Origin of the sequence: Sphingomonas paeninsulae (assembly GCF_003660165.1) — a bacterium.
In the GTDB taxonomy this organism is placed as follows: domain Bacteria; phylum Pseudomonadota; class Alphaproteobacteria; order Sphingomonadales; family Sphingomonadaceae; genus Sphingomonas_O; species Sphingomonas_O paeninsulae.
In genome coordinates, this window is sequence record NZ_CP032829.1 from 1,854,020 (window position 1) to 1,910,572 (window position 56,553).

At 58.2% G+C, this 56,553-nt stretch carries 59 protein-coding genes and 1 other RNA gene (2 of these 60 only partly in view); 26 read left to right on the forward strand and 34 right to left on the reverse strand.

Annotated elements, in window-relative coordinates; translation table 11 throughout:
- The 4 genes from D3Y57_RS14525 to D3Y57_RS14540 form a co-directional block, all read right to left on the reverse strand.
- Positions 1–494, reverse strand: the 5' portion of a protein-coding gene (locus tag D3Y57_RS14525) for an NUDIX hydrolase (protein WP_239025864.1). It extends 22 nt beyond the left edge of the window; the window shows 494 of its 516 coding nt (coding positions 1–494); the start codon lies at positions 492–494; the stop codon falls past the left edge of the window.
- Positions 495–504: 10 nt separating this feature from the next.
- Positions 505–1,179 (reverse strand): TPM domain-containing protein, encoded by a 675-nt coding sequence (locus D3Y57_RS14530; protein WP_121155995.1) that lies wholly within the window; start codon positions 1,177–1,179, stop codon positions 505–507.
- Positions 1,179–1,961: a TPM domain-containing protein gene (locus D3Y57_RS14535; RefSeq protein WP_121155997.1), complete on the reverse strand. Its 783-nt coding sequence runs from the start codon at positions 1,959–1,961 to the stop codon at positions 1,179–1,181. Before D3Y57_RS14535 ends, D3Y57_RS14530 begins: the two co-directional genes overlap by 1 nt.
- 71 nt (positions 1,962–2,032) lie before the next feature.
- The gene (locus D3Y57_RS14540) at positions 2,033–2,626 is read right to left on the reverse strand and encodes a LemA family protein (protein WP_121153715.1); all 594 of its coding nucleotides are present in this window, start codon (positions 2,624–2,626) and stop codon (positions 2,033–2,035) included.
- A gap of 138 nt (positions 2,627–2,764) precedes the next feature.
- On the opposite strand from D3Y57_RS14540, the gene mscL reads away from it, so the two are divergent.
- Positions 2,765–3,196, forward strand: coding sequence for a large conductance mechanosensitive channel protein MscL (gene mscL / locus D3Y57_RS14545; protein ID WP_121155999.1), 432 nt, complete (start codon positions 2,765–2,767; stop codon positions 3,194–3,196).
- A 12-nt stretch (positions 3,197–3,208) separates the two neighbouring features.
- On the opposite strand, the gene D3Y57_RS14550 is transcribed toward mscL, so the two are convergent.
- Positions 3,209–3,640 carry an RrF2 family transcriptional regulator gene (locus tag D3Y57_RS14550; RefSeq protein WP_121153717.1) on the reverse strand — a complete coding sequence of 144 codons (432 nt, stop codon included), beginning with the start codon at positions 3,638–3,640 and terminating at the stop codon, positions 3,209–3,211.
- A gap of 78 nt (positions 3,641–3,718) precedes the next feature.
- On the opposite strand from D3Y57_RS14550, the gene ssrA reads away from it, so the two are divergent.
- Positions 3,719–4,063: a transfer-messenger RNA gene (ssrA, locus tag D3Y57_RS14555) on the forward strand.
- A gap of 143 nt (positions 4,064–4,206) precedes the next feature.
- Positions 4,207–4,497 (forward strand): hypothetical protein, encoded by a 291-nt coding sequence (locus D3Y57_RS14560; RefSeq protein ID WP_121156001.1) that lies wholly within the window; start codon positions 4,207–4,209, stop codon positions 4,495–4,497.
- A 66-nt stretch (positions 4,498–4,563) separates the two neighbouring features.
- On the opposite strand, the gene D3Y57_RS14565 is transcribed toward D3Y57_RS14560, so the two are convergent.
- The 12 genes from D3Y57_RS14565 to D3Y57_RS14620 form a co-directional block, all read right to left on the reverse strand.
- Positions 4,564–5,616 carry a histidine kinase dimerization/phosphoacceptor domain -containing protein gene (locus D3Y57_RS14565; RefSeq protein WP_121153719.1) on the reverse strand — a complete coding sequence of 351 codons (1,053 nt, stop codon included), beginning with the start codon at positions 5,614–5,616 and terminating at the stop codon, positions 4,564–4,566.
- A 163-nt stretch (positions 5,617–5,779) separates the two neighbouring features.
- Positions 5,780–8,203, reverse strand: coding sequence for a polyribonucleotide nucleotidyltransferase (pnp, locus tag D3Y57_RS14570; protein ID WP_121153721.1), 2,424 nt, complete (start codon positions 8,201–8,203; stop codon positions 5,780–5,782).
- A 136-nt stretch (positions 8,204–8,339) separates the two neighbouring features.
- Positions 8,340–8,609 (reverse strand): 30S ribosomal protein S15, encoded by a 270-nt coding sequence (gene rpsO / locus D3Y57_RS14575; RefSeq protein WP_121153723.1) that lies wholly within the window; start codon positions 8,607–8,609, stop codon positions 8,340–8,342.
- A complete protein-coding gene (gene truB, locus D3Y57_RS14580) occupies positions 8,606–9,526 on the reverse strand; it encodes a tRNA pseudouridine(55) synthase TruB (protein WP_121153725.1) in 921 nt (306 codons plus the stop codon). The genes rpsO and truB overlap by 4 nt, the downstream gene beginning before the upstream one ends.
- Positions 9,499–10,050, reverse strand: a complete 552-nt coding sequence (locus D3Y57_RS14585; protein WP_239025865.1) for a GNAT family N-acetyltransferase — start codon at positions 10,048–10,050, stop codon at positions 9,499–9,501. The genes truB and D3Y57_RS14585 overlap by 28 nt, the downstream gene beginning before the upstream one ends.
- Entirely contained in the window at positions 10,047–10,622 is a 576-nt protein-coding gene (locus D3Y57_RS14590) for a thymidine kinase (protein ID WP_121153729.1), read from the reverse strand. Before D3Y57_RS14590 ends, D3Y57_RS14585 begins: the two co-directional genes overlap by 4 nt.
- A 9-nt stretch (positions 10,623–10,631) precedes the next feature.
- Entirely contained in the window at positions 10,632–11,039 is a 408-nt protein-coding gene (gene rbfA, locus D3Y57_RS14595) for a 30S ribosome-binding factor RbfA (RefSeq protein ID WP_121153731.1), read from the reverse strand.
- Positions 11,040–11,098: 59 nt separating this feature from the next.
- A complete protein-coding gene (gene infB / locus D3Y57_RS14600; protein WP_121153733.1) occupies positions 11,099–13,903 on the reverse strand; it encodes a translation initiation factor IF-2 in 2,805 nt (934 codons plus the stop codon).
- Positions 13,903–14,577 (reverse strand): DUF448 domain-containing protein, encoded by a 675-nt coding sequence (locus D3Y57_RS14605; RefSeq protein ID WP_239026080.1) that lies wholly within the window; start codon positions 14,575–14,577, stop codon positions 13,903–13,905. Before D3Y57_RS14605 ends, infB begins: the two co-directional genes overlap by 1 nt.
- A 153-nt stretch (positions 14,578–14,730) precedes the next feature.
- Complete coding sequence (gene nusA / locus D3Y57_RS14610; protein WP_121153737.1) at positions 14,731–16,338, reverse strand: transcription termination factor NusA; 1,608 nt, start codon at positions 16,336–16,338, stop codon at positions 14,731–14,733.
- A gap of 6 nt (positions 16,339–16,344) precedes the next feature.
- On the reverse strand, positions 16,345–16,866 hold the full coding sequence (gene rimP / locus D3Y57_RS14615; protein ID WP_121153739.1) for a ribosome maturation protein RimP: 522 nt from the start codon (positions 16,864–16,866) through the stop codon (positions 16,345–16,347).
- A gap of 12 nt (positions 16,867–16,878) precedes the next feature.
- Entirely contained in the window at positions 16,879–17,403 is a 525-nt protein-coding gene (locus D3Y57_RS14620; RefSeq protein WP_162987141.1) for a hypothetical protein, read from the reverse strand.
- A gap of 334 nt (positions 17,404–17,737) precedes the next feature.
- Here D3Y57_RS14620 and D3Y57_RS14625 point away from each other — a divergent pair, with 334 nt between their 5' ends.
- Positions 17,738–19,108 (forward strand): glycosyltransferase family 39 protein, encoded by a 1,371-nt coding sequence (locus tag D3Y57_RS14625; protein ID WP_162987142.1) that lies wholly within the window; start codon positions 17,738–17,740, stop codon positions 19,106–19,108.
- Positions 19,109–19,146: 38 nt separating this feature from the next.
- On the opposite strand, the gene trmB is transcribed toward D3Y57_RS14625, so the two are convergent.
- Complete coding sequence (trmB, locus tag D3Y57_RS14630; protein ID WP_121153745.1) at positions 19,147–19,824, reverse strand: tRNA (guanine(46)-N(7))-methyltransferase TrmB; 678 nt, start codon at positions 19,822–19,824, stop codon at positions 19,147–19,149.
- A gap of 99 nt (positions 19,825–19,923) precedes the next feature.
- On the opposite strand from trmB, the gene D3Y57_RS14635 reads away from it, so the two are divergent.
- Complete coding sequence (locus tag D3Y57_RS14635) at positions 19,924–22,011, forward strand: catalase (RefSeq protein WP_121153747.1); 2,088 nt, start codon at positions 19,924–19,926, stop codon at positions 22,009–22,011.
- A 59-nt stretch (positions 22,012–22,070) separates the two neighbouring features.
- On the opposite strand, the gene metK is transcribed toward D3Y57_RS14635, so the two are convergent.
- Entirely contained in the window at positions 22,071–23,291 is a 1,221-nt protein-coding gene (gene metK, locus D3Y57_RS14640) for a methionine adenosyltransferase (RefSeq protein ID WP_121153749.1), read from the reverse strand.
- 43 nt (positions 23,292–23,334) lie between these two features.
- The gene (gene lnt, locus D3Y57_RS14645) at positions 23,335–24,819 is read right to left on the reverse strand and encodes an apolipoprotein N-acyltransferase (RefSeq protein WP_277873312.1); all 1,485 of its coding nucleotides are present in this window, start codon (positions 24,817–24,819) and stop codon (positions 23,335–23,337) included.
- A 66-nt stretch (positions 24,820–24,885) separates the two neighbouring features.
- Between lnt and D3Y57_RS14650 the strand changes: the two genes are divergently transcribed.
- Positions 24,886–25,485 (forward strand): hypothetical protein, encoded by a 600-nt coding sequence (locus D3Y57_RS14650; protein WP_121153751.1) that lies wholly within the window; start codon positions 24,886–24,888, stop codon positions 25,483–25,485.
- Between the two features lie 13 nt (positions 25,486–25,498).
- On the opposite strand, the gene D3Y57_RS14655 is transcribed toward D3Y57_RS14650, so the two are convergent.
- The 4 genes from D3Y57_RS14655 to D3Y57_RS14670 all read right to left on the reverse strand — a co-directional run bounded on the left by D3Y57_RS14655 (position 25,499) and on the right by D3Y57_RS14670 (position 28,419).
- A complete protein-coding gene (locus D3Y57_RS14655; protein ID WP_121153753.1) occupies positions 25,499–26,542 on the reverse strand; it encodes a glycosyltransferase family 1 protein in 1,044 nt (347 codons plus the stop codon).
- A gap of 73 nt (positions 26,543–26,615) precedes the next feature.
- Positions 26,616–26,933: a hypothetical protein gene (locus D3Y57_RS14660; RefSeq protein WP_121153755.1), complete on the reverse strand. Its 318-nt coding sequence runs from the start codon at positions 26,931–26,933 to the stop codon at positions 26,616–26,618.
- A complete protein-coding gene (locus tag D3Y57_RS14665; RefSeq protein WP_121153757.1) occupies positions 26,930–27,553 on the reverse strand; it encodes a rhamnan synthesis F family protein in 624 nt (207 codons plus the stop codon). The genes D3Y57_RS14660 and D3Y57_RS14665 overlap by 4 nt, the downstream gene beginning before the upstream one ends.
- A gap of 17 nt (positions 27,554–27,570) precedes the next feature.
- Positions 27,571–28,419 carry a hypothetical protein gene (locus D3Y57_RS14670; RefSeq protein ID WP_121153759.1) on the reverse strand — a complete coding sequence of 283 codons (849 nt, stop codon included), beginning with the start codon at positions 28,417–28,419 and terminating at the stop codon, positions 27,571–27,573.
- 66 nt (positions 28,420–28,485) lie between these two features.
- Between D3Y57_RS14670 and D3Y57_RS14675 the strand changes: the two genes are divergently transcribed.
- Positions 28,486–29,583: a glycosyltransferase family 2 protein gene (locus D3Y57_RS14675; protein ID WP_205590067.1), complete on the forward strand. Its 1,098-nt coding sequence runs from the start codon at positions 28,486–28,488 to the stop codon at positions 29,581–29,583.
- Between the two features lie 381 nt (positions 29,584–29,964).
- Complete coding sequence (locus D3Y57_RS14685) at positions 29,965–31,017, forward strand: glycosyltransferase family 2 protein (RefSeq protein WP_121153763.1); 1,053 nt, start codon at positions 29,965–29,967, stop codon at positions 31,015–31,017.
- Here D3Y57_RS14685 and D3Y57_RS14690 read toward each other — a convergent pair.
- Complete coding sequence (locus D3Y57_RS14690) at positions 31,014–32,033, reverse strand: glycosyltransferase family 2 protein (RefSeq protein ID WP_121153765.1); 1,020 nt, start codon at positions 32,031–32,033, stop codon at positions 31,014–31,016. The two genes, D3Y57_RS14685 and D3Y57_RS14690, sit on opposite strands and share 4 nt — an antisense overlap.
- A gap of 151 nt (positions 32,034–32,184) precedes the next feature.
- Between D3Y57_RS14690 and D3Y57_RS14695 the strand changes: the two genes are divergently transcribed.
- From D3Y57_RS14695 to D3Y57_RS14720, 6 genes are all read left to right on the forward strand, one after another.
- A complete protein-coding gene (locus D3Y57_RS14695; protein WP_162987143.1) occupies positions 32,185–33,354 on the forward strand; it encodes a glycosyltransferase family 4 protein in 1,170 nt (389 codons plus the stop codon).
- Positions 33,351–34,310, forward strand: coding sequence for a glycosyltransferase family 2 protein (locus D3Y57_RS14700; protein ID WP_121153769.1), 960 nt, complete (start codon positions 33,351–33,353; stop codon positions 34,308–34,310). The genes D3Y57_RS14695 and D3Y57_RS14700 overlap by 4 nt, the downstream gene beginning before the upstream one ends.
- A gap of 103 nt (positions 34,311–34,413) precedes the next feature.
- Complete coding sequence (locus D3Y57_RS14705) at positions 34,414–34,683, forward strand: spike base protein, RCAP_Rcc01079 family (RefSeq protein ID WP_121153772.1); 270 nt, start codon at positions 34,414–34,416, stop codon at positions 34,681–34,683.
- Between the two features lie 59 nt (positions 34,684–34,742).
- Positions 34,743–35,885, forward strand: a complete 1,143-nt coding sequence (locus D3Y57_RS14710) for an SGNH/GDSL hydrolase family protein (RefSeq protein WP_162987144.1) — start codon at positions 34,743–34,745, stop codon at positions 35,883–35,885.
- Positions 35,886–35,963: 78 nt separating this feature from the next.
- On the forward strand, positions 35,964–37,232 hold the full coding sequence (locus D3Y57_RS14715) for a cell wall hydrolase (RefSeq protein WP_239025866.1): 1,269 nt from the start codon (positions 35,964–35,966) through the stop codon (positions 37,230–37,232).
- 276 nt (positions 37,233–37,508) lie between these two features.
- A complete protein-coding gene (locus tag D3Y57_RS14720) occupies positions 37,509–38,168 on the forward strand; it encodes a sugar transferase (RefSeq protein ID WP_162987145.1) in 660 nt (219 codons plus the stop codon).
- Here the strand turns inward: D3Y57_RS14720 and D3Y57_RS14725 are convergent.
- Genes D3Y57_RS14725 through D3Y57_RS14735 form a run of 3 tightly spaced genes read right to left on the reverse strand, consistent with a single transcriptional unit; the run spans position 38,165 to position 40,542 of the window.
- Positions 38,165–38,929 carry a metallophosphoesterase family protein gene (locus D3Y57_RS14725; RefSeq protein WP_121153780.1) on the reverse strand — a complete coding sequence of 255 codons (765 nt, stop codon included), beginning with the start codon at positions 38,927–38,929 and terminating at the stop codon, positions 38,165–38,167. The two genes, D3Y57_RS14720 and D3Y57_RS14725, sit on opposite strands and share 4 nt — an antisense overlap.
- Positions 38,930–38,988: 59 nt before the next feature.
- On the reverse strand, positions 38,989–39,237 hold the full coding sequence (locus D3Y57_RS14730) for a hypothetical protein (RefSeq protein ID WP_121153782.1): 249 nt from the start codon (positions 39,235–39,237) through the stop codon (positions 38,989–38,991).
- 54 nt (positions 39,238–39,291) lie between these two features.
- Positions 39,292–40,542, reverse strand: a complete 1,251-nt coding sequence (locus tag D3Y57_RS14735) for an acyltransferase family protein (protein ID WP_121153784.1) — start codon at positions 40,540–40,542, stop codon at positions 39,292–39,294.
- 195 nt (positions 40,543–40,737) lie between these two features.
- Between D3Y57_RS14735 and D3Y57_RS14740 the strand changes: the two genes are divergently transcribed.
- Genes D3Y57_RS14740 through D3Y57_RS21185 form a run of 3 tightly spaced genes read left to right on the forward strand, consistent with a single transcriptional unit; the run spans position 40,738 to position 43,784 of the window.
- On the forward strand, positions 40,738–42,942 hold the full coding sequence (locus D3Y57_RS14740) for a GumC family protein (protein ID WP_121153786.1): 2,205 nt from the start codon (positions 40,738–40,740) through the stop codon (positions 42,940–42,942).
- Between the two features lie 36 nt (positions 42,943–42,978).
- The gene (locus D3Y57_RS21180) at positions 42,979–43,380 is read left to right on the forward strand and encodes a LamG domain-containing protein (RefSeq protein WP_121153788.1); all 402 of its coding nucleotides are present in this window, start codon (positions 42,979–42,981) and stop codon (positions 43,378–43,380) included.
- Complete coding sequence (locus D3Y57_RS21185) at positions 43,353–43,784, forward strand: family 16 glycosylhydrolase (RefSeq protein ID WP_121153790.1); 432 nt, start codon at positions 43,353–43,355, stop codon at positions 43,782–43,784. Before D3Y57_RS21180 ends, D3Y57_RS21185 begins: the two co-directional genes overlap by 28 nt.
- A 9-nt stretch (positions 43,785–43,793) precedes the next feature.
- On the opposite strand, the gene D3Y57_RS14755 is transcribed toward D3Y57_RS21185, so the two are convergent.
- On the reverse strand, positions 43,794–45,059 hold the full coding sequence (locus D3Y57_RS14755) for an outer membrane beta-barrel protein (protein ID WP_121153792.1): 1,266 nt from the start codon (positions 45,057–45,059) through the stop codon (positions 43,794–43,796).
- Positions 45,060–45,191: 132 nt separating this feature from the next.
- Positions 45,192–46,139 (reverse strand): glycosyltransferase family 2 protein, encoded by a 948-nt coding sequence (locus D3Y57_RS14760; RefSeq protein ID WP_162987147.1) that lies wholly within the window; start codon positions 46,137–46,139, stop codon positions 45,192–45,194.
- Between the two features lie 187 nt (positions 46,140–46,326).
- Between D3Y57_RS14760 and D3Y57_RS14765 the strand changes: the two genes are divergently transcribed.
- The 3 genes from D3Y57_RS14765 (at position 46,327) to D3Y57_RS14775 (ending at position 48,900) form a co-directional block, all read left to right on the forward strand.
- The gene (locus D3Y57_RS14765) at positions 46,327–47,388 is read left to right on the forward strand and encodes a nucleotide-diphospho-sugar transferase (protein ID WP_121153796.1); all 1,062 of its coding nucleotides are present in this window, start codon (positions 46,327–46,329) and stop codon (positions 47,386–47,388) included.
- Positions 47,389–47,498: 110 nt separating this feature from the next.
- Complete coding sequence (locus D3Y57_RS14770) at positions 47,499–48,200, forward strand: class I SAM-dependent methyltransferase (protein ID WP_162987148.1); 702 nt, start codon at positions 47,499–47,501, stop codon at positions 48,198–48,200.
- Between the two features lie 109 nt (positions 48,201–48,309).
- Positions 48,310–48,900, forward strand: a complete 591-nt coding sequence (locus tag D3Y57_RS14775) for a polysaccharide biosynthesis/export family protein (protein ID WP_121153800.1) — start codon at positions 48,310–48,312, stop codon at positions 48,898–48,900.
- A 109-nt stretch (positions 48,901–49,009) separates the two neighbouring features.
- Here the strand turns inward: D3Y57_RS14775 and D3Y57_RS14780 are convergent, their stop codons facing one another.
- Entirely contained in the window at positions 49,010–49,876 is an 867-nt protein-coding gene (locus tag D3Y57_RS14780; protein WP_121153802.1) for a SurA N-terminal domain-containing protein, read from the reverse strand.
- Positions 49,877–50,107: 231 nt separating this feature from the next.
- On the opposite strand from D3Y57_RS14780, the gene D3Y57_RS14785 reads away from it, so the two are divergent.
- Positions 50,108–50,977 carry a hypothetical protein gene (locus D3Y57_RS14785; RefSeq protein ID WP_121153804.1) on the forward strand — a complete coding sequence of 290 codons (870 nt, stop codon included), beginning with the start codon at positions 50,108–50,110 and terminating at the stop codon, positions 50,975–50,977.
- Between the two features lie 54 nt (positions 50,978–51,031).
- Positions 51,032–51,583: a retropepsin-like aspartic protease family protein gene (locus tag D3Y57_RS14790; protein WP_121153806.1), complete on the forward strand. Its 552-nt coding sequence runs from the start codon at positions 51,032–51,034 to the stop codon at positions 51,581–51,583.
- On the opposite strand, the gene D3Y57_RS14795 is transcribed toward D3Y57_RS14790, so the two are convergent.
- Positions 51,535–52,188 (reverse strand): PEPxxWA-CTERM sorting domain-containing protein, encoded by a 654-nt coding sequence (locus D3Y57_RS14795; RefSeq protein ID WP_162987149.1) that lies wholly within the window; start codon positions 52,186–52,188, stop codon positions 51,535–51,537. The genes D3Y57_RS14790 and D3Y57_RS14795 overlap by 49 nt on opposite strands.
- Before the next feature lie 272 nt (positions 52,189–52,460).
- On the opposite strand from D3Y57_RS14795, the gene D3Y57_RS14800 reads away from it, so the two are divergent.
- The 3 genes from D3Y57_RS14800 (at position 52,461) to D3Y57_RS14810 (ending at position 54,401) form a co-directional block, all read left to right on the forward strand.
- The gene (locus D3Y57_RS14800; RefSeq protein ID WP_162987150.1) at positions 52,461–53,012 is read left to right on the forward strand and encodes a hypothetical protein; all 552 of its coding nucleotides are present in this window, start codon (positions 52,461–52,463) and stop codon (positions 53,010–53,012) included.
- A gap of 338 nt (positions 53,013–53,350) precedes the next feature.
- Positions 53,351–54,025 carry a PEPxxWA-CTERM sorting domain-containing protein gene (locus D3Y57_RS20955; protein WP_239025867.1) on the forward strand — a complete coding sequence of 225 codons (675 nt, stop codon included), beginning with the start codon at positions 53,351–53,353 and terminating at the stop codon, positions 54,023–54,025.
- Positions 54,026–54,149: 124 nt separating this feature from the next.
- On the forward strand, positions 54,150–54,401 hold the full coding sequence (locus tag D3Y57_RS14810) for an XrtV sorting system accessory protein (RefSeq protein ID WP_121156007.1): 252 nt from the start codon (positions 54,150–54,152) through the stop codon (positions 54,399–54,401).
- A gap of 1 nt (position 54,402) precedes the next feature.
- Here the strand turns inward: D3Y57_RS14810 and D3Y57_RS14815 are convergent, their stop codons facing one another.
- Positions 54,403–55,101 carry an exosortase C-terminal domain/associated protein EpsI gene (locus D3Y57_RS14815; RefSeq protein WP_121153812.1) on the reverse strand — a complete coding sequence of 233 codons (699 nt, stop codon included), beginning with the start codon at positions 55,099–55,101 and terminating at the stop codon, positions 54,403–54,405.
- Positions 55,098–56,039 carry an exosortase V gene (xrtV, locus tag D3Y57_RS14820; protein WP_121153814.1) on the reverse strand — a complete coding sequence of 314 codons (942 nt, stop codon included), beginning with the start codon at positions 56,037–56,039 and terminating at the stop codon, positions 55,098–55,100. The genes D3Y57_RS14815 and xrtV overlap by 4 nt, the downstream gene beginning before the upstream one ends.
- 280 nt (positions 56,040–56,319) lie before the next feature.
- Here xrtV and D3Y57_RS14825 point away from each other — a divergent pair, with 280 nt between their 5' ends.
- On the forward strand, positions 56,320–56,553 hold the 5' end (the start) of the coding sequence (locus D3Y57_RS14825) for an S-(hydroxymethyl)glutathione dehydrogenase/class III alcohol dehydrogenase (RefSeq protein WP_121153816.1). Its footprint extends 873 nt past the window's final position; only the first 234 of its 1,107 coding nucleotides appear in the window; the start codon lies at positions 56,320–56,322; its stop codon lies off the right edge, out of view.

The following is a 56,553-nucleotide window of genomic DNA, read 5'->3' on the forward strand; positions in this document are numbered from 1 at the left end:
AACAATAACAGCTTCACGTCGATCACGATGCCATCACGGCGCTTGCGCTCGATGAACGCGGGCACGTCGGCCAGCGCGATCCGATGAACGGTGATGTCCTCACCCTCGACCCCGCCGCCTTCACCGACTTTCGTCAGACCATGCGCCTTCACAAGAGTGAATGTTTCCGACACCATTCCTGGCGACGAGGCGTATGTGCCGAGAAGTTCGATATGGTCGGGCCGCCAGCCGGTTTCCTCCTCCAGTTCGCGTGCCGCAGAGGTGGCGATGTCTTCGCCCTCGGTTTCGTCACCGACCAGACCGGCTGGAAGTTCGAGGCACTGCGCCTGTAGCGGCACCCGGTATTGCTCGACGAGCAGCACATGATCGTCAGCTATGGCAACAATCACCGCCGCGCCGATGTTGCGCGCCCGACCGACATATTCCCATTTTCCGCGCCGTTTTGCCGTTATGTAACGGCCAGCCCACATGGTTTCTTCGGGTTCGTCAGTCACAGTTGAACCGTCACAGTTCGATCAGGCGATCGGGTAGTTCGTCCACGTCATCATCCGCGCGCGGCAGGTGGCTGGAAAGAATGGTTCCGACCTGCCCAATGGCGGCGATCATGCCGTCTGCAATTCGTCCTTCCCGGACTTCCCGGATCAACGCGGCCATTGCGTCGCCCCATTCTGTGTCAGGCACGACGCTGTGAACAGCCTGATCCGCAACGATCTCCGCCATATGTTCGCCCAGTGACAGGTAGATCAATATGCCGGTGTGTCCCGCGGTTCGCGCCTCGGTGCCGACCTTGAATAGTTCAAGCGCGCGCCGCCGCACCCGTCGCCGACGGGTTGCTTTCGGTGTTAGCCACAGCCGCAATGGCATATAGGTCAGCCCGTAACGGACGATCAGGAACAGTACGGCCAGCACGGTCCACAGCACCGTCAGAACACGCATTAGCGAAGGTTCATGCACCCATCCGCCACTGAACACGCCGAGCAGGTGCAGATAGGCGTCGGGCCAGATCGCAAAGGCCGCCAGTGCCAGGAACATCGCCAGCACAGCGTAATGCAGCCCGGCATCGTGATAGCTGTCCGACCGGTCGGCAACGATCGTAACGATCTCCCCCGACGTTCCGGATTCTGCGGTTTGCACTGCATCGCTGATCGCTTGCCGTTCGGCATCCGTGGGGCGACGCATCACCATCCCCCGGATGCTCCGCCGCCACCGAACGAACCGCCGCCCCCGGAAAAGCCTCCGCCTCCGCCGTCTCCGCCGCCGCCGCCCCAGTCAGACCCGCCGCCACCACGTCCGCGCATTGCCGCATCGAGTGCGCTCCACAAGATGATCGAACCGAGGCCGCTGCCGCCGTGGCTGCGCCCGCTTGCTCCCCGCCGCAACAGAGGCAAAACGAAAAAGATGAAGAGAAAGATGAAGGGCAGGATGGCACCAATCGGAATTCCCGCACCGCTTTTGCGCGTCTCAGTCGCTGCTGCTGCCATCTGCGCCTGTGCCTGTTCGGGTGGCAGCTTGATCTGTTCGGCAATCGCATCCACGCCCGCGCTGATTCCGCCTGGGTAATCATTGGCTTTGAAATGAGGCAGTATCTGCGTGTTGATGATGATGCCGGAGTAAGCATCCGTCAGTACCGGTTCGAGCCCGTATCCGACCTCGATCCGCACCTTTCGGTCGTTCGGCGCGACGAGCAGGATTGCACCGTCGTTGACGTCTTTCTTTCCCAAAGCCCATGCGCGGCCCAGCTTGTAGCCATAGTCCTCGATCGGATAGCCCTGAAGATCAGGGATGGTCGCGACGACGAGTTGATGCCCCGACGCGGTTTCCTGCGCCTGTAGTTTGGCATCGAGCGCGGCCACCTGGTCGGGCGACAATATCTTCGCCGCATCGACGACCCGCCCCGTCAGGGGAGGGAACGTCTGCGCAAAGGCTGGCATCGCGAACAATGCGATGAGCAGCGCGATCATGCTTTTCAGGCCGATAATCCTGAGCGACTGCACTGTCTTGTTACCTTGGATAAAAGGGCAGGGGTTCCGACTTAGTTGAAATCAACCTTAGGCGCGTTCTGTGCCCCGGCAGATGTTGCGGTGTATGTCGCCATCGGTTTCGCGCCATAGAAAATCTTGGCACCGATCGCCGCCGGGAACGTGCGGATTTGGGTGTTATACGACTGCACCGCGACATTATAATCGCGGATCGCAATGTTGATGCGGTTCTCGGTACCCTCGATCTGCTGCATGAACGTCGAGAAGTTCGCCTGGCTCTTCAACTCGGGATAGGCCTCGACATTGGCCATTAACCGGCTGAGCGATCCGCTCAACTGGCCCTGCGCGGCCTGAAACTGAGCGACCTTGGCAGGATCGGTCAGATCGTTCGCGCTGACCTGAATCGAGGTCGCCTTTGCGCGCGCTTCGATCACATCGGTCAGAATTTTGCCTTCGGACGCTGCCGAACCCTTTACCGTCGCCTGCAAATTGGGGATCAGGTCGGCGCGGCGCTGATACGACGCCTGAACGTCCGCCCATTTGGCTTTTGCATTTTCTTCGGCGGTTGGGATTGAATTGATGCCGCAACCGGCCAGTGCAACCGCTGCGACGGGTGCGATCAGGGCAAAGCGTGATGGGAAACGCATGGTCGTGGCTCTCCGGTCTGTGTGTAGTGCGCGATTAATACACCAGCGGTGTAGGGCAGCGCAATCGGCCACGCAATCGGGGTTGCAATCGATCACGTTTCGTAGGCTATTTCGTAAACAGCAGAAAAGGAGGAAATGATGTTTCAGGAATTCAAGGCATTCGTCAGTCGGGGCAATGTGCTCGACCTCGCCGTCGCGGTCATAATTGGCGCGGCGTTCGGCAAGATCGTCACTTCGCTTACCGATGATATCATCATGCCGATTATCGGTAAGGTGTTCGGTGGCCTGGATTTTTCCAGTTATTTCCTGGTGCTGGGTAAGATCCCCGCCCACTATGCTGGCTCACCCACTGACTATGCAGCGTTGAAGAAAGCGGGCGTCGCCTTGCTCGGCTATGGCGAATTCGTCACTCAAGCGGTGAATTTCCTCATCGTCGCCTTCATCATCTTCATGCTTGTCCGCGCGGCAAACAAAGTAATGAAGGTCGAAGCGGTCGCGGCCGCTGACCCTGCCGATGTAGCGTTGCTGAAAGAGATTCGTGACGAGCTTCGTGCCCGTCCCAAGCTTTAAGCGGCCAAAGCTTTAAGCAGCCGCAAGGTCCTGAGCGGTGGCACCGGCAAGGCTGGTGCCATCCAGGATCCGCGCTGTATCGTCGCGAACGATCATCATCGCGCGGCGAATGGCGCAGTTCGCTTCGCTGCGGCAATCCTTGCAGCGTTTGTAAGCTGTTCGACTGACGCAGGGAACAAGTGCCAGCGGCCCCTCGATCGTTCGGATGATATCGCCGAACGAAATCAGGTGGGCGGGACGGGCGAGATGAAATCCCCCGGCCTTGCCCCGCGTCGACAGGACAAACCCCGCGTTGCGCAACTCGCCAAGAATTATCTCGAGGAATTTACGTGGGATCTCTGCCTCAGTGGCAATCCTGCTCATCGGTACAGGTGGGCCACCAGCCTTCTCACTCGCCAGAACGAGCATTGCGCGAAGCGCATAACGGGACCGTTGCGTCAACATATACTGGCTTCATAGCGGTTTAGCCATGAACGGCAAGTTGTGACCTGTTTGTCCGCAATTCATCGCACAGCGCGATCAGCACTTTTCATTCGGAAAAGCGGGGCTATATTGGAAGGGCCTAGGCTTCGGCCTCGGCTATGGTGATAAATGATGCCGTAAAATAGATGCAGCGGACCCGGGGGCGGTACCCGGCGGCTCCACCAAAATCAGCTTTTCGGCTGATCCTGATGGGGCCGAACTAGGATCGACGTGTATTGAAAGACGGTATTTTTGCCGGGCCTGAATGCGCCCTAAAACCGTTCAAAACGATAAGTGCCAACGATAACGAGGTACTCGCAATCGCTGCATAACAGAGTCCTTCTGGGATAATGTTATAAGGTGTTAGCGCGGTTCGGACCGCACCGGGCAACAGAAGCGGAAACCGGCGGTACGGGGAGCACCGAGCAACAGAAGCTCCCCACTTAATGCTGAAAATGTTCGGGGTTACGGAACCACGGGCAGGTTCGGGGATTGTTGCGTTCTGGAAGCTTGCGCGGGACGTGGGCCTAAACAGGAGGATTTTTTTGATGAAGAACCGTATTTTGACGAGCGTTGCTATTGCCGGTCTGATTGCTCTGGGTGCCTGCAACAAGCAGACTCCAGCTGCTGAAAATGTTGCTGACAACTATGAGAATGTTGCCGACAACATTGAAGATGTTGCGGACAATGCAGCGACCGACAATGCGCAGGATGCTCTTGAGAACAAGGCTGATGCCGTTCGCGCCGTTGGCGAGAACAAGGCTGATGCTATCGACGCAACCGCCGCTCAGGGTGGAACCATTGCCGAACAGAATGCTGCTGCTGCCAAGGCCAAGTAAGGTCTGAAAGCTCGGTAAGAGTTAGAGGGCTGCGGGGTCGCTTCAATAGCGATCCTGCGGCCTTTTCTATGTTGCCGGGTTCTGGGTCGATAGCGCCAGCACGGCGCATGTTTCAGCGCCGCTGCTGAGCGAGAATTGCCCGTTCATCTGACGCGCAAGTGTCGTCGCGATCCGCAAACCAAGACTGTCGGTTTTGCTGAGATCGAATCCCGCGGGCAATCCACGTCCGTTGTCCGTTACACTGACTTTCAGATTTGCTTTGGTCTGTGTAATTCGCACATCGATACGCCCACCGCGACCTTCGGCAAACCCATGTTCGATTGCGTTTGCAACAGCTTCTGCAACGATCAATGCCGCCGGAATAGCGGAATCGGGTTCGATTGTCGGCACGCCCTCCGTGGTCACGGCGATGGTCACATTCTCGCGTCCGCTGGCATCGAGCACATCGTTGCATAGCTGCGACAAAAGCCGATCCAGCCCCAGCGCCGCGCCATTGGGGTCATAAAGCGAGCGGCTGATCCGTCCGATCGTACCAAGCCTGCGCGTTGCCTGATCGAGAGCGGCTGCGGCTTCCGGGTCGCCAATCCGGCGTCGCTGAAGCGACAATAGTCCGGCCGCGACCTGGAGGTTGTTCGATACGCGGTGTTGCAGTTCATTGAACATGACCCCGCGACTGGCCGCAAGCGCTTCGCAGCGCGCCCGTTCGCGTACCAACGCACCATGAGCCCTTTGCATCAGGTAAATGACGCAGAGTTCGGTTACCACGACGAACGCATAAAGCATCATCGCCGCGACTCCGCCCGTTGTCAGATCATACTGGCTCGTGGGCGCGATGAAGAACCACCACGCAGCAATTCCGCAAAGGACACCGGCAACGGCTCCATTCCGCACGCCGAACAGAAAGCCGGAAAGGATCACCGCAGGGAAAAAGGTCACGAATGGAAAGCCAGGGGGGATGACTCCACCGACGATAAACCGCACGCCCAGACTTATTGCGAAGAGCACCAAAGTGCCTGTCGTTTGAGCAATTGGCGATTTGCGCCAAAGCGGAAGACCCGCGATCAGTTTTTCACCCTTGCCCATTACTTTGCCCAGCCGTTGCGCACTGGGAATGTCCATTCGCGCTGCGCCAGACCGTTATAATGTCGCGACGAAGCGTTGCCGAATTGGATAATTTTTAACAGGATGCTGGGCGCAAACTATTGTTTTTACAAAAAGAAAGGGGCCGCATTGCTGCGACCCCTCTCAATTTCGACAAACCGGATAAACGGTAGATCGACGATTAATCCTCGCGGGTCAGAAACGCAGGAGCGAACTCTGGTGCGGGACCGTTATCATCGTCCTGCTTGGCACGACCGCCACCGTAACCGCCTTCGCCACGGGGAGCGCGATCGCCACCCTCGGCGCGGGGAGCGCGGTCGCCCTCTGCACGGGGAGCACGATCGCCGCCATCCGAACGGGGGCCGCCTTCGCGACGTGGACCACGATCACCGCCACCGCCATCACGACGGGGGCCACGGCCACCATCGCCATCGCGACGTGGGCCACGATCCGAACGCTCTGGACGATCGCCGCGTGGACGCTCCTCGCGGGGCGGACGGGTATCTTCCAATTCGGCGCCGGTTTCCTGATCGACAACCCGCATCGACAGGCGAACCTTGCCGCGTGGATCGATTTCGAGAACCTTGACCTTTACGGCCTGACCTTCGCTCAGAACGTCTGTGACCTTCTCGGTGCGTTCGTTACGGATTTCCGAAACGTGGACGAGGCCGTCCTTGCCACCCATGAAGTTCACGAACGCGCCGAAATCGACCATGTTTACGACCTTACCGTCATAAACCTTGCCGACTTCCGCTTCCTGCGTGATGCCCAGAATCCACTGACGAGCAGCTTCGATCTGCGCCACGTCGGACGAGCTGATCTTGATCAAACCCTCGTCGTCGATGTCGACCTTGGCACCGGTCGTTGCGACGATTTCGCGAATGACCTTGCCGCCCGTGCCGATGACTTCGCGGATTTTCGCCTTGTCGATCTGCAACGTTTCGATGCGTGGCGCATGAGCCGAAAGCTCGGTGCGCGTGCTGTCGAGTGCCTTAGCCATTTCACCAAGGATGTGCGTGCGACCTTCGGCCGCCTGCTTCAGTGCCTGACGCATGATCTCTTCGGTGATGCCGGCGATCTTGATGTCCATCTGCATCGTGGTGATGCCCTCGGACGTGCCTGCAACCTTGAAATCCATGTCGCCGAGATGATCTTCGTCGCCGAGGATATCGCTGATGACAGCAAAGTCCTTGCCTTCGAGGATCAGGCCCATTGCGATGCCCGAAACCGGGCGCTTCAATGGCACACCGGCATCCATCATCGACAGCGAACCGCCGCAGACTGTTGCCATCGACGACGAACCGTTGCTCTCCGTGATGTCGGACAGAACGCGGATCGTGTACGGAAACTCGTCCTTCGACGGCAGCACTGGGTGCAGCGCGCGCCATGCGAGCTTACCGTGGCCGATTTCGCGACGACCGGGGGCGCCGAAACGACCGACTTCACCAACCGAATAGGGAGGGAAGTTATAGTGCAGCATGAAGTTCGAATAGCTCAGGCCACCCAGACCGTCGATCATCTGCTCGGCGTCCTTGGTGCCGAGAGTGGTCGTGCAGATCGACTGGGTTTCGCCACGCGTGAACAGTGCCGAACCGTGCGTGCGGGGCAGGAAGCCCACGATCGCTTCGATCGGACGAATCTGCGTGGTCGTGCGACCGTCAATGCGCTGACCATCCTTCAGGATGGCGGTGCGGACGATTTCGGCTTCCAGCTTTTTGACGAGCTTGTTTGCGGCCATCTGATCCTGCGGCGTGGCATCGGAGAACGCTGCCTTCGCCTTGGCGCGGGCTTCGTTCAGCGCCGACGAACGTGCCGACTTGTCGGTCAGCTTGTAAGCGGCCGTGATGTCCTTGCCGATCAACTTCTTCAGCTTGGTCTTCGCAGCCGAAAGATCGGCCTGCGGTGCCATTGCCCAAGGCTCCTTGGCGGCTTGTTCAGCCAGATCGACGATTGCGCCGATGACCTTCTGGATGCCGCGATGCGCAAACATCACAGCTTCGAGCATGACTTCTTCCGAAAGCTCCTTGGCTTCCGACTCAACCATCATGACCGCATCGTGCGTACCGGCAACTACCAGATCCAGATCGCCAGCGGCAACCTGCTCGTCGGTTGGGTTCAGGATGTACTCACCCTCGACATAGCCGACGCGCGCAGCGGCGATCGGACCCATGAATGGCACACCCGACAGCGTCAGTGCAGCAGAAGCCGCAACCATCGCCAATACGTCCGGCTCGTTGACGCCGTCATAAGACATGACCTGACAGATCACGTTGATTTCGTTGTAGAAACCTTCTGGAAACAACGGGCGGATCGGACGGTCGATGAGGCGGGAAACAAGCGTTTCCTTCTCGGTCGCGCCGCGCTCACGCTTGAAGAAGCCGCCGGGAATACGACCCGCCGACGAGAATTTTTCCTGATAGTGAACGGTCAGCGGAAAGAAGTCCTGGCCTTCTTTCACCGAACGCGCAGCCGTAACCGCACAAAGCACAACCGTTTCACCGAGCGTCGCCATCACGGCGCCATCGGCCTGCCGCGCAACGCGACCGGTCTCGAGCTTGAGGGTCTGTCCGCCCCACTCGATTTCTACTGTTTTCATGTTGAACATTTATATTCCTTCTGACCCGACAGCCCAATGCTGCGGGGGCCTGTAATGGGGTCCATATCGACCCCCTTGTGTTCCGCCCGTGCCGAATGCGTCGGGCCGGAATAGCAGAACGGCCCCACGCGGGGGCCGTCCGTTGTTACTTGCGAAGACCAAGCTTCGTAATGAGTGCGGTATAGCGCCCGTTGTCGATCCGTTTCAGATAATCGAGCAGCGAACGGCGCTTGTTGACGAGCATGAGAAGACCGCGACGCGAATGGTTGTCCTTCTTGTGCGTCTTGAAATGCTCGGTCAGGTTGATGATGCGCGTCGTGATGATCGCAACCTGGACTTCGGGCGAACCCGTGTCACCTTCGTGCTGAGCATATTCTGCAATGACTTCGGTTTTGCGTTCGGCAGTGATCGTCAAATTTCTTCCTTCGCGACATCGGGTTGAATGTTGAAGCCACGCACGACCCGGATTTCCCCGGAAATGGCCTCGACCAGCGCGACCGGCGTAGTGCCGTCGTTCGCCAGGTAAGGACCGTCGATTGAGGGGATCCCGGTCAACACGCGCCCCTGTCGGAGTGCGGCCGCCTGAGCCGGTGTGACGGGTAGAGCCGGGATGTCGTCCAGCCCCGCCGTCAGTGGCAGGATCACGTCTTCAAGCATGCGGGCCGTAGCGATTTCGTCCAGATTGTCCAGCAAAATCGCGTTTTCGAGGGCGAATGGCCCAGCTTTCGTGCGACGGAGCATGGTGACATGGCCCACACTGTCCAATGCCAGCGCAATATCGCGGGCAAGGGAGCGGATATAGGTGCCTTTGGAGACATGGGCGGAGAGGGTGATTTCGGAGTCGCCGGAACCCAGAACGTCGAGCGAATAGATCGTAACCGCCCGCGTTTTCAGCACGACCTCTTCACCAGCCCGCGCCAGATCATAGGCCCGCTTCCCGTCGACTTTCAGCGCCGAATAGGCCGGCGGCATCTGTTCGATGGGCCCGGTAAACTGCCCCAACACAGCCTCGACCGCTGCCAAAGTCGGCCGCACGTCGCTGGTGGCGATCACCACACCCTCACCATCGAGCGTATCGGTTTGCGTCCCGAACCCGATCGTAAAATCGTAAACCTTGCTCGCGTCCAGCATCCGGCCTGCCAGCTTGGTCGCCTCTCCCAAAGCAATCGGCAGCACGCCGGTCGCCAGTGGATCCAGCGTTCCGCCATGCCCGACCTTCACCTTGCCATGGCCACCCTGCCGCAGCGCGCGCTTAACCCAGCTAACCGCGGTGGTGGACCCCAGCCCGAGCGGTTTATCGATAATCAGCCAGCCGTTGATGATGCCGTCCATTCATGTGCAAGCAGGCTGTAAATCGCGGTGTCGCGGACATAGCCAGTCCAGGTTTTTCGGTTCTGACGCAATGTACCCTCGTGCCTCGCACCCAGTTTCATCACCGCCGCCATCGACCGTTCGTTCCTCGTGTCGACCCGAAACTCGATCCGTTTAAAACCAACTTCGATGGCATGGTCGATCATCAGCGTTTTCATCCGCCGGTTGAACCCCGATCCCCGCACGCGCGGCGCGATATAGGTCGCGCCGATCTCAAGCGCGTGGGATGGCTCGTCAATATAGATATAGCCGGTCATGCCGGCGACCCTGCCGCCGTCGAGTACGGCGAATAGCTGCCAGTTTGGGAAGCTACGCAATCGCGCGAGGCTTGGGTCGAAATGCTCACCGATCATCGAAAATGGATAGATGGGCCAGATATCCTGATCTTCGGCACAGGCCGCGCGTAATCCCTCGACATGGGCGTCGGCAAATTGTTCGAGCCGTAGATCGCCGTCGATTAGCGTCGTCGCTAAACCCGTCGTCACGCCATTGCTTCCATAAAATGCCGCCGACATAGCGCGACATAGCGGTCGTTGCCGCCGATCTCGGTCTGATTGCCCTGGGCAACCGCAAACCCGGCGTTATCGATCCGCAGGTTCATCGTCGCCTTGCGCCCGCAATGACAGATCGCTTTCAACTCGACGAGATTGTCGGCGAGGCCGAGCAACGCCGCCGATCCCTCGAATAATTCCCCGCGGAAATCAGTCCGTAAGCCATAGGCCAGCACCGGAATCTTCGACACGTCACAGATGCTCGCCAATTGCAGAACTTGCGTCCGCGTCAAAAACTGGGCTTCATCGACCAGCACGCAAGACAGCGGACGTTTATGCGCTTCGGCTTCAACCAAGGCCTTCAAATCGCTGGCCGCATCGAACGGTGTTGCTTCGGCCTCAAGCCCAATCCGTGAAGTAATCCGCCCCGGTTGCGCCCGGTCGTCGATCGCGGCTGTAAACAGCATCGTCGCCATGCCACGCTCGGCATAATTGAACGCCGCCTGCAACAAATTGGTCGATTTACCCGCATTCATCGCGGCGTAGTAGAAATACAGCTTGGCCATCGGATGCCCTTACGTAGTGCTAGGCTCATCATCCCTGCCCAGATCCTGCGCAACTTTCGGCGCACGAAGCAGCGTGTCGATGTGGCTGCCCTCATCGAAACTCTCATCTGCCAGGAACTTCAGCTTGGCTGCGTATTTGCTGTTTACAGCCTGAGCCACCGCCTTTTGCAGATAGGCAGTATTGGTCCGCAGCGCCTTGATGACGGCCTCTTCCTCACGGCCGAGCAACGGTTTTACGAACACCGTCGCATGACGCAGATCGGGTGACATCCGCACTTCGGTAACGCTGACCATATGCTTGTCGAGCGTCGCGTCATGCACATCCCCGCGCGCGAGAATCGCCGACAGCGCATGACGCACGGCTTCACCAACGCGGAGCAGGCGGACCAATTTATTTTCGGGAGTTGTGTTCTTCATAATTCTTCCTCCCTAACCCCCTCCGCCCCAATTTTCAGGGGAAACGGAGGGGAGATAGGTCAAAGCGTGCGAACGCGCTCTTCGACTTCGTAGGTTTCGAGGAAGTCGCCAGCCTTGATGTCGTTGGTCGCATCGAAGGTGACGCCGCATTCGAGACCCGCACGAACCTCTGCGACATCGTCCTTGAAGCGGCGCAGCGACGTGACGAAACCATTGTAGATGATGACGTCGGCACGCGTGATACGCGCCTTGAGCAGCTTGCGGATGACGCCTTCGGTGACGAGCAGACCCGCCGCCTTGCCATGCTTGCCCGCCGAGAAGACCTCGCGGATTTCGGCACGACCGACGACATGCTCGATCATTTCTGGTCCCAGCTCGCCGGCCATCGCACCACGAACCGCATCGGTCAGGTGATAGATGACATCGAAATACTGGAATTCGACACGGTCGCGCTTGGCCAAAGCCTGAGCCTTGGCGTTCGGACGGACGTTGAAGCCGATGACAGGCGCGCCAGAGGCCGCAGCCAACAACACGTCGCTCTCGGTGATCCCGCCAACGCCCGCGCTCAACACGCGAACCTTGATGAGGTCGGTCGAAATCCTGTTGACCGCATTGACGATCGCCTCGACCGAACCCTGCACATCGCCCTTGATGACGATCGGATATTCCATCGCCTTCACTGCACTCAGATCGGCAAACAGATTTTCCATGTCGACCGGCGCGGAAACCGTGCGCTTCTCGGTCGCGGTCTTGGTACGATACAGTGCGACTTCACGTGCACGCGCTTCGTTCTCGACCACCGACATCGGATCGCCAGCAGACGGCACACCCGACAGACCAAGGATTTCGACCGGCATCGAAGGCCCTGCAACCTTGATCTGCTGACCCTTGTCATTAATCATCGCACGAATCTTGCCGCTCTGGCTGCCGACGACGACGATGTCGCCGACCTTCATCGTGCCGCGACGGACGAGGATGGTGGCAAGTGGACCACGACCCTTGTCGAGCTTGGCTTCGATAACCGTACCTTCGGCGGCACGATCCGGGTTGGCGCGCAGTTCGAGTAATTCGGCCTGAAGCTGAATTTTCTCGATCAGTTCGTCCAGACCGGTCTTTGCCGTTGCCGAAACTTCGACATCCTGCACGTCACCCGATAATTCTTCGACGATGACTTCATACTGAAGCAACGCCTGACGAACCTTGTCCGGATTGGCCTCTGGTTTATCGACCTTCGTGATTGCAACGATCATCGGCACGCCAGCGGCGCGCGTATGGTTGATCGCCTCAATCGTCTGCGGCTTGATGCTGTCATCCGCAGCCACGACCAGCACCACAATATCGGTGACGTTCGCGCCGCGCTTACGCATTTCGGTGAAGGCTTCGTGACCCGGCGTGTCGAGGAAGGTGATGATATCGCCAGCCTTTGTCGCCACCTGATAGGCGCCGATGTGCTGGGTGATCCCACCCGCTTCGCCGCGCACGACATTTGTCCCACGCAGGGCATCGAGCAGCGAGGTCTTGCCGTGATCGACATGGCCCATGATCGTGACGACCGGCGCACGCGTAACCAGCGTGTCATCGGCATCGACGTCTGCTGACTGATCGATTTCGACATCGCTGTCCGAAACGCGTGTTACGTTGTGGCCGAAATCCGTGACCAGCAATTCGGCGGTGTCCTGATCGATGCTGTCGCCCATCGCGGACGGCACACCCATGTTGAACAGGGCTTTGATCAGGTCGCTGCCACGTTCGGCCATACGGTTGGCGAGTTCACCGACCGTGATCTTTTCAGGAACGACGACGTCGCGGATCTGCTTGATCTGCGGCTGACCGCTGCCATGCGCACGGCGTTCCTTTTCACGGGCACGCTTCAGCGCTGCCAGCGAACGGGCACGAGCACCTTCGCCATCCGAATCAAGAGCGCGCGTGACGGTCAACTTGCCCGACTGGCGACGATCGTCACCCTGACGCGGACGCGTTGCAGGCCGTGCAGGTTCGGGACGACGAATGCCACCGGGAGCCGCTGCGGGCTTGGTGAAACGCTTTTCTTCGTCACGGTCCTGTGCGCGCTGAACTTCGGGTTCGGCAACGGGGGCGGGCGGAGCGTTAGCGGCTTCCCGAGCGGCGAGTTCAGCGGCAAGGCGCGCAGCTTCTTCGGCCTTGCGATTTTCTTCGGCGCGACGCTTCTGATCTTCGGCCGATTCGACCTTGAGGCGATCTTCACGACGGCGAGCGTCTTCAAGCGCCGTCATGCGCGCTTCTTCGGCTTCACGCAGTAGCTTGGTTTGCAATTCCTGCCGCGTCATCAGACTGGCCTGTGGAATTGTTCGGCCCGTAGCAGGGGCTGCGCGGCTCGGGGCAGCAGCGCGAGCTGCTGGCGCGGGGACGGGTGCAGGTGCTGGCGGAGCTACTGGAGCAGCCACCGCAACAGGTGCGGGAACCGGAGCAGCAACAGGCGCAGGCGCAGGCGCAGCGGGCGCAGCAACGGGTGCTTCGGCTACCGGAGCTGGAACTACAACAGGTGCCTCAACAACGGGTGCCTCAACAATCGGGGCAACCGCAACTGGTTCGACCACCGGAGGCGGAACAACCGGGGCGGGAACCGCAACCGGGGCCGGTACGGGCGCAGGCACAGGCGCGGGAGCCGCAACCACCACAGGTGCAACAATGACCTCGGGCTCGGGAGCCACCTCGACCACAGGCGCAGGATCGCCCGGACGCGAAAGGATGCGCTTCTTCTTGATCTCGACGACCACGGTGTTCTGGCGACCGTGGCTGAAGCTCTGTTTGACCTGGCCGGTTTCGGTGCGCTTGATGCCCAGGGGCGGACGCGTTCCCAGCTTCGGTTTCTCGCTATCGCTCATTAAACTGACCCGAACCCTTCGTTTGAACTGCTAAAAGCGCCGCGCGGCCCTGAACCCTGCGAAGGTGTTTCGCAAGGCCAGCCCGTGGGCGCAAATCCTATAAAACCGTGCCACCGGTCGATCGCCGCTGCCACGCGCGTTGCGGCGCGCGCGTCGATCACACCGATATGTACCACATTTTCGCGGCCCAGTGCTACCGACAAGATAGGGCGGGGGACGCTCAAAACCAAGCCTTGTCGCCCGGAACCTTCTTCTTCGAGGCCGACTCGCCACGCTTGGTCAAGTTTGCGGTTGCCGTCGGTCGCCGCATCGGCGGCATGGAACAGCAAATGAAGCTGCCCCTTGCGCCCTGCTTCGTCGATTCGCTCCGAACCCGTCGTGATCGTCGATGCTCGTGCCTCCAGCCCCAGCCGGTCGAGTGCATTACGTTGCAATGCGTCCTCGATCATCTGTGGCAGGTCGTCGGGAATCTTTGCCTCACCCGTCTTGAATGCCCTCGCGAGTGCGCCTTTCAGCTTACCCTTGGCCATCGCGGCCTCAAGTGTCGGTCGGTCGACACCGATCCAAGCACCACGACCGGGAGCTTTTGCGCGTATATCCGGCAAAATCTGACCGTCCGGCCCAAGCGCCAGCCGAATGAGCGCGGTCCGTGGCGCATGTTCACCCGACAGGATGCACCGACGCTCCGGCTCGCTTTTGCTCTGTGCTTTGCGGGACGTGTCGGGGCGGGACGTGTCCGGACCACGATCAGCCCCGGACACAGTTTCGCCGCCCCCTCCACCGCGTCGGGGAGGGGATGAGCGATTTCAGCGTTGAGTTCTACCGTGTCATTGGGAAGGGACCGCATCAGCGTCTCCCTCACTAACAACTTCATCCTCGAACCAATGGGCGCGGGCCGCCATGATGATTTCGTTGCCCTGTTCTTCGGTCAGCGAATATTCGGCAAGGATGCCACCCTTCGGCTCGTCGGATTGCACGGCCTTGCGGCGTGGTTCGACACGACGCTTCTGGATCAGTTCGTCGGTCGCCAGATCGGCGAGATCGTCGAGCGTCTTGATTCCAGCTTTGCCGAGCGTGACCAGCATCGCTTCGGTCATGTGCGGCATTTCGGCCAGATCGTCCTCGACGCCCAGACCGCGACGTTCCTCGCGGCTGGCTTCTTCACGCCGCTCCAGAGCTTCGGTCGCGCGATTCTGCAACTCGCCGGCGAGTTCGGGGTCGAACCCTTCGATGTCGCTGATTTCGCTGACCTCGACGTAGGCAACTTCCTCAAGGCTGGTGAACCCTTCGGCAACCAGCAACTGAGCCAGCGTCTCGTCCACATCCAGCTCGTTCTGGAATAGTTCCGAACGCTCCAGAAATTCGCGCTGACGCTTTTCGCTGGCGTCAGCTTCGGTCAGAATATCGATCTGCGAACCGGTTAACTGGCTCGCAAGTCGCACATTCTGCCCCCGACGACCGATGGCGAGGCTCAACTGATCGTCAGGAACGACGACTTCGATGCGGCCCTCTTCTTCATCGATGATCACGCGGCTGACCGTGGCGGGCTGTAACGCATTGACAACAAAGGTCGCGGTGTCGGTCGACCACGGAATGATGTCGATCTTCTCGCCTTGCATTTCCTGCACAACCGCCTGCACTCGACTACCCTTCATGCCGACGCACGCGCCAACCGGGTCGATGCTGCTGTCACGGCTGATCACGCCGATCTTGGCACGGCTGCCGGGGTCGCGTGCCGCTGCCATGATGGTAATGATGCCATCATAGATTTCGGGGACTTCCTGTGCGAACAGCTTTTTCATGAAGTCGGGATGCGCGCGGCTCAGGAAAATCTGGGGGCCACGGGCTTCGCGAACGACCTTCAGGATCAGCGAACGGATGCGGTCACCGACACGAACAACTTCGCGGGGGATCTGCGCATCGCGGCGGATAACACCTTCGGCACGGCCAAGGTCGACAACGACGTGACCGAACTCGACCCGCTTGACGACGCCGGTGATGATCTCTCCGGCACGGTCTTTGAACTCTTCAAACTGACGCTCGCGCTCGGCATCGCGGACCTTTTGAAAGATCACCTGCTTCGATGCCTGTGCAGCAATGCGTCCGAATTCGATATTGGGCAGCGGATCGACGATGAAATCGCCCAGCGCCGAACCGGGCTGTAATTTCTGGCCTTCGGTCAGCGAAACCTGCTTGAAATAATCTTCGACCTGCTCGACCACTTCGACAACGCGCCACAAACGCAAATCGCCGCTGGTCGTGTCGATCTTTGCGCGGATGTCGTTCTCGGCACCGTAACGCGAGCGCGCCGCACGCTGGATAGCATCTTCCATCGCCTCGATCACGATTTCGCGATCGATCAGCTTTTCCTTGGCGACTGCATCGGCAATCGCGAGCAGTTCAGCCTTGTTGGCAGAAACGGCGGAACTAGCCATCAGTTCTTATCCTTCTTGTATGATCTTGTCGGCGCCGTCCGCGATCAGCGGAGCGGTTGCCTTGATGAGTTTGTCGGTCAGAACCAACTTAGCGGAAACGATCGCATCGAACGGGATCGTCATCGCACCATGTTTGGCTGTCACCAGTACGTTGTTGTCTGCAGCACCTTCGAGTCGCGCATCGAACATCTTGCGACCTTCGATCGGCTCGATCAGCCGAATCCGCGCCTCATGCCCATTCCAGTCATCGTAATCGGCCAGCCGCGTTAGCGGACGGTCGATGCCGGGCGATGAAACCTCCAGCCGATAAGCCTCTTCAATCGGGTCGACTTCATCGAACAAATCCGAAATCCGCCGCGACAGTTCTGCGCAATCCTCTAGCGTTAGCTGCCGTGTTTCGGGCCGCTCCGCCATAATCTGCAATGTAGGATCCGACTTGCCGCCGTTCATCTGCACGCGCACCAACCGCAACCCAAGCGTCGTTGCTTCGGGTTCGATCAATGCAGTCAGTGCAGCGATATCGGCCAAGTAATTCTCCGGTTAAACCATGCGTCTAGACCGTCCGGAGCCAGCAGCTTCGAACCCGAACAGCGTTACCGATGTAAGGAAGACGTGTTCCATATATGCGAAAGGGGCGAAGCGGGCAAGAGCGGTTTCGAAAACGATCGCAATCAGGTGCCCGAAGGTCAGGTTAGTGACGACAGGTATGATCCATAGTTGCCCGTCCGCGCGTTCTGGCGCACAATTTATTATCGAACACTGGAGGTTGCGGCAGATCATGCATAGTAACGCAGCGGTTAAAGCCATCATTATTTGGAGCTTTCTCGCCACCGCTCCGCTGAGTGCGGAGCTTGTGGTTAGCCCGCCGCCGACACCGCCGCCCGCGCGGAATATTGCGCCGGTTAATCCATATGCTCCCTTTTTACCGCTGCGATCAAAAGTTAGGGTGAGGTGCGAACAGGACAGGCTGCTCACCGACACCAGCCCTTGTGGCAAGGAAACCGAAGAGCCTGTGTTGCTTACGCCGAAGAAAAAGATCCGATGCGAACAGGATCGATTGCTCACCGATACGACGCCTTGCGATAGATAAATAAGCGAGGTCAAATAATTTTCGAGCTATCGCGGCGACCATCCCGAGCTGTGCTAGAGCCTCCGACGTGCAGGCGGCGCACGGGGAATTAGCATGAACGCACTGACGACGCATGTTGGCCGGATATCTCCGATACAAACAACTGACGCTGCCAAATCGAGATGGGCAAGCTTGCCGTTCGGATTACTTGCAGTTTTAATTTTTGCGGCCATCGTCAGAATATCATCTGCGCGTTACTCGCTATGGTCCGACGAACTGGCCTCTGTTTTTTTCGCAGGACAGCCGCTTAGCAATTTGTGGAGCGGATGGATGATCCGCGAAACCAACCCGCCGCTTTATTATTCCATGTTGCAGGGCTGGATCGGGATCGTTGGCCTCGGTGCTTTCAAACTTCGCCTGTTTTCGGTTGTCGCAGGCTTGCTGGCGATCGCTGTGACTTACGTCGGTATCGGGCAAAACTATAGTCGGCGGGCGGGACTGATCGCCGCACTAATGTTAGCGCTGTCGGCGCAGCAGCTGAACTTTTCGCTGATGGTCCGGGGCTACACCTTTCTCTACTTGGCGATCTCGATATCGTTTTTCGGTCTGCTCAATATCGCACGGTCGCAGGACGACCCCGACCGTAAGCTGTGGCTGTCATGGGCTGCCTATGTCGGTGGCGCGATTGCCGGTGTTTATCTGCATACGACGGCGTGTATCTGGCCGATTGCCGCGACTGCGTCGCTGATGCTGGTGGATCGCCGTTTTCGACCTGTTGTGGGTAGCCGCTGGTTCCATTTGATCTTAGCCGATATGCTGATCGTCACGGGGGCTTCGTGGTGGCTTTACATCACCTATCTTCAGTTGCGATCGCCCAACGGCAATATCAGCTGGATCGAGCCGACGGGCTTGCGTCAGATAGCCTCCTCGTTTTTCTCAACCGTTCTTTTGTCCCGAAGCACAACGGGCTGGGCCAAGATTATTCCGCTCACGGTTGCTGGCTTTGCTTTACTTTGCGTCATTCGAACCTCGAACCAAGTGACGACACGATTAACGCTGATGTGTCCGATTATCGCGGTTCTGCTGTTCACACTATCGAGCCTCAAGCAGCCGGTGATTATGGACAGAACCATCTTATGGGTTTCGATCTTCCCGCTCACGCTCGCGGCCGCGGGTCTCGACACCATTCGGAACACGCGAGTTTTTGTGATTGCCGCAGTAGCAGTAATGCTGCTTTTGGGACTGAACCTTGTCAAAAATACTCATAATCTTCAAATAGAGGATTGGGCGAATGTCGTGCGCACAGTGTCCCGGGATCCGCGCGCGGTTCTGGTGCTGGACGGTGAAAGCATGAGTGTCAGCGCGCATATGGCGTGCGCCGTCGAGCTGGGCGTCAACCGCTGTCCGTTCTCCCTGATCACGATCCAGCGCGGCGACGATCCCTTCGATCCCTGGGCCTGGGGCTATGCCGCTAAGGCTGGTGTTTCGCGGGGCGGTCGCCTTGCTTTGCCCGCAAATGCCAACATCTATCTGTTCCGGCGAAAGTCGCATGATGTGTTGGCAACGCTGCACCGCATCGACCTGCTGAAATCGGTTGCGACAACGCGGCCAAGTTTCCTTGGCCCTTACCCGGCACCTTTAGTCGACAGTCTCATTGCACGCGCGTCTGTCGAGAATGGCTTGCTGCGTATCGAGCCGTGAGCCATTCTTCTGCCCCTGACGTCCATCTGCGATGAATGTCAGGTTCGCAGATACCGAAAATACCAGACCTCATGTCCGAGCCGACGGGCCTTGCGTTCATATCGCGTTTCGACCCAGTCGTCCGGGCGGGTCAGAAAGTCCTGGGCCGTCCTGACCTGCCACGCGAAATCGTTGCGGCCGCTCATGATCATCATAGCATGCGCCACATAGATGGGGTGGTCGGTCCCAAACCTGAACTCGCCGCCGGGCTTCAGCTTGGCGGCGATCATGTCCATCGGGCCGGTGTTCATGAACCGGCGCTTTGCGTGGCGGGCCTTTGGCCAAGGGTCGGGATGCAGCAGATAGACTCGTTCCAGCGACGCATCGGGCAGGCGGTTTAGCACGTCGAGCGCATCGCCCATGTGAAGCCGAACATTGGTAAGCTCGCGCTCCGCGATATGCTGCAACGCGCCGACCATTCCGTTCAGGAACGGTTCGCATCCGAGGAAGCCACGGTCTGGCCGCATCTCCGCTTGGCCCGCAAGATGTTCGCCCGCGCCGAAGCCAATCTCCAGTTCCATTGGCCGCTCGTCGCCGAACAAAACGGTTGAATTCAGCGGTCCGTCGGGCACCGACAGTTGCGGCAATAATTCTTCGACAAGCGCCGACTGCCCGCCACGAAGCTTATGCCCCATGCGTCGTCCGTAAAGCCTGCCTATGGTGAGTGGGTCTGACATCGCAGCGCCTGTAGCCGCTCGCCGAAAACAAATCGACCCACCATGGCAACCTTGCTCCCGCCGCCTCGTTCATCACGTAACGAGCAAGAGGATATTAGCATGGCGAGGAAGAACGACACCCCCACGGTTCAAGTCACGGCCAGCCCTGGCAGCGGTGGCGAAACGCACCAGCAGGCCGATGGGCGTCCCCATATAACCACCAACCACGGCGTCCGCATCTCCGATAACCAGAACTCGTTAAAGGCAGGCGATCGCGGCCCGACGCTGCTCGAAGATTTCGTCCTGCGCGAGAAAATCTTTCACTTCGACCATGAGCGCATCCCCGAACGGATTGTTCACGCGCGTGGATCCGGCGCGCACGGCTTCTTCGAATGTACGGTCGCCATTCCCGAACTGACCAAGGCCAGCCTGTTTCAGAAAAAAGGCGAGCGCGTTCCCTTGTTCACCCGCTTTTCTACCGTCGCTGGCGGTGCCGGTTCGGTTGATACCCCCCGCGACGTCCGCGGTTTCGCCGTCAAATTCTACACTCAAGAGGGCAATTGGGATCTCGTCGGTAATAACATTCCGGTGTTCTTCATTCAGGACGCGATCAAGTTTCCCGACCTTATCCATTCGGTCAAAATGGAGGCCGACAAGGGCTATCCGCAAGCGGGTTCCGCGCATGATACATTCTGGGATTTTGTGTCGTTGATGCCCGAATCCACCCATATGGTCATGTGGGCCATGTCGGACCGCGCCATTCCGCGTTCGCTCCGCATGATGGAGGGTTTCGGCGTCCACACCTTTCAAATGATCAACGCCAAGGGTGAAACTACCTTTGTGAAATTCCACTGGCGGCCCAAACTCGGGATGCAGTCGACCTGCTGGGATGAGGCCGTCAAGATCGCCGGTGCCGACCCCGACTTTCACCGTCGCGATCTATTCGAATCGATTGAAAGTGGCGATTTTCCCGAATGGGAACTGGGCCTGCAAGTTTTCGACGAGGAGTTCGCCGCCGCCCAGTCCTATGATGTGCTCGACGCGACTAAGCTCATTCCAGAGGAGGTTCTGCCGCTGCGCATCGTTGGTCGTATGGTCCTCGACCGCAATGTCGATAACTTCTTTGCTGAAACCGAACAGGTGGCTTTTCTGCCGACCAACGTGGTTCCCGGCATCGATTTCTCGAACGATCCGCTTCTTCAGGGGCGGTTGTTTTCGTACCTGGACACGCAAAAGTCGCGGCTGGGCACGACCAACTTTCATCAGATCCCCATCAACGCTCCCAAATGCCCGTTTGGCAATTTTCAGCGGGACGGCATGATGCAAATGATGGTGCCTAAAGGTCGTGCCAATTACGAACCGAACAGTCTTGGAGCGAACGGGGAAGATGGCGGTCCGCGTGAGTCTCCCAAGACGGGCTTCGCGACGATTACCACGAACGATGATCGCAATGACCCCACGCAGAAATTGCGTGTGCGGGGGGCCTTGTTTGCCGATCATTATAGTCAGGCGCGGCTGTTCTTTCGGTCGCAGGCTCCGATCGAACAGGCCCATCTGGCGTCGGCCATTGTGTTTGAACTATCCAAAGTCGCGCTGGAGCCCGTGCGGCTCAGGATGATCTCGAACCTCCGCAACGTGGACGAGGGTTTAGCGAAGCGCGTTGCCGATGGGTTGGCAATGGACCTCCCCGCAGCGTCTAAACCGGCAAAGGCTCCCATCGACATGGAAGTGTCGGACGCGCTGTCGATTGTGAAAAAGGGCGATCCAGCGATGCCGGGTCGCAAAGTCGCGATCCTGTTCGATGAGGGCTCTGACAAAGCTGAAATCGATGCCGTGGTGAAGTCAGTCGAAGCCGCAGGCGGCAGCGCGCTGCTCATCGCACCAAAGGTCGGCGGGATTTCGGTAAAGGGTGGAACATTGAAGGCTGACGGCCAACTCGCGGGGTCGCCTTCGGTATTGTTCGACGCGGTTGCGATCATCCTTACGAAAGCTGCTGCGGCAAAACTGTCGAAGGAAGGTGCCGCTGTTCAGTTTGTGATGGACGCTTATGGTCATGTTAAAACCATCGGCCATAATACGGGCGCACAGGCATTGATCGACAAGGCGGGTGTGGAACCCGACGAGGGCGTGGTGTCGCTCGCCGACTTCGCCAAGGTTGCGCCGAAGCGACATTGGGACCGGGAGTCGAAGGTTCGAACACTGGCTTAACGGACAACCGCTTCCCCGACAGGGTCGGGGAAGCGGAATTTCAAATCTCAATTGAACGCTTAAGCCAGAGCAGATTTCAGAGCATCGACCAGATCGGTCTTTTCCCAGCTGAAGAAATCGCCCTCAGCCTTACGCCCAAAATGGCCATAAGCCGCACTCGGCTGATAGATTGCCTTGTTCAGCCCCAGATGCGTGCGGATGCCCTTTGGCGTCAGGCGCACTAGATTTGGCAACGCGGCCTCCAGCTTCGCTTCATCGACCGTGCCGGTGCCGTGCAGGTCGACATAAACCGACAGCGGCTCAGCCACACCAATAGCATAGGACAACTGAATGGTGCAGCGCCGAGCCAACCCGGCAGCAACGATGTTCTTCGCCAGATAGCGCGTCACATAAGCGGCCGAACGATCGACCTTCGTCGGGTCCTTACCGCTGAATGCGCCGCCGCCATGTGGCGAAGCGCCGCCGTAAGTGTCCACGATGATCTTGCGCCCCGTCACGCCAGCATCGCCATCCGGCCCGCCGATCTCGAATCGCCCCGTCGGATTGACGTGGATCACCGTGTTGTCGGTGATGAAGCCCTTGGGCAGCACGTCATGGAAAACGCTGACGACATAGTCGCGCAGCTTGGCGTAGAGTGCGGGATCGCCCTCGTTATTGTGGAAATAATAGCCAGGCGCGTGCTGGGTGGAAACGACGAGTGCAGTCGCCTCGACCGGCACTTCGTTTTCATAGCGCAAAGTGACCTGACTCTTGGCATCAGGCTCCAGAAACGGAGCTGCGCCCGAGTGACGGTCGGCGGCCATTCGCTCCAGAATCTTGTGCGAATAATAGAGCGTCGCTGGCATCAGATCAGGCGTCTCGTCGGTCGCATAACCAAACATGATGCCCTGATCGCCAGCGCCTTCGTCCTTGTTGCCGCTTTCATCCACGCCCTGCGCGATGTGTGCGGACTGTGGGTGGAGGTGGTTGGCGAACTCCAGCGTGTCCCAGTGGAACCCGTCCTGTTCGTAACCGATTTTCTTCACCGTCGCGCGCACCGCAGCTTCGATTTCTGCCAACGCACCATCGGCCCATTTGCCTTCGGTATCGATCATGCCGTTACCGCGAACTTCACCTGCCAGAACAACGCGCTGCGTCGTCACCAGCGTTTCGCAGGCAACGCGCGCCTGTGGGTCTTTCGACAGGAACAGATCGACCACCGTGTCCGAAATCTGGTCGGCAACCTTGTCTGGATGACCTTCGGAAACGCTCTCGGACGTAAAGAGAAAACTGGAACGCATTGGGTGTCCTATGCAGATATAAAGGAAACTTTATGTCTGCTCTTTAGCGGCGTCGCCATCCAAGGGCAACGCCCGTCAGTCCCAAGAAAAATGCGAAGGCGATGGAGAGAATGTTTCCGTAACGCGCGAACGGTGTCGGGGAGATTACTGCCGGGATTGTTGTTTGGATAAAGCCAGCTTTGCCCTGCGGCAGAGCGGTCACGATCCGGCCCCTGGCATCAATGACGGCGGAAATCCCGGTAGGAGTCGCGCGAACGATCGGCATTCCCTCTTCGAGGGCGCGCAAGCGAGCCTGCGCCAAATGCTGTGGCGGACCCCATGCGCCGAACCATGCGTCGTTTGAGGGGTTGAACAGGAAGTCAGGTCGGTGCGCGCTGTCCACGACCTGACCTGAAAAAATGATCTCATAGCAAATCTGCACGCCGACATTGCCGAAAGCGGGCAGCGCATAAGTCAACGGACCGGGACCGGGCAGAAAGTCGAGATCGCCGGGAACGAGGCGCGAGAGGCCGATCGCAGACAATAACGGTCGCATTGGCAGGTATTCGCCGTAAGGAACGAGGTGCGATTTGTCGTAACGCGCGATCAGTTTAGCGTCGGGCGTCATCGCGAACAGTGAGTTACGTGCCGCCGACACATCGCCTTTGGCATCGTAAACCAGTGCATCGCCGCCGGTCATGATGACATCGTTTGGCCCCATCAGCTTGGCTATTCGTTCACGTGCCCAGCGTTCTTCTTCGAGAAAGTAAGGGACGGCAGCTTCAGGCCACAGGATCAGACGCGGGACAGGTCCGGGGGGACCGGTGAGTCGCGCAAGGGCGTCGAAATTGCGTTCGTCATAGGCGGGGTTTTGCTTGGTCGCTTGACCGATATTGGCCTGAACCACGCGGATTAAACGGGTGGTCGTCCCCGGATTGCCCATGGTGACGAGCCAGCCCAGCACGGGCAGGGCGATCACGACAGCGGCAGCCCAAGGCCGAACGCGGCGATCTTTAACCGCGACCATGACCAGTCCGGCTTCGAGCATCACCAGCCCGGAAAGCCCATAAGTTCCGATCCACCGCGCGAGTCCGGCCACTGGCGTCGTCACCCAGATCACCCCGATCGGGTTCCACGCAAAGCCGGTAAACATTGTTGCACGGAGATATTCGGTCAGAATCCACGCAAAGGCGAAAAATAATACGAACACGACCGGACGTTTTCTTCCGTGCCACGCAACCCCGGCCGCCATTGCCGGATAGATTGCGAGGTAGAAAGCCAGGGCTATTACCGCAAAATAACCGAGCCAGATCGGCATCGTTTCCTGAAACCGGAAAGCGCCCGCTATCCAGTTCAAACCAATGACGAAATTCCCGAAGCCGAACCAATAGCCACGCGCTATCGCGCCTTGCAAATTGGGTGCGTTACGGATCACTGCGATGATCACGCAGCAACCGATCAACGTCACCGGCCAGAGATTTAGTGGCGCGAATCCCATTGCCGTAATCAAACCGGCGGCGAGCGCGAGGAGCTTTGCATTGCGTATCACAGTATCAGCGCTATCGCCGCGAACTGTGACAGGTGCAACTCCCCGCGAGTTCGCTATCAGGCGGGAATGTTCATCCTGTTTGCTCTCAGCGTCGCAGCCATCACTCCTGCGCAGTCCACCGCCATTCGCTGCGTTGCGGGCCTCGCGATCGTTGCGAATCAACAGAAGCAGGGTGATGGGTGGACCGACTATCCCGACCTCAACGATGACGGTGCCGACTATGCCACTGTTGTGGGCGAGGATGTGGTGAAAACGACCGGAAGGACCAAGGAGCAGGTCCGTGATTTGATCCTTGCGGAAGTGGCGAATTTTCAGAAGCGGGCGAAGATCGACCGTGGAGAAATCGATAAATGTGCCGCCCTGATGCACGCCAGCGTTCCGTCGCTCCCACCGCCGACCATGCCGCGTTGCGCAGCGATCATGTTGCTTTCCTACGAGGCTGTGAAAACTCGCGATGGCATGACTAAGGATGCCAAGGATCTCGCGACCCTAGCCGCAGTATTGAGCTATCGCGCGAAAGAAGAAATGATTTCCGACGGAAAGAGCGAAGCCCAAGCCGATGCGGTAATCGGTGCGGAGCGTGCGAAGGCGGCCAAAACCGGCGGCGCTCCTGAAGCGGAATTACGCGTTTGTGCCGGGCTTGCTGCTCCTGCTGGTGCTCAATAGTCAGTGTCTGAAGTTACCCTTTGGCGATCGACGCATAGGCTTTCAGATAAACCAGCGCCGTAGATTCCGGGGAAAGGTTCGCCGTTACATAGGCTCGCGGTTTGTAGCTGGGTAGCTTTGACCAGAAGGCATCAAAAGCGTTCTCCAATTGATCGACCTTGAACGTCGCGCCGCAGGTTTCATCGAAATAGGGAACGCTGCTGACCTTCAGGTCGGGCGCCGCGAATGGTAATTGTCGCGGATCGACCAAGCGTTCCTCTTCCCACGCAAAAATTGGAATATTCATCGCCATTGCTTCTTCGCAGGCGAGACCCTGTGTTTCATGTTCGCACAGGAATGCCATCGACCGCGATCCTTCCAGCGCTGCGAAGAACATCTGCTGGGTATGTTTACCGTATTCCAGCACTCGATAGGTCTTGCCTTCGGCCTCGAGCTTTTCGATCAATCGCCCCCGAACGGCGGGCACCAGAACATCCTGATGCCAGCGAATTTTGTCGTAGATCAGGACATCGATCGATTTGGACGACCCGCTGGTATCGGCAAGTTGCGCAACATCGATGCCGACCGGGCAGCGAAGCATTTTGTCGCCACAAAAGGGCCGGTAATAGTCGACGAACCAGTCGGATGGCTGGATGACGAACTTAACCTTGTCCTGTGCGGCCCAGACTCCCGCAGTGTCGGGATAACCGGGGTCGCCCGGTCCGAAAATGACGGGATTGGGCAAATCCGCGCGATCGAGAACGTCGGGATAACCCGCCAGACCGATCGGATAGCCCGGTCGCGCGCGCGCGGCGCCAAAGTCGTTGATCCGAACGTCGCAACCAAGCTGACGCAATCCATCGCAAAGCGCGATGAATGCCGCATAAAAACCTGTGTTGACCTGTTTGCCCTTTAACCGCCGCCACACCGCCCGCGCTGCACAGCGCGCATCGTGGAACAGTCGTTCACCCAGCTTTGCCCGCGCCTTCAGTTCATAGCCATCGTAGAACATCAGCACGATCGGTCCGCGAGGTCCGGTGTCCAGTTTTTTCAATAAAGCGGCGGCTGGGCTGGACATCTGTTCCCCCTGAACGTCCCGTGCGGCTTAATTCCCAAGCTCTACTGTGGCAACGCGCGATCGCAGTCAGGAGTTATGGATTGAGCGATTCGTCGTTTGATGCCCATGGCTGCCGGTCCTGCAATTGCAACTCCGTAAGTTGGTGCTGCAAACGTATGGGGTCGAACCCGTACTGCTCCGCAGTCGTCAGCCAGCCTTTTAGCGACGCATTGTGGGGATTGGCGCGGAGCAACTGAATTTTGATGTAAGGGAAGCCGTCGGCCAGCAGTGCGCGCCACGCGTGCAGGGTCGGATTATTTGCTGGTTCCGTAGCTACTGGATGCACCGCCCCAACGCGCAGGCCAGCCTTCGCAAAGCGATCGCGCAAGTGCAGTTCGTAATTGTCGATCACATAGTCGCGGTCACCGGTGCGAACTCCTCCCAGAATTGTCGGAACAAGCGTGATTTTAACGCCCGCGGTTTGAAGAACAGAAGGAAGCTCAGAAAGTGATGTGTCACCTCCACACTTTCGACCAATCCGATCACATCGGCGTCCATTCGATCGACGCGCTCGAGCATTGCCGCAAAGCGATTGGACGGACCAACGACGCTGTCATTTGCAGTCACGAGCAGCGAATATCGGTGAACTGATCGCCCGAGCAGCCTGATTGAAGCGGACCATGCGCCGAAATCATACCCGCTGTTCACGCGCAGCAGCACAGCGTTTGCAAAATCCAAGTGTGCCGTATCGATAGGTGACATGAGCGAATCGACGATAATGACGGTCACGACCTTGAAGCCAGCATCGTGCCAGGCGCGCGCATGATCGACGCTATGGGGCATCAACCGTCCGCCGCGGGCCAGCAGGACAAAAATACAAACCCGTGACCCTGCGGCAATTCGTGGAGCGCGCACCCATTTGGCAGGGGCACGATGGGCTGGTGGGCCGCCCCGCCGGATGGAGCGGGCAAGATTGTATGGCGGAGTGCGCTTTATCCAGGCGATCGCGGCTCCTAAAGGGTCCGGCAACATTGGTTCTCCATTGGCGCTCAAACGCTGCGCCGCACGCCGTTAACGGGTATCCCAAGTGACATTGACCACTGTCGGACGCGCATTTTCCATCGTTCGACCGTGGCTCGCGTTCCGTCGTCGCGATGACGCTGTGCATAGAGGCGGCGTAGATTCGCTGGCGAATGGTCAGCGACGCCCGACCTGACCAGATCTGGTAACATCGCACCGAATGCGGCTTTCGCGGCGCTCGGCCAATAATGGTAAACCGCGTCGTCGGCTTCGGCGAGGCGGCAATCCCTAAAGGCATAGCCCATAGCAAATTGTTCGGCATGGTGGATTTTTTTGCTATAGGCGCCCGCTGGGTCGGCACCGGCCCAAATTTCGTCGCTGAGGGCCAGCGCGTCATCCATCAGTTCGATGTTGGTGCTATCGACCCCAACAACGCCGGTGTTCCACATGATCGTTGTGGGGTCGACCACAACCGCAACCCCCGACTTCAATCGGTATTCATGAGTTTCCAACTGGTGACGTAGGGCATTGTCGAAGGGCGTTCCGGTCGAGCGGAGATAGCCCTCTCTCATATGAAAGCAGGCGCGGTTCGGTCCGATCCGGCTGAAAAGCCTGTCGGGCGTGCGCGTCCAGTAGGTGTCCGAATCCAGAAACAAAATCTTGCCGCCAAACCGTTTAAGCGCGTCGGTAATTGCGCAGGTTTTCCGACGGTGGATATAGTCCGAATGGCCAAGCCAAGTATCGAGCTGCCGCTGTTCAAGCTCCACGATTTCGACCGGTAGCGCCGCAAATTCAGCAGGACGATCGCAGTAAACGACCAGACGAGCATCGAGCTTTCGCCCGGCGGTGATGTGGAGCAGCGACAGGATCGAATACAATGTTTGCTCGTACAGGGATTGGGGCCCGTAGCAAAAATACATTATCGTCCGGGAATTATCGGCCAAGTGCGGCCCGCTTTCGTCGATCACGTCGAACAGCCCATATTACCACCGCTCCAGAAGCGCCTGCCGAACGATGCCTTGCGCGCAACGACTTACCTGTATTACCGATTGGGTCTTATCGAAATATTGCCTTGCTACCAACCCTTCTGCGTCGCACCGTTTAAAATCTCGCAGGTAAATGCTGAGGAAGATCGATTGAACGAAGCGCGATCGACTGAACGGATGATAGACGTCGCGGTCTGCACTTTTCGTCGTGCGTCGATTGAGGAAACGCTACAATCCATTGCAAGTCAGCAACTGCCCGGGGATTGCAGGATCAGGGTAATCGTTGCCGATAACGATACAGCGCCAACCGCCAGAGCAACGGTCGAGGCTGCTGCTGCGCGCCTGTCGCTGAACTGCCTGTACGTGCATGCGCCCGCGCAAAACATCTCTATCGCCCGTAATGCATGCCTCGATCACGCGACCGCACCGTTCGTGGCCTTTATCGATGATGACGAGGTTGCAACGCCGCTTTGGCTGGGGGCGCTGTTGGCGAAACTGGACGAGACGGGGGCTGATGTCATTCTAGGGCCGGCGATTGCACAATATTGGGTCGATGTTCCGGCCTGGGTGCGGAGTGCCGACCTTCACTCCACGCGCCCAGTCATCAGGCAGGGCGGAGCGATCGTTACGGGATATACCTGTAACGTACTGATGCGTTTGGCGGCTTTCGAGGGGCGGCGGTTCGATCCGGCGCTGGGTCGAACCGGGGGAGAGGATGATGTCTTCTTTTCAAGCGCCGTGCGTGACGGGGTCAGGATTGCCTATGCGCCGGAAGCTGTCGTTTATGATCCTGTCCCGCAGGAAAGGGCAAATCTTCGCTGGCTTGCGCGTCGCTCATTTCGCAACGGGCAAACCTATGCACGAACGATGATCGAGGGTGGTGGCAATCGGGTTTTGTTGTTCGGTGCTACGCTGGCAAAAGTTGCTGCGTGTCTCGGCATAACGATCATTATGTTGCCGGCGGCGGCGCGCTGGCGAAGGGCGCTCATACGCGGCACGCTGCATGCCGGCGCCTGCGCGCGCTACTTGGGGTGGCGCGAAATTACGTTATACTAACCAGTTTTTGGCAACAAATGCGATTGCGATCCACAAGGCGCTGTTGAAAACTACCGCGGAAGACAATGCTTCGAACGATAGGGCAGGACCAAATGATGCGGAATCCAATGATGTATGCCATTCGCCATTGATCAAATCGGAATTTGCCAAATTGAAACCAGACGAGAACTGGCGACTGAATGCGTTGCTTTCCAAGCCAATCATCCTCACGACCGTTTTTTAGGGGCACCGATTAGGATGTCCCGTTTCGAGAATAGTCCGAACGTAAGAAATATGCAATATGTTGGTTAACAATTTTGTCACGCTTGGCGACGAGAGGGGTGGTTCAGCGGCCGGATCACGCATTTTTGTCGCTTCGCCTTCCGAGTCGCAGGTGCAAAATTGACTGATCTTTTTGTTTCGATCGTAATCGTAAATTTCAACTACGCCGCCTTCCTGAATGAGGCGATCGACAGCGCGCTGGGACAAGACTGGCCGCATTGTGAGACGATCGTGGTCGATGACTGTTCGACCGATGCCTCGGCTGAAATCATGCAATCCTACGGCAACCGTATCAAATCGATTTATCGCCCTGAAAATGGCGGCATGTCGGCTGCGGTCAATTCCGGGTTTGCTCAGTCGGCGGGAGCGATCGTCATGTTCCTCGACGCTGATGACTTCCTCTATCTCGATGCGGCGCGTCGTGTCGTTGCAGCATGGTCGGACAACATCGCCCAGGTACAGGCCCGACTCGATCTGGTTGATGTGAGCGGAACTGTCGAAGATGTCTTTCCTCCCTACGAAGTGCAACTGGACAGCGGCGATGTCAGTGCGGCGTTGGCGTTGCGCGGGCGGTATTCCACGACGGTCACGACCGGGCTTGCATTTGCTCGCAGCGCGCTGGAACAGGTGATGCCCATACCCGAGCGCGCGTTCGACCGTTCTGCCGATGGATATCTGGCGACGGTTGCCCCGCTTTATGGGGAGTTGGCCGTGATTGAAAAGCCGATCGGGGCTTATCGTCGGCATGACAGCAACCACAGCGGGTTCGCCGCCAACATGGCAAAGCGGGCGCGGTGGCGAATCGACCATGACGAACAGCGCTATATTGCGCTTCGTCACCATGGTGGGCGTCAGGGCATCGCGATCGGCGCAGAGCCGGGGATGCATGATGCCACTCATCTGGAGCAGCGCATCGCGTCGCTTTGTTTCGACCGGCCACAGCACCCCTATGCCGACGATCGTCGTCCGGCCATTGCTGTCGCAGGAGCGCGAGCGGCTTTTGCTTCGACAATGTCAATGAAGCGCCGGACGACCCATGCGGGAATGTTTCTGGTCGCAGGGTTCACGCCGCTTTTTATCGCCCGGCGCGCCTTGGCGTGGAAGCTGGAACGTTCGAGCCGACCGGCCTTTATCGACTGGCTCGCAGGACGGTTGCGTCGGATGATGGGTTAGTCTGACAGGAGAAATCGCAGACCGTTTTTGCGAGGGGGCGGTGCTGTAGGTGTAGGCCATAGCGCTGCTGCGCGCAATTTGTCGCGCGAGATGGCGAGCATGGTTTTGCCCAACTGAAAGGGGTGATCGGCCTGTTCGGAAAGAGCTTTCAATATCCCCACGTCGTGTTTTCGATCAAGCAATGCCCGGTGACGCTGCTTCCCGATGATCTGGGCGTAATGGCGCTTCAATTGAAAGTTCAGGTCCGCACTGGCTGGCGCAGACGCGATCAGCATTCGATCGGCCTGCTCGAGATTGGTCAGATCGCGAACGGTGTGAACGGCGCTCAGTGAGTCTTCGCGTTCTACGGCAACGTAATAACAGTCCGGCGCAACCGTGAATCGTGCACCGAGCATGAGTGCGCGTGCATACAGCTCGTAATCTTCTGCAAGGCGCAGATTTTCGGAATAGCGGAGGTCGTGCTTATCGAGGAAGGCTCGGCGAAATACCGCTTTCAGGAAGCCCAGTTCGCCCTTGTAGCGGTCGGCATAGGTGATGCAGCCCTCGACAAATGTCGCGGCTGTCAGTTGGCGCGGCGTAATTTTGTGAGTGGCGACTGCGACTGGGTCGATCGCCATGGCGGCGCGCTCATCCACGAAGACGATGTTGTCGGCGATAATGTCCCAGTCGGGTTCCGCAAATAGGGCGGTAAAGCGGCCCGGAAGGAAGAAGTCGTCCGAATCTAGGACCGCGATGAAGGGTGATCGGCTTCTCGCGATTGCCAAATTTCTGGCGGCACTCGGCCCGGAATTTTTTTCCAGCGAGGCGACGGTTAGCCGGTGGGTGCCATCGTCCGCCGTTCGCGCGGCGTTGACGGTGGTGTCTGTCGAGCAATCGTCGATGACGAAAACTTCGGCGACTTCCGGTTCCGCCAGCGCAGATTGGATTGCGCGTCCGATCGTGGCGGCGGCATTGTACGCGGCGATGATGACGCAGACTTTTTGCGGTTCGGTCATGGCTGCGTCGGTTCTTTTCATTACGACAGTCTCTGGTGAGACGGCCTAGCAGCCTGCCGATATGCTTCAAGCGTTGATGGTGGAGCAGGTTTATCAATGTTTGGTGCGCATCGTTGTGGCTTGTTAAGCGGACGACGCTAAAATGCGTGTGCGGTCGAGAAGGCGGGTTTCAGTGAGCGACGAGATTGACGGATTGTCCCTGAACGCTGGCCGAAATGCGTCGATTAAGATTGCCTATTTCGTACACGATGTGAACGACGCTGCCGTTGCCCGGCGAGTGACGATGTTGCGGGCCGCAGGAGCCGCAGTGACGGTTGCCGGGTTTCGCCGGGATGATCGCTTGCCCAAAACGGTCTCTGGCGCGCGGGTCGTCGATCTCGGGCGGACAGCCGATGCCAGGCTTTTACAGCGTGCGATGGTGGTTTTCAGAAATTTGCTGCGGCCGAAGACAATGCTGGAAGGCATGGGTCGACCCGATGTGATTATCGCGCGCAATCTGGAATCGCTGGCGCTGGCGGTCCGGGCGCGTCGTGAGGTGCCGACCGCGCGGCTGGTTTATGAATGCCTCGATATTCATCGGTCGCTTCTGGGAAGTTCGGTCCCCCACCGGATTATACAGCGCATTGAGTCGGCGCTGCTCAAATCGATAGACCTGCTCATCGTTTCTTCGCCTGCCTTTGTTCGCGAGTATTTCTCGAAGAAGCCGGGTTTCGGCGCGCCGATCCTGTTGGTCGAAAACAAGGTGCTGACACTCGAGGCGGAGCCTCATGCCGAGCAAGGTGCTTTGGCGGGGCCGCCGTGGACGATTGGGTGGTTTGGCAATCTGCGGTGTCGCCGGACGTTCGACACGCTGGCCGCTCTGGCTGCCGGGTCGGATGGCCGGGTCAGAATACTCATCGCGGGGCGCTCCAGTCCGGCTGTGTTCGATGATTTTGCGGCGCTGGTCGAGCGGTCTCCGAACTGTACATTTGTAGGTTCGTTCACGCCCGAGGATCTGGGCACGCTTTATGCGCAGTGCCATTTTGCCTGGGCCATCGATTATTTCGAGGAAGGTTTGAATTCGAGCTGGCTTCTCCCGAACCGACTGTACGAGGCAAGCGGTTTCGGAGCTGTGCCGATCGCGTTGAAGTCGGTCGAGACCGGGCGTTGGCTGGCCCGGTATGATGCTGGCTGGCTGATCGATGACACGGTCGGGGTCGAGGGGATGGCGGCGATGTTCGAGAATCTGGACTTGGCAGGATATGCGAAACTTTATCAGGCCGTTGCAGCGATACCGCGTGAGGCACTGATCGCCGATCGTTCGGATTGCGATAAACTGCTCCATGCAGTGGCTGGTCGATGACGCCTGCCGAGGTGCTGATCGTGATCCCGTGTTTGAACGAGGCGGCGGCATTGCCGGGACTGCTCACCCAGCAGCTCGCGCAGACTTTGGGGATGCGGATTGTCGTGGCGGATGGCGGGAGCACCGATGGGAGCCGCGAGATTGTGGAGCAGTTCGCCCGGGATAATTCGCGGGTGGTTTTATTAGACAATCCGGCGCGGATTCAGTCGGCGGGGATAAATTTGGCGGTTCGGCAATTTGGTGCAGACGAGTGCTGGCTGATTCGGCTGGATGCACACTGCACTTACCCTGAGAATTACGTTCGTGATCTGATAGCTGTTGCCGCTGAGCAAAAGGTGACTTCGGTGGTTGTGCCGATGGTCAGCAGGGGTGAAAACTGCTTTCAGGTTGCGGCGGCCACGGCGCAAAATTCTCGTTTGGGAACAGGAGGTTCGCCGCATCGCCATGTCGGGAAAGGGGCGTTCGTGGATCATGGGCATCATGCGCTGATCGACATTGCGATGTTCAACAAAGTCGGCGGATATCGGGAGGACATGTCGCACAACGAGGATGCCGAACTCGATATGCGGATGGCGAAAGCGGGTGCGCGGATCTGGCTCGAACCAAAACTGGCGCTTTATTATTATCCGCGCAGCTCGATCCCCGCGTTGTGGCGGCAATATTGGAATTACGGGAGCGGTCGCGCGCGGACGCTGACGCTCCACAATATGCGCCCGAAACTGCGTCAGACCTTGCCGCTCGCGGTGCCGGTTGCGGGGTTTCTGGCGCTGCTGACCCCGGTCCATCCGGTGTTTGCGGCCCCGCTGCTGATCTGGTTGTTCGCCTGTTTGCTGGGCGGCGTGGTGATCGGCGCGCGTCACGGCGGCGGCTGTGCTCTGGCGGCCGGAATTGCGGCGGCGACGATGCACATGGCGTGGGGACTTGGTTTCCTGCGACGCATCTTATTTCGGCGGTAACAACAAACCCCTGTCCTACAGCGCGCAAAGGAACATATCACGAACACAGTGATTCGGGGCCTTTTCCGAACTGCTCGCCACACGCCGTTTTCAGGGAAAAGCCATGAGCATCGATCAGTTTCAATCCTCGTTCGACAATATCACTGCGGCATCGCGCGCGCCCTTTGCGATCCTGCCGCACGACACCAACGAACTCGCGACCATCCCGAAGGCGATTTATGTGGGGACCGGCGGCAACATCACGCTGCGCGGAGTCGATGGCGCTGCCGATGTCGTGTTGAAGAATGTCGGCAACGGCCAGATACTCGATATTCGGGCGCGCTATGTTCGGGTTACGGGCACGACCGCAGCCGACATCGTGGGTCTGGGTTGATGCGCGGTTTCGGCTTTGGAACCGGCAGGCGCCGACGATCGGGCGGCGAGGTGGTCTCAGTGCCCAATCCCGTCGGCTTTGCCCTCAATGGTTCGACCAATGGGGCGCTGAAAACCATGGTCGCACGCGTGAGAGCGGGCACGGCGCGCGGGCGAATCGTCTGGAAGGGGGACAGCACCACGGTCGGGCAGGGCTGCGGCACGGGAGCGCCCTATTATCTGGCGGGTGCGCGGGCCAACCGGGTGCCAGCGGTGTTGGCCGGCCTGTTGTCGGCGAGCGGCACGCCTGCGCTCGATAATGCAATGGTCGGTGACAATGGCATGAATCAGGCAGGCAAGTTTCCGTTCGTCAGCTACGACACGCGCTTTGCGATCGGCGCACCTGCCGGGAGTTTTGCGGTTTTTCAGTCCTTGCCCGGTGGGTCTTATTATAGTCCCGGCACGGGCGTTTTCAGCTTCACGCCGACGGCGAGCGTCAACATTTTCGAAGTCGTGATCTACAACCTCAGCGCGAATATACTGACTTTCCTGATCGACGGAATCGCGCCGCAATCGATCGTCATCGACAAATTTACTGGCTCTCCCAGTGCGACGACGGTGGGCAATACCGTTGTCGCTGCGGGCGGGACCGGGTTCAGCCGCGCGATAATCACTGCATCGACCACAGGCGTGCATACGCTTTCATGCACATCGAGCGCGTCCAGCGGCGCTGGTATCCGGTCGATCCTCGGCTTTGCATCGGGGGTCAGGGCGATCGATATGCTCGTCCATACTTCGCTGGGCGCGTCGGCAGCGCAGCAGGCGGACATCAGTTCCGAAGGATGGACCAACAACGGGGCGCTGGCGTTCGATGCTCCCGATCTGACCATCGTAAATTGCGGGCTGAACGATATGGCGGGGGGCGTATCGACTGCCGCCTATGCGGGATCGTTGCAGACGATCATCAATACGGCAAAGCTTTCGGGCGATGTGCTTCTGGTTTTTCCGCACCGTTGCATTGCTCCGCTGAACAATAATGTCGCGAATTATCTGGTTACGGCGGCGGTATTGGCGGCCTCGAACACCTGCGCCTTTATGAGCCTCGATCAATATTTCGGAGGCGTCGTCGACTCACGGCTTGTCGATGGCGCGCATGGCAGCGCGGCCTTTTATGGGGAGGTCGGGGACGTGCTGAAACGCTGCATTTCTGCGATGGTTGCATGACAAAGTGACCCAAATTGAGGCTCTGTTTACCATAGTCCCACCGTGACGTGAGAGCGAATTTCGACTAACAAGCCGACCATGCCAAGCACAAATCAACTTACCCGGACAGCCGGTTTTCCAGTCATGAGCTGGCGGCCACGCTGGGCTGCGGTGCAGGCCGCTTTACCGTTCGTGCTCGCGATGATCCTCGCAGTCGGGATCGTCATTTCCGCATGGGTATTGTCGTCGCAGCATCGCAGCGTCCCTGTGAAATCGGCAGTCAAAACTGCGTTGCTGACCCCCCCGGTGGTCGAGGAACAGCGGCTGATCCAAATTCCCCCGGAGGCAGCGCGGGATTTCAACGCCAAACAGCCGATCGTCGCGGCCCCGGTCATCCCTGCCAGCGCTTATCGGTTCGTCGGCAAGCCCGATGCGCGCGAGCGTGCAATCGACTGTCTGGCAGCGGCCGCATGGTATGAAGCTGGCGACGACGCGAGCAATCAGCGTGCGGTGATACAGGTTATCCTGAATCGGGCGCGCCATCCCGCCTTTCCATCGACGGTGTGCGGCGTGGTTTTCCAGGGTTCGGAGCGTTCCACGGGGTGCCAGTTTACGTTCACATGCGACGGCGCGCTGGCGCGGACGCCCTCTGCGGCAAGCTGGGCGCGTGCGCGCAGTGCCGGTACTGCGGCGATTGATGGCACGGTCGATGCCGACGTCGGTTATGCCACCCATTATCATGCCAATTACGTTGTCCCCTATTGGCAAAGTTCGCTCGACAAGGTGGCTGTTGTCGGGCCGCATCTTTTCTATCGATGGAAAGGATTTTGGGGCACCAAGGGAGCGTTCACCCGCAAGGCCGGTGTAGAGGAGCCGTTTCTTCCAGCATTGGCCCGTCTGTCGCCAGCACATGCGCTGGCAAATCCCGATCTTGCCGCAATGGCCGTTCCGGGTGTCGTGCCCACATCGAGCGTCGTCACGCCTCCGCCTGCGCTGGTGATCGAAGGAGTCCGCGAGAAGTCATTGCGCGGGGCCGTCGTGCGTGGGCAGGGTGTCGGGCAGGGTGCCGACGCGAACCGATATTTCCTGCAACTGGATGCGGCTACGTTTCCGGGGAATTATGCTACCGCTGCGGTTGCGCTTTGCAAGAACAAGCCGAACTGCGCCGTGCTGGGCTGGAGAGAAGCGACGAAGATGGCGCACAATGTGCCGCTGACCGACGACGAGCGGCAGTCGCTGACTTTTTACTTCACACAGCATGAGGGCAAGGGCGATCGTGCCCTTTGGAATTGCGATCAGATCAATCGGCCGAACAAGACGCAATGCCTTTCCGCGGCAAGTACGCTGGCGATTCCCGGAACGGATTGAGACGTTTTGTCGTGCCGCGTCGCGTCATAGGACGGTGTGGGCCCGTCTCGCTTTTCGTAAATGAGACGAATGCGCGTCAAAACGAGACAAAGAGTGTTAACTTACTGAATTTATAGAGGGTGCGCGGGTTGTTCGAATCGCCGCATGGTGAGATAGAGTTTTGCGCTGCAACATCATGTGCACCGACTCACACCGACGTCTGGGGGGAGATCTGCGATGTTTAACACGTTCGGCTCACCACCATCTGATGTACGCCTTTTTGTGGGATACGGACCGATGCCCGCCCAGAACACCCGGCTATCGCAAAAATCGGTTGGTGATCGTGCTGATACGGGTGTTGCGAACCGCCTTCTCGACATCTCCATCGCTCTGGCGGCGCTTCTCTTTTTCGCACCCTTGATGATTTTGGTCGCTCTTGCGATCATGATCTCGGGTGGACCCGTACTGTTCCGGCAGATGCGACTGGGACAGGGTGGCGAGTTATTCACCTGTCTGAAGTTTCGAACGATGTACGTCGATGCCGAACAGCTCCTTGCCGATGTGCTCGCCAATGATCCTGTCGCGCGTGATGGCTGGGAACGCGAACATAAATTGCGGAGCGATCCACGGGTAAGTTTCGTAGGCCGTTTCTTGCGCAAGACGAGCCTCGACGAACTGCCACAGTTGTTCAACGTGCTTGCCGGAAGCATGAGCATCGTCGGACCCCGTCCGATCGTCGCCGCCGAAGCACGGCGCTATGGCCGCTATATCCAGACCTATTGCGAAGTGCGTCCCGGCATTACCGGGCTGTGGCAGATCAGTGGGCGTAACGAGACGAGCTATCGTCGGCGCGTGGCCTGCGATGTCGCCTATGTGCGGACCAAGTCGGCGGTGAAAGATTTGCTGATTATCGTGAAAACAATCCCTGCCGTGTGCATGGCACGGGGCGCTTACTAAGCTTTCGCCTGAGCGCTCGTATCGACGATCCAGCATTGATCGCCCTGAAGCGCTACCGCTGATAACAGACCGGTTCGATAGGCACCCGTGTCCACGCCGATACGGTTTCTCCCAAAGAAGATACCATTTTCGTATATGGTGTGGCCGTGCACGATTATCGCGCCATGATCGTCCGAATTGTTGGTGAAGTCGTCGCGAACCCAGAGGCGATCTTCGTCGCATTGGTCCTGAAGCAGAACCCCCGGCCTGATTCCGGCGTGGACGAAGTAATATTGGCCGAACTGGATGTACGTGGGTAATCTACGAAGCCAGACGATTACCCGTCGGGGAATGACGCGGCGTGCGAGTTTTATCATTGCCCGGCTATCATCGGTTTCGACTTTGGTGAGATCTGCGTGAAAACTTTTGAGCGTGGCGAGGCCGCCGTGTTCGAGCCAGAGATCCATCGCCAAATGATTGCCCCCAAGGGCATCGAGCATCGTCGTTTCATGGTTCCCCCGCAGGACGATGACGTGCGGGTCGGTTTTGAGCTGGATTAGCAGTTCGATGATCTTTGCCGAGGCGGGACCACGATCGATAAAATCGCCGAGGATGATAATGCGCGTGGAAATGTCCGGTCTGGCAGAAACGTCGGCACCGATGCGGTGGATCAGGTCATCGAGCAGATCGAGACGGCCGTGAATGTCACCGACCGCGTAAATGCGCAGTTCGCGACCATCGGCCGTGCTGAATGTTGCTGAAGGGCGCGCGCCGGACTCCATTGCCCCTCTTTAAGGCATTGTCCCGATACTGTCCTCTTTTTAGGCCCGTTTTAGGTTATTCAGACCGAACGGACGGTCATGTACACCGCGAGGCCGATCAGCCCCCAGCATGCCACGGCGGCATAAAAGATAAACGCCATCCGGGCCGGACGTGACCATTGCTTTTGCTCAACCTGGCGACCCGCTGTAATCCGACGGGCGAGCTCGACATGCATCGGGTGCAATGCGTCCGAAATATCGTGCGACAGGGCGTCCGAAGGAGCGCCGAAACTTTCACGATATGGACTGGGTTTACGCTGAGCTGCCATGTCCGTGATCTTGGGCCGAAATTGTAAAACATTCGTTAAAATCGAGGCGGGAAATCAAACTCCGCCCGCGTCTTTTTGCATTGCCAGATAAAGCATCGCCATTACTCCGGTGACGATGATCAGGAACAGGCTGAGGCCGACGATTCCGGCAAAGTTTTTGCGCATCTGCGTGGCGAACGACCTGCGTAATTTCCTGACGTCCTGTCGCGTATCGGCGGCCAGTGCGGCACCCTGTTTCTTTTGATGCGGCATCAAAAGGGGGTTTTCCAGAAACCGTGACGATACCGCTGCAATTGCGATCGTAACCGGCAGGCTTATCAGGAGATTGGTCAGTCCCAGCTGATCACGAGGGCCGACCGCGACCGCAAGCTGCTGGACCGGGAAGCTGTAAAGGTAAAGTCCGGGCAAGAGCGGGCGCAGGCGGTCGGATATTGCCTGATACGGTAGCGGGCGGAGACACAAATAGATCGAGAGATAAGCCACTGGCAGGGCGGAGAGGCAGTAGAACAGCGGCTTTGCGAGCCAGCCAGCATTGCCCCCCAGTGCGATCGCCGCAAGCAACAGCGCAGCTCCGGTTGCAAGGCGGCGGCCACGGGGAACGCGATTGCGAAACCGGTAGGTGAGGACGCCGGCCAGCCCACTGAGAAGAGTGCCCGGTGCCTGACCGCCGAGGACATAATTGGAAAAGCCGATAAGTGTCGAAGGCTGATGATCGGTTAGCTGGAGCGTAAGACAGGTCGCGAGGATCACAAAGGCCAGCCCAAACGGCAGCAAGAGCGTCATGCGCCGATCCTGTTTCATGACCGCTGCGGTCAGCAACAGGACGAGATATACCGGCACCGTCCAGACGATCGCGTTGACGATCGATGGCAGTGAGTTGAAATCGAACACGCCGGGCAAAGAGAATTGTGGAATGCCGACCAGGTTGAGGAGGTATATCCAGAGGTCGGAATCCGACATGTAACTCCTGAGCGAACTGCTTGTCGTCAGCGGGCCTATTATGAAAGCGGCGGCCAGAATGACAAATATATAGGCGGGCACCGTCCGGCGCAGGCGGGCCGAGACGAATGCCGAAAGACCGTGACGCTCGCGGCTTTGGGCGATTGAGAACCCCAGCAGCGCAAAGAGCGCGTCGCAGAAGAAAGACGGCAAAACCCAGAAAGGCCGGGTCGTCAGAAGCGCCACGCTATCGCTAACCTCGAAGCTATGGCACGCGATCAGCCCGAGGACCACAAGGACGCGACATTGGATCAGGCCGGGCATGCGGCCCTGCCGCCGCTCGATCGTCGCTCCTACCGAATGCACATTATTGCTCCTGCGCTACGGCACACGCTCCGATAAGCGAACTGGCCAATAATGCAATTCATCGGTCAGTGTGAAGATTTACCAGACAGTTTACCATATTTTGGCGTTCTTTTTGCAGGCCAAGTCCAGTATCATGCGCTAAGCAATCAGTAATCGCTGGCGCACAACGGCTGGCCCGACGATGGGATACGAAATTTGACGCTAATACCTGCGGAACCACATCCCGACGTCGCTGAACCTCAAGCCACCCTTGAAACAGCCGAATCCGCGGTCGGCAACAGCTCCCTCCTTCCCGATCCCCGATCGCTGCTGATTATATTCTGGCGGCGAATCTGGACGTTCGTGATCGTGTTCGCATTCATTATGGGGGCGGCGATTGCCTATGCGACGTTTGCACCAAAGCTTTACACATCGACTGCGTCGGTCCTGATCGAGCCGCGCAAAGCCGATATCGTGATGCCAAAGGAAGTGGCGCAGCCCGATCAGGCGGCACCTGCCGATTTCATCGACACCCAGATACTGGTTCTTGATTCTGCGCAGCTTTCGGAAAAGGTCGTGGCGGCGCTTGGCCTGACCGAGGATGCGCAATTCGGCGGAGGAGCATCGGACCAGGTCGAGGCACCGTCCCCTGCGCAAATCCGTATGCGTCTGGCGACTTCGGCACAACGATTGCAGTCGGCCGTCAATATTCGTCGTGCAGGTCAGACTTCGCTGATCGAGATTGCCGTTTCGACCCGTTCACCGGCCCAATCGGCGCGGATCGCCAATGAATATGTAAATCAGTATTTGTTGAGCATTTCCACCGCGAAACAAGCGGAGGATCAGCAGGAGAATGCGCAGATCGACAGCCGTCTGGGCCAATTGCGGGGCGAAGCCGAGACTGCCGATCGCAATCTTCAGATGTACAAGATCGCCAACGGACTGATGAGTTCCGAAGGCGCGACGATGGCTGAGCAGGAGGCATCGACGCTCAATCAACAGGTTGCGGCCTCCCGCGCTGCGCTTGCGGAGCGGCAGGGTCGCCTTGCGGCGGCGCGGCGACAGTTGACCAAGGGCGGCGGCGGCGGCGATGTCGCATCGGCGCTGAGTTCCGGAACGATCGGCGCGCTGCGTCAGCAGGAGGCTGACAGTAGCCGGACGCTCGCACAATTGCATTCGCGTTATGGCCCACGCCACCCGGCGATCGCACAGGAGGAGCAGCGACTGGCCGACGTCCAGCGTCAGATCCAGCTCGAAATCGACCGCATTCTTTCGAGCCTCGAAGCAGAGGTGAACGTAGCTTCGTCAGGCCTGTCATCGCTATTGTCGAGCCAGAGCCAGTCCCGCTCGAAGCTTGCCGGAAACGCGTCGGCACAGGTCGGCTATATGGAGTTGGAGCGTAAGGCGATTGCTGCGCGGACGATTTATGAAGCGTTCCTCAACAAGTCACGCGGCACGGCAGCGCGCGACGGTATCGAGCGGCCGCTGGCATCGCTGTCTTCGCCCGCTGTGGCTGCAACCGCACCATCTTCGCCCAATGTCCGGCTGGCTTACCTTGTAGGGCTGATGTCGGCGCTGACTGCAGCGCTGCTTGCGGTAGCGCTTGCGGAGTTTCTCGATGGCGGCATTCGGACGAAGCTGGATGTCGAACGGCGATTGGGCGCGCGATATCTGGGCGCTGTGCCAGATGTCGAGTCCACGCTGGATGGGCTGCGCAGTACCGAAGAACCGCATGATTACATCGTCTCGCATCCACTCTCTACCTTTGCCGAGGCTCTTCGAAGTCTGCGAGCTTCGGTAACATTGCGCGGTAATCGCCGACCGAAAGTGATTGCGGTGACGTCGGCGTTGCCGCGCGAAGGCAAGACCACGACGGCGGTTAGCCTTGCACGGACGCTCGCCATGTCGGGCGCCTCAACGGTGTTGGTCGACTGCGACATCCGCCGCCATTCCGCGAGCGATATTCTGCTCGAGGGGCGTGAGGGGCATCTGTTGGATGTTCTCGCAGGAACCGCATCGCTCGAGAGCTCGTTGTTGACTGACAGCGCAACCGATCTCAAGATTCTGGGCACGCACAGATCCCCCGAGGATGGTCGTGACCTGCTGGCACCCAGCCTCGTCGGCCCTTTGCTCGCTGCTCTGCGCACTCAGTTTGAATATGTGGTAATCGACACAGCACCAGTGCTGGGGATTGCCGATGCACGATCGGTCGCGAGTCAGGCGGACGCAGTAATCCTGTTGGCGAGATGGCGGCGCACGTCGTTGCGTGCGGCCGATACTGCCCTCGACCTGTTGATGGGAACGCAGGCCAAGGTCGTTGGAGTTGCGCTGACAATGGTCGACATCCGCAAGTTTGGAAGTACCGGACAGGAAGATGTTTACGGTTACCACAAGAAGTTCAAAGGCTATTACGTCAACTGATCGAGCACAGACTGATCGAACATCGGGAGATCGGACATGAAGCGGAGTTTCATTCGGGTTGCGGCCTGTCTCTGCACGTTTTTGACAACCAGTTCGATCATGGCAGCACCCGAGACGCATGGACGGCAAGTGGCAGCGCAAACGGGCGGCTCGTTCTTCGACCCATTCGATCGTCTCGACACCGGACGCTGGTATATTTCGGACGGCTGGACGAACGGCGATCATCAGGGTTGCACCTGGTCACGCAACAATGTGTCGGTGTCCAAGGGCATCCTGCAACTGGTACTTGGTAAGGCCACGGATCGTTTGCGGCCTTATCGCTGTGCTGAAATCAAGACCAACGCCAGCCTGGGTTATGGCGTCTATGAAGCGCGCATTCGGACGGCTGGGGGTCTGGCCTCAATTCGGCAATGTTTACCTATTCGGGCCAGCCGCTGACGTCGGTGCATGATGAGATCGACTTCGAGTTTCTGGGCAAGGCCACCAGTTCGGTGCAACTTAACTATTATGTTGGTGGACGCGGGGGCCGTGAATCGGTTCCCGCGCTGGGATATGACGCGACGACCGGCTTTCATAACTATGTGTTCGATTGGTCTGCACGCGGAATAAAATGGTATATCGACGGGCGTCTGGTCCGCGAATCCAACGGGCCGGACCTTCCCGTCACGCCCGGCCAATTCTTTCTTTCCCTGTGGAACGGAACGAAGAACGTCGATGGCTGGCTGGGGGCGTTCGACCCATCGAAAACCCCCGTGGCAATGGATATCGACTGGATCGGGTTCACCCGTGAGGGCGAACGCTGTCTATTTCCGCAATCGATAACCTGCACCGCACAGAAGTAACGCCGCCGTTTAGAGGGCGAAGCGCACCGCGATGCTGCCGGTAAACGCATTATAGCGAAGGTAAGTGCTGTCCGATGTGCGGGCCGCGTAGCCGACATTTCCGCTAACGGAGAAATGCCGGTTGATAAGATAGCGTGCGCCGGCACCGACCGAATATTGGTTCCCGCCTATGCCGATACCATTGGGCGTGAAGTGCCCATAGTCAGCGTTCCCCGAGATTATGATGTAGCGATATAGTTCATGATCGACCGAAATGCTGAAGTCGCTGAGCGTGTTGCCGGCAAAGTCAGGTGAGCTCGAATCTTCGACTGAACGGCTTGCGCGTACGCGGATGGATGTCAGCGGTGTGACGTTCCATAGCACGTCGGCATTGTAGGAAAGGCCACCCACGTTATTCAGAAGCGGATCGTGATATTTGCGGCTGAGATAGCCGACCTGCACGTTGCCGAAGACAAGGCGGGTCAGTTCGAGAGTGATACCACCCTGTAGAGTCAGCCCCGTAGAGTCGCGGTTGATGTCTCCGGGCAGAAAGCTCGGTTTGCCCGGACGAACGTTGTAGAGATCGTCATCATAGCGAGCGGTAAAGATCAGGCCAAGGCCGTTGCGCAGGTCGTATTGCGCACTGCCGCCGACGCTGATTACGCGATCGTCGCGAAAGTTCTGATCGACGACGAGTCCGCCAGCAAGCTCTGCGTCGTGATAGTTGTGATACTCCACCGAAGTATTCGCGTTGAGTGACAGCTCGTTGAAACTGCGGGAAGCGCCAATGCCAGCGTGATAAACTTCGTAACGAACCGGCTCCACCGAGCCCTGGAAACTTCCAAGGCTGGAGCGGCTCTCAACAAATCTACCGGCGGACACATCGGCACGTACTTGAGTCTCACGCGAGATGTCATACGCTCCGGCCAGCGACGCGCCATATTGGGTCGCGTTTTCGCTTGTGAGGTTGGCGTGAACGTCCTGTGTCACATACACCCGGCCCTGAAGCTGGTTTCGCGACCAGTTGCTGCGCACGACGACTTCGGGTGTCACAGACAGATAGACATCGCTGCGCTGATCGGTGTCGGTTGCGAGATAATTGTTCGTGGCAGAGGCGGTTGCGGTTACCGCAGGAAGGAGCGTGAACGACCCCAGCGGTGTTCCGAGCGGGTCGTAGTCGGGCCGCGCGCGATCGGCGACGCCCTGACCTGAAATTACCGTTTGTGCGGCGGCGGGCGTTGCCATGATCAGCGTGGTTACCGACGCGCTCAAGGCCAAAAACGACAGAATTTTCAAAGACGGAACCCCCACACCTGCGGTTTTTAGTGTCACAAATCACGACCTTCGACAAGGCTCAATCGCGGGGCTGGCGCGACAGCGATTACCAAATTCGGACATGTTTCCAAGGGCGACGGGGACAGATCGCCCCTAGCTTTGGAACAGGCCAAGTTTGCGCAAGCCGTTGCGGCAGGCCCGCGCGGCGTTGACGATTAATTGCGCCGGACGATAGCCAATCGACCGATAAAGCCGGTTCTGGCCGCCGCTCGGAATCGCGAATCCCGGATTGATCGTGTGCAACCACGCTATAACGTCGCTTCCCTCGCGGATGTTATGGGCACCGATCCGCAGCGCGAGCGCCCAGATATTGTTCGACATTGCCGCTTTACGACGTGGCGTCGCCAGCTTGTGATGATCGAGCAACCGCAGGATTTTGCGATACATCTGGAGTTCCTGCCAGTTCGTCACCACCGCCGTGGAGCCGGGCTGAAACTGGATACGCTGTTTGCCATGATGCCGGTGCATGAGGGTCGGTTGTTCCCAGGCCAGCACAGTCGGCATCTTCAATGCGCATTCCAGAATGAACATTCTGTCGTCGCGAAACGCAAATTCGGGCCGATGAGAGACATCCTGCAAGAATTCGCGGCGGAAAAGATAGGCCGAATAGTGCGAACTGTCGCATTCGCCGAGTTGCTGGGCGAGGAAGTCGCCGCAGTCTTCCCAGGAGTGCAGCACCTGAGTGCCGGAATCGAGGTAGCAGGCCTGATAGCCCGCCACGCAAATATCGGGTCCATGGTTAAGCGCGAACGCGAGCTGTGCCGAGACCGCATCGCCGATCAGGAGATCGTCTGAATCGAGGAATTTTACATATGTTCCCGAAGCAGCGGCGATCCCGGCGTTGACGGCGGCGGCCTTTCCCCAGTTCTCCTGGCGGATCGCGGTAATTCCCGGTTGAGTCGACAGCCATTTCCATGTCGCATCGGTGCTGCCGTCATCGACCACAATAATTTCGATACGATCGCTGCGCGGGCAGGATGCTATCGCTTCGGGCAGACTCCAAAGCCGGTTGAACGTCGGAATGATTATCGAAAGGTCCACGCGTCGAATCCTCGTCTCGATGCCATCCACGCAACGCCATTATCGTCATTGCCGACCGCTCCCCGCCCGTCAACGAACGCTGAAATCCGAAATTATGGTTACCCAAAACAGCGCCGATTTGGGACAGTGATACCGTGACGCCTGCGGTGTGCTTGCGCCCCGTTCACGCGAGCGGCAGTGCTGGCGCATGGGCAATGATTCGGCTTCGATGCTGTCGGGCATTACGGTGTGCATCGCCGAGGATCGCGCGAGTTGCGAGCCGGCGTTGCGTATTCTCGTCGCCAGCCTGACCCGTCGTTCTCCCGGTATCCGTGCGTTGCTGTTTTGCCCGAATGCCACGCCGTCTTTTGCAAAATGGATTTCCGACTTTCCGCATTGTAGCCTGAACCCCTGCGCGCTCGATGGTGTATGGACGAAATACGATATCAAGCCGCTGGCGTTGCTGACCGCGTTGCGGACCGGTGCGGACGATGTTCTCTGGATTGACTCGGACGTGCTCATTGCCCGCGATTTCCGCCCCGTATTTGCCGAGCTTTCGGTCGAAACGCTCGCCGTGACGGAAGAGGCGCTGAGTGGGGGACGTGCCGATCCCGACGGTATGCGCGCCCGCATGTGGGGGATGCCGGTTGGTCGCTCCCTTCCGTTCACGGCCAACACCGGCGTTATTCGCGTGACGACTGCCCACATCGAACTGCTGGAGGCGTGGCATGACCTTTTGCAAAGCCCGGAATATCGGGCGGCGCAGGCGGCACCCTGGTATGAGCGCGAGAGCCATCTGGCCGGGGATCAGGAAGTTCTGACGGCGCTGCTTTCGAGTAGCCGGTTTTCAGATATTCCGATCAGGTTCCTGCGGCGCGGGCCTGACATCGTCCAGTTTTTCGGCACGTCGGGTTATACCGTTGCCGAACGGATCGGTCATCTTCGCACCGGGCTGCCGTATTTCATACACTCGCAGGGTTTTCGACCATGGTGGCCGAGCGACGAGCCTGTGGTGGGATGGTCGGCGCGGTTCCGGGCGCTTTATAACGATATGTCGCCCTATACGACGCTTGCGCGGGGCTATGCCAGTTCGCTGGATTGTGACCGCTGGTTGTCGTCTCAATCGAAACACGGTCGCGCGCTTGCTGCGTTGACGCCCGATAATGCGCCGCTGACCGGGCTGCCTCTGGCGCTGATCTCCGATACGGTGCGGATCGCCAAAACCGTTTCGGGCCGTTGGAAAAACCGGCTCGGCGCGAGACAACCCTAGCGTTGCGCTTGTCATGCGACCTGCTGCCCGTTTTGGGTCAATGATATTCATTAGGATTCTGCTGTTATCGACATGCCGGGATGGGGCCGTTTTTTAGTGGGAACTGGGCAATGATTATCGAAGAGTCACGTCTCGCTGCAGCGAAACAGTCAGGTGGGATTTCGAGTTCGGCAATTTACAATGCCGTTATCGCGGCTGCGGTCGATGCCAATCCCGCGCCGGCGACTATTCTCGATTTCGGAACGGGTAGTGGCCAGTTGCTGCCGGTCCTTGCCGATCATTTTCCGGGGGCGAAACTTCACGCGGCCGATATCATGGAACGACCCGCCGACTTGCCGGAATATGTAACCTGGCACCGCGGCGATCTTAACCACGAAGCGCCGATCGCCGCGGCCAGTTTCGAGATGGTGTTTGCTGTCGAAGTCATCGAGCATCTCGAAAATCCGCGCCACATGATCAGGGAAATCGCGCGATTGCTGACGCCAGGCGGCGTCGCAATCATGTCGACACCCAACACGGGCAGTATCCGTTCGATCGTCACATTTGCGGCGCGGGGCCATCACGCGCAATTCGACGACAGCAATTACCCCGCGCACATCACACCGATGGGAGAGGTGGATTTTGCCCGGATCGGAAACGAAGCGGGCCTTAAATGCGAGCGGTTCTTCTACACCGCCACGGGAATGGTACCGAAGCTGCTTTCGCTGCGCTGGCAGGATTTGCCGCTGGTCGGAAAATCACTGCGCGGGCGAAGGTTTAGCGATAATTTCGGTGTGTTGTTTCGCAAGCCGATCGACGCCCGGCTAATTTAGCGCGGGTTCATCATTGGTCATTATACTAGTCCTTGCCGCCGCCGTTGGTGAAAGCTAACGGACGGACAGCAGGTTTTACGCCTAATAAGTTTTCGGAGGTCGAAAGAACATGTCAAGATCGTTAGTCACATCGATCATGATGTTGTCACTGTTGATCCCGTCAGCATGCGCAGCATCAGCGTCGTCGCCCCAAGTTGCTTCGCCCTCATCCGCTACAGCGGCTGTCGCGACCGACAACGAATACACGCTGGCACCGGGCGACAAGGTTCGCGTCATCGTGTTCGGCGAGGAAACGCTGACCGGTGAATATGTCATCACCAGCGGCGGCAACTTGAGCTTCCCGCTGGTCGGTAACATGAAAGTGACCGACAAGACGGTCGAGCAGGTTCAGGTCGCGCTCGCCGCCGCTCTGGCCGACGGCTATGTCAACAACCCGCGCGTGAACATCCAGGTCATATCATTCCGCCCATTCTATATCCTTGGCGAAGTGAACCGTCCGGGCGAATATCCGGTATCGACCGGATTGACGTTGCAACAGGCTGTGGCGTCGGCGGGCGGATACACATACCGCGCAAACCTGAAGCGGGCTTATCTGAAGCGGGCCAATGATACGGAGGAAAAGCTGCTTATCGTGAAGTCGAGCGGCCCCGTCATCATTCGTGCAGGCGACACCATCCGTATCGGCGAACGACACTTTTAAGAGCGGCCGGAGGGCCTACCGGCCAATCGCCGTGCGTGACGATAATGCGCTGACTTTTATTTCGGAAACTTCAGCCGGTTACGGTGCCACCGTAACCGGCTGACGAACTCTATTTGCCGGCGACGGGTTTGTAGGCGGCGTCATAATCGATTTTTGCCGACTTACGCAGATTGGCAATCGCATCGGTAACCGTCTTGTTCATACGCTGGCGATTTAGCGCTTCGGTTGCAGGCGCAGTCCAGGTGTCGGCAGGTGTAACGGCAGCCGTTCGACCGGTAATCGCGCTGATATAGGTGATGCCGCCAGTCGACAGATCAAACAGAGCGCCGTTAGCCAGTTTCGTCATCTGCACCGCAACAGACGGGTCCACAGTTCCCGTATCCAGTATCGCGTTACCGCGCTTTGCCGGTGTCCCGTCGGCCTTTAATTTTGTCTCCACAGCCGAGATCGATCCGAGCGCGGCCAGTGCCTTTATCTGCTTCGGATCGGGGGGAGTCGGGAATCCGACCTGATCCAGCGTTAACTTCTCACGACCGGCAAAGAGCGTCGGGTTGTCAGCGATGAACTTCTGCACGTCCGCTGGCGTGGGAGTAGTTGGCGTACCAGCCAGTTTGCGCAATGCCAGAGTCGCCAGTAACGACTGTTCAAGCTGGCGACGGCGAGCCACATAATCGGGGCCGCGATCAAGCCCCTGTTTGCGGGCATAATCGGCCAGCAAATTACGCTGAATGACGCGATCGAGCATTGCGGGCGCAATTTTCTGAAAATCCGTGCCCGCCGGAGCACCATTCGCTTCGGCTTCAGCGCGAAGTTCCTGTTGTGTGATTTCTTCGGAATTCACAACGGCAACGACTTGCCCGCCAGTTTTTTTCTCACAGCCGGCCAGTGTGGCAAGGGCAATCAGCGAAATGCCTGCCATCCACAGTACTCTGCGGCCAACGGTGTCGTTTGACTTATCTTTAGGGGTCTTGAGCATTATGCCTCCTCCTGTCAGGTCGTCTGCGTCGAATATGGCGCGCCTTTATCAGTGCCTTGCGATGAAACGAACCCCTGCGAAATACAAGAGAGTTCCCTTTCCGGGAATCCGGCCCTTTTCGGGATTTCAAGGCGATAGGGGCCGTGGATGCTTGACAAATTTCCGAGTGAACCTCACCAAAAAGTTTAGCCGTTTCGCCGGGAAAGAAAACGGGGACCGGGGTTGGAGAATATGATGATGAACCGCAGCCGGCAACGCAGAGGTGAGCTTGCCAAATTTACCGTGTTTTCCATCTGGATCGCGGTGGTTTCGATCGTGCTTCTCTGGGAGGCTTCGCACTATACTGGTGTGATGGCTGTGTTTAGCGAATGGCAATATAATGCCATCGGTCGACACTATCCGACGTTCAATTACGTACTGCTTGTCTTTTTGTGCGGCTTGCCGGGCTTTCTGCTTTTCTTTCGTCCCCGGAAAAGATCATCAGTCTCGCGTGACGGCTTTGTCACGGTGCGGTCGGCAAAAATCTTTATGCGCGCAATTTTCGGTGTTGCTGTCGGCCTGGCAATCGCATGTCTGGTTGTGCTGGTGGCGAGTTTGTTTTTGCCAAACGGATCGGGTCCCGTTCAGCAAATTGCGCTCAGCCAGTCGCTTGGCGCGCTCCCGCATGAGGGGCAGACAGTCCTATCCGGACAGATAATATATGAGCGCACCGCTGGGTTTGACGAAGATCTGATCGTGACCCGCCGCAATTCGCGATATGCGCCGATCGTGCCGCCGGGTGACCAGGCGAAAGATCTTCAGTTTTTCGTGCAATTGCCCCCGGTCAACGACGCTGATCGTTCCGGCATGGCTTCTATGACGGGCATTCTGAAGCAAAACGGCTTGCCGGGCGCTCTGGTCCGACTGTTTCGCTACGCCGGTTATCGTGTCGAAAACCCCCACTTCGTCCTCTTCGCTGACGCAGCGACGATGCGCTGGCCGTATCTGCTGACGGCGTTTCAGCTTGGTTTCGGCGCGTTGCTGGCCGCAGTGGTGGGACTTTTGCAGCGGCGTCGGGTTTCGCGCCTCCGCGTGGCGCGAAAGTCGTTTCAGACCAGTTAATGAATTTACGGCCGCGTTAGGATAGCTTTAACGTCCGGGGACTAACCCGGTCATATGCTTCGCGTCACATTACTTTCGGCGATTCTGGCGGTTACCACCGCGGGATCTGCGCCCGAGGCGATGATCGAACGATTCATCGCTTCCGCCTCGCCGATCGATTCAGATCGTGGATTGGGGCAAGCTGTGACGCAGCCCGAAGTTCAGACATCTATTGCTCCATTCGCAACGGCCCCAAGCTCTACGGTGTCAGGCTCAACGGTCGTTCGACAGGCCAGTGATGGTCTGTTCTATGTGGACGCCCGTGTGAACGGGGAGCGTGTGCATTTCGTTATCGATACCGGCGCAAGCCTCGTCGTTCTGAACGCCAGCGATGCCGCCCGAACAGGGGTCGGCGCTTCATCATCACATGTCCATGTCGAAACCGCAGCGGGGGCATCATCGATGCAGCGTGCACGGATCGAGGATATGTCGGTGGCGGGCCAATCAATGAAAGGCGTCGATGCCGTAATCATGCGCGATAATTTGAAAGTCTCGCTTCTCGGCCAAAGCGCACTGGCTCAGTTGGATTCAGTCTCTTTCAAGGGCAGTCGACTGAAACTGAACTGACGCCGCCGCAGAGTTGCGCCAGCGAAAAGAAATCCGACAATCAACATCGACCAGGTTGCCGGTTCAGGAACAGCCGGAACTATTCCGCCGCTTGTGGATGTATTCGTTCCACCGGTTGTGGTCCCGCCGGTCGTCGTTCCGCCAGTGGTGGAACTTGTCTGACCGATTGGCGCGGATGGGCCAGTTGCGAGTGGGTTGATCCCGGGTGGAGAAAATGGAAATCCGCTGCCGCCCGAAGAATCGGCAGGCAGTGAATTTGAAGAAATCGCAGCCGGTGCATTATCGGGAGCGCCGATTCCGGCAAAGGCAGGATCGGGCGCTATTACGCCCGGAGGCGCGGCTGCTGCCGGCCCGAAAGCGGGATTGGACGACCGTGGCGACGCGAATGCAGAAGGCGTTCGATCGACAATGAAATTTATCGGGAAGAAGCCAGGAACATCGGTTGGCACGGCGGCGCTGAATGCCTTGATGTCGCCGGGTGTAATGAACAGAGCGCGCTCGTTACGCGGAGCAAGAGACAAAACCAGTGCGACGCCCGACAAACCGAGGGCGATCATCCGCTGCCGACGGTGATTATCAATCACAAAATTAGCTTGAGTCGCCACGGTTGCATCTGCTCCTAATTGACAACCTAATACGCGATAGAACGCACATGGCAAACGCCGTATCGCGGAAAAACCACATACTGGCGACGCAGAAGCTAAGTCTTGTGCCAAATCGGTACTTGAAGAATGCCGGTTGCGATCTAGAGTTCACAGCGATGAGAATATTAAAACAGCACTCCGTGATCGAAATAACGCGGGCCGCATCGATCGCTGGGATGCTCCTACTGACATCGTGTGGCGCGTCGTTACCCGCGCAAGGCGATGCGGAACAAGTGTCACACGCGCTCCTGAAAACACTGACCTCGAATGGCGAGACGATCTGCGTAGACAGTACGACTCAGGGAGAGCCGCTCGCGATCTTCCGAACGATGCTGACTGCGCCTGATCCGGCACGCCGCCCGCTGGCATGGCATGAACCCGGTCCGCTCAGAACAGGGAGAGACGTGACCAATCGCCAGCTCGTTGCTGCCGAATTTCGCGGCGAGCATGTTGAATTGCCGGAATATGGTGCGGCTGAAAACGTTTTGCCGGTGCTGCTCCAATTGCACCTGAATGCTCTTGCCCGAGAAGTGGCATTCATACCAAGCGATGCGCCGACTTCGCTGAAAGGTGACGCCGATGTACCAAGAGCGCGCGTTCGGTGGTGGATTTTCAATCGTTTCGATCGGTCATGTGGACCGATTTACACGCTGTCGAAGCCAATTGTGATTCGCGATGCCGCGTTCATTTCCGTGATGGCTGGGCACGAAGGCAGCACATATGCGCTGCGCAAAGTCGATAAGGTTTGGGCGCCAATGGCAAAATGGACCAATTGGCTGTATTAATTTGGTAGCATGGTGGTTGCCGGCGAGGTTTTGACTTCGCGGGGTTTGCCCCCGCCCGGATCGCCGAAATCAGCCATTTACCGGGGGCCGACACTCGCGGTGCAGCATTGAGTTTGTTCCCTGATAACGTTGGGAAATTTCCCCTGTCGGGCGACCTGTTTCATATTGGGACCAAGGCAAACTTTCGTAGACTCAAGCGTTAATTTTCTGTTACTCCACGAATCAAGGTCGAAAAGAAAAAGTAATTGAGGGTCTATTAGGCGTTCGAATGATGCTCTGCTTCTGTGGAGTGCCGTGTGATTTATCTCCGCTGAGGCGGAAATTAGGGGTTTTAGACGATGCGGAATTATCTCTTATCAGCGGTGGTCGTAGCTGCTGCAGCCGTCGCTCCTGCTCAGGCGACGACGGTCCCAACGATCATCTTCACGGCCAATACATTTACGCTCCCTTCTTATGTGACGGGTTCGACTACCATCCAGAACTTTGAAAGTTTTGCTGCCGGTCATCAATTTCCCGGGACTACGGGTGCCAACCCAAGTTCAAAGACCGGCAACGTAAGCGTTGAACAAGGTTCAGTTCCGAATCAGTTCCTTGCTCCGGATCCAAGCTCGACCAATAAATATCTGTCGATAGCGGGCGGCACATATACCGTGTCTTTTGCCCCGGCTCAGGTATTCTCGTTCGTTTTAGGGTCGTTGGATCGCTACAATTCGGTAACGCTGACATTTGCTAATGGCACGAGCCAGATTCTTAATGGTGCCGGGATCATCGGTCAGACGGATCCGGGCGGCAGCCCGAACTTCGGTCTGTCCGGTCGGGTTACTTATGACATGGGCGGTGGCTCGGCGATCGTAAAGGCTGTATTCGGTTCGACGCAGGCGGCGTTTGAAATCGATAATCTCGTAACTGCGGCTCCAGAGCCTGCAACATGGGGCATGATGATCCTCGGCTTCGGCCTTGCCGGTGCTCAGCTTCGTTCACGTCGCCGCAGCGCAAAGCTCGCTGTCGCTTAATTTGCGATAGTCGATTACAAGAAGGGCACGGTCTCCATAGAGACCGTGCCCTTCTTCGTTTGGGGATGCCCTGAACGGCTGATTTTAGTGTCGCGACGTTGCGATGCCTTATGGCGGAGTGGTCATGTCAACGGTTTTCGATTTTCTTTCGATTGCAATCTTTGCCGGGTTGATCGTGCTGTTTCTTCAGCGGTCGGTTGGTGAGACAACTCCCGACGATCATTTATGGCAGTATCTTGTGGCGGCGGTCGGTTGTGCGCTGGCCAATTATCTCGGGAACGCGGGCTGGACGATCGGCGCGGTTCTGGTGATCGGCGCGACCTTGGCCTTCATATTTTACATTCTGCGTCCGTTCCCGAACTTTCCGCCGCGCTAACTTATCCGAGCAGGATCGTACGGCCGGCTGCAGATGCAGACTGCACCATTTCGCTGGCAAACTTAGCAATGGCGGTATCGCTCGCTGGAATATCGCCACCCAGTGTAGAAATGCGGACGAGCAATCCATCGGGAATTACGCCGCTAAACACGCCGGCGAAGATCGCCGCATATTCTTCAGCGGTGTTGCGCGGGAAGCTGCGTGATATCCGGGTCCAGTAAACGATCCGTTCAATGCGATCGTCGCGGCTCGCCGTAAAACGCCGCGCATGAACTTCCTGACCCCGGAAAAACTCGAAATTCAGCTCGGTAAAGTCGGACAGCTTGAAACCTTGCCCCGGATAGCAGGTCTCAGGTCGGTGAAGCTGTAAGCTTCCGCCCTGAGTACTGCCATAGGCAAGTAACAGCATGATCGACGGCAAACCGGGCGCATCATAAACGCGCGTCAATACCTGATCATAGCCATCGACAGGTTCGCCCTCATCCTCGCGCGCGACGATGACGCCGGCGGGCGATGTATAGCGCCACGGTCCAATCTCGGTTGCGATCAGCGCGCCCAACTTCTGCTTTGCCAAACGATGTTCCGCCCGGCGGGGGGTTGCCGCATAAGCGCCCACCGCCGTGATCGCCATTGCGCCACCGACGAGAATGGCGCGTCGGGTCAGGATTGGGCCGCGGCCTGACTTTATTTCACTGGTCATGCTTTGGTCGCCAATGCTCGACGAATGGGGCCGGCGGCACCATCGAACAAGAGAATTCCGACCATCGCGACAGTGAACATTGTCATGCCTGCGAATTGGTGCAAAAATCCTTGTGCGGCACCGTTGCCCAGATAATAAGTGATTAAGATCAGAATCAACACGCGGGCAAAGTTTGCCACTATTGCCATGAAGATGATGACCATGAAAAACAACAGGCAATACCTGATATTGCTGTTGTGCCGGATATAGGCATAAAATAAACCAATGGCGCTGAGGCTGATCATTGAATTGAGACCACCACACGCAGCTTTTACTTCAAGAATGTATTGGCTGACATAAATCATCAGCCCCGATCGTGCCACCGGATAGCCGAATAGCGACAGAAAAGCGACCGCATATTCGGATATCTGTAAGCGCAGGGGCTGTGTTGCGGCCGCAACCACGCTGCCCGGCGGGGGCAGGACGAACAGGAAATAGGCGATCGGGAACCAGGCTTCGCGCATCGCTCGAAAACCGACGAAAAGGTATAGTGCGGCTACGAGCGCGCCGTACATCGCCGCACTTTCGAGGACGATACTGCCGACGATCTTGGCTACGGTGTAGGCCAGCAGCATTACCGCGAAGGCCAAACTGCCCCAAATTGCTGATCCGGGTTCGGCATTCGCGCGAATGACCGGCCAGCGACGGGCAAACAACCAGATTGCAATCGCGAGTACAATCGGCCCATGCGCACCCTGTTCTGTCGACCAGGATACCTGTGCGATCCCCTGCAGCGTTGGCAGGATCAGCATGGCCGCGCCGATTGCGAGTATCAGCAAACCCCAGCGATTCTCCTTTGTCATTGTCGGTTTCTGCGCCGTTTCCTGTGGCAGCGCGGAAGGCAATGTCGCCGGACGTGCTCCGACGGGCGGGAAAGTCGCCACAGTATCATCGGTCATGGAGCGACGTCCTCATAGATACTTAGTCCACGCATCTGACAGCACATCGCCAGATCAGAGCATCCGTTAATTGCAGGAATGTCTTTAGATTCCATGGCAGCGGTTTAATAGCGCCTTTGTCGCGCTATAAGTGGCAGCTTTGAGCACGGTGTCCCGTTCTAACACCCAAGTTCGGTCCCGCCCGCTATCCCGCGCGATTTGTTCGGCATTGGACTGCTTCCGATTGACATGGGTCGATTCGAACGTCCTATGAAAGCTCTTCCCCAGGAGTTCGAAGCCAATGAAGACGCGCGCCGCAGTCGCCTTTGAAGCCAAAAAGCCGCTCGAGATTGTCGAGGTCGATCTGGATGGGCCACGCGCGGGGGAAGTGCTGGTCGAGATCATGGCGACCGGCATTTGCCATACCGATGCCTATACGCTCGACGGTCTGGACAGCGAGGGCATCTTTCCGTCGATCCTCGGGCACGAAGGCGCAGGCATTGTGCGTGAGATCGGCGCGGGCGTGACGAGCGTT

Bases quoted from the DNA above. Each gene is read 5' to 3' on its own strand.
- D3Y57_RS14560 (WP_121156001.1), top strand. From the start codon at position 4,207: ATGAAGAACCGTATTTTGACGAGCGTTGCTATTGCCGGTCTGATTGCT.
- D3Y57_RS14550 (WP_121153717.1), bottom strand. From the start codon at position 3,640: ATGTTGACGCAACGGTCCCGTTATGCGCTTCGCGCAATGCTCGTTCTG.
- truB (WP_121153725.1), bottom strand. From the start codon at position 9,526: ATGGACGGCATCATCAACGGCTGGCTGATTATCGATAAACCGCTCGGG.
- rbfA (WP_121153731.1), bottom strand. From the start codon at position 11,039: ATGAAGAACACAACTCCCGAAAATAAATTGGTCCGCCTGCTCCGCGTT.
- D3Y57_RS14700 (WP_121153769.1), top strand. From the start codon at position 33,351: ATGACGCCTGCCGAGGTGCTGATCGTGATCCCGTGTTTGAACGAGGCG.
- D3Y57_RS14590 (WP_121153729.1), bottom strand. From the start codon at position 10,622: ATGGCCAAGCTGTATTTCTACTACGCCGCGATGAATGCGGGTAAATCG.
- D3Y57_RS14770 (WP_162987148.1), top strand. From the start codon at position 47,499: ATGATTATCGAAGAGTCACGTCTCGCTGCAGCGAAACAGTCAGGTGGG.
- D3Y57_RS14765 (WP_121153796.1), top strand. From the start codon at position 46,327: ATGGGCAATGATTCGGCTTCGATGCTGTCGGGCATTACGGTGTGCATC.
- D3Y57_RS14705 (WP_121153772.1), top strand. From the start codon at position 34,414: ATGAGCATCGATCAGTTTCAATCCTCGTTCGACAATATCACTGCGGCA.
- D3Y57_RS21185 (WP_121153790.1), top strand. From the start codon at position 43,353: ATGTTTACCTATTCGGGCCAGCCGCTGACGTCGGTGCATGATGAGATC.
- D3Y57_RS14780 (WP_121153802.1), bottom strand. From the start codon at position 49,876: ATGCTCAAGACCCCTAAAGATAAGTCAAACGACACCGTTGGCCGCAGA.
- D3Y57_RS14775 (WP_121153800.1), top strand. From the start codon at position 48,310: ATGTCAAGATCGTTAGTCACATCGATCATGATGTTGTCACTGTTGATC.
- D3Y57_RS14665 (WP_121153757.1), bottom strand. From the start codon at position 27,553: ATGTTGCCGGACCCTTTAGGAGCCGCGATCGCCTGGATAAAGCGCACT.
- xrtV (WP_121153814.1), bottom strand. From the start codon at position 56,039: ATGACCGATGATACTGTGGCGACTTTCCCGCCCGTCGGAGCACGTCCG.
- D3Y57_RS14535 (WP_121155997.1), bottom strand. From the start codon at position 1,961: ATGATCGCGCTGCTCATCGCATTGTTCGCGATGCCAGCCTTTGCGCAG.
- D3Y57_RS14715 (WP_239025866.1), top strand. From the start codon at position 35,964: ATGCCAAGCACAAATCAACTTACCCGGACAGCCGGTTTTCCAGTCATG.
- trmB (WP_121153745.1), bottom strand. From the start codon at position 19,824: ATGTCAGACCCACTCACCATAGGCAGGCTTTACGGACGACGCATGGGG.
- D3Y57_RS14720 (WP_162987145.1), top strand. From the start codon at position 37,509: ATGCCCGCCCAGAACACCCGGCTATCGCAAAAATCGGTTGGTGATCGT.
- mscL (WP_121155999.1), top strand. From the start codon at position 2,765: ATGTTTCAGGAATTCAAGGCATTCGTCAGTCGGGGCAATGTGCTCGAC.
- pnp (WP_121153721.1), bottom strand. From the start codon at position 8,203: ATGTTCAACATGAAAACAGTAGAAATCGAGTGGGGCGGACAGACCCTC.
- metK (WP_121153749.1), bottom strand. From the start codon at position 23,291: ATGCGTTCCAGTTTTCTCTTTACGTCCGAGAGCGTTTCCGAAGGTCAT.
- D3Y57_RS14790 (WP_121153806.1), top strand. From the start codon at position 51,032: ATGCTTCGCGTCACATTACTTTCGGCGATTCTGGCGGTTACCACCGCG.
- D3Y57_RS14725 (WP_121153780.1), bottom strand. From the start codon at position 38,929: ATGGAGTCCGGCGCGCGCCCTTCAGCAACATTCAGCACGGCCGATGGT.
- D3Y57_RS14815 (WP_121153812.1), bottom strand. From the start codon at position 55,101: ATGACCAGTGAAATAAAGTCAGGCCGCGGCCCAATCCTGACCCGACGC.
- D3Y57_RS14540 (WP_121153715.1), bottom strand. From the start codon at position 2,626: ATGCGTTTCCCATCACGCTTTGCCCTGATCGCACCCGTCGCAGCGGTT.
- D3Y57_RS14785 (WP_121153804.1), top strand. From the start codon at position 50,108: ATGATGATGAACCGCAGCCGGCAACGCAGAGGTGAGCTTGCCAAATTT.
- D3Y57_RS20955 (WP_239025867.1), top strand. From the start codon at position 53,351: ATGCGGAATTATCTCTTATCAGCGGTGGTCGTAGCTGCTGCAGCCGTC.
- nusA (WP_121153737.1), bottom strand. From the start codon at position 16,338: ATGGCTAGTTCCGCCGTTTCTGCCAACAAGGCTGAACTGCTCGCGATT.
- D3Y57_RS14650 (WP_121153751.1), top strand. From the start codon at position 24,886: ATGTTCATCCTGTTTGCTCTCAGCGTCGCAGCCATCACTCCTGCGCAG.
- infB (WP_121153733.1), bottom strand. From the start codon at position 13,903: ATGAGCGATAGCGAGAAACCGAAGCTGGGAACGCGTCCGCCCCTGGGC.
- D3Y57_RS14530 (WP_121155995.1), bottom strand. From the start codon at position 1,179: ATGCGTCGCCCCACGGATGCCGAACGGCAAGCGATCAGCGATGCAGTG.
- D3Y57_RS14810 (WP_121156007.1), top strand. From the start codon at position 54,150: ATGTCAACGGTTTTCGATTTTCTTTCGATTGCAATCTTTGCCGGGTTG.
- D3Y57_RS14655 (WP_121153753.1), bottom strand. From the start codon at position 26,542: ATGTCCAGCCCAGCCGCCGCTTTATTGAAAAAACTGGACACCGGACCT.
- D3Y57_RS14565 (WP_121153719.1), bottom strand. From the start codon at position 5,616: ATGGACATTCCCAGTGCGCAACGGCTGGGCAAAGTAATGGGCAAGGGT.
- D3Y57_RS14625 (WP_162987142.1), top strand. From the start codon at position 17,738: ATGATCCGCGAAACCAACCCGCCGCTTTATTATTCCATGTTGCAGGGC.
- D3Y57_RS14690 (WP_121153765.1), bottom strand. From the start codon at position 32,033: ATGAAAAGAACCGACGCAGCCATGACCGAACCGCAAAAAGTCTGCGTC.
- D3Y57_RS14635 (WP_121153747.1), top strand. From the start codon at position 19,924: ATGGCGAGGAAGAACGACACCCCCACGGTTCAAGTCACGGCCAGCCCT.
- D3Y57_RS21180 (WP_121153788.1), top strand. From the start codon at position 42,979: ATGAAGCGGAGTTTCATTCGGGTTGCGGCCTGTCTCTGCACGTTTTTG.
- D3Y57_RS14730 (WP_121153782.1), bottom strand. From the start codon at position 39,237: ATGGCAGCTCAGCGTAAACCCAGTCCATATCGTGAAAGTTTCGGCGCT.